Genomic DNA, 41,331 nt, shown 5'->3' with positions numbered 1-41,331 from the left:
GGTCCGGAAGAGCATGAGAAGACGCGCCACTGGAGTGGCGCGCCCCCAGCCTAATTCACGCCCGCCTTGCGCAGGCTTTCTTCGACGCGGCGCTGCAGGGCCGGGTCCTGGAAGCGCGAGCCGAAGCTTGCCAGGTCGAAGTGTGGGTTCTTGAGCCTGGCCTGCTCGACCGCCTGCTGGGCGTCGGTGGTGCGGCCGAGCTCGGCATAGGCCGCGGCCAACGGAAGATCGAGCAGCGGATAGGCGGGATAGCGCGTGCGCTGCGCCTCGAGCAGGCGCACGGCGTCGGTGTAGCGACGGGCCAGCAGATAGGCGAGGCCGAGATTGAGCGTGGCTTCCGGCCCGATGCTGACATTGAGGCGCATGGCGGCCTCGGCGGTGGCGATCGATTCGTCGATGCGGCCCGTCCACAGCAGCACGGCGGCACGCGCCAGCATGACCTCGGCGTCGCTGGGATTGAGCTGCAGCGCGCGCTCCGATTCGGCCAGGCCCAGGTCGTACTTCAGGACCGAGGTATAGGCGCGCGCCAGAACGCTGTGGGCGAGCACGCTGTCCGGATCGATCTCGAGCGCCTTCTGGGAGAGCCGGATGGCGGTCTCGACGTCCTGCTGGGCGAACTCCGACCAGCCGAAGGCCGCACGCTGGAAATAGATGTCGGCCAGCTCGGCATAGGCGTCGGCATAGCCCGGCGCCATCTGGGTCACCCGCTCCAGCATCTCGCGCGCCATGCGATTGGCCGAGCGCGTCGGATCGGCGCCGAGCGCGCGGGCGCGCAGCAGCATGTCGTAGGCGTCGAGATTATCGGTCGGCTTGCGCAGCGCCCGCTGCAGCGCGATCTGCTGCAGGCTCGAGGCCAGCGTGCCGGCGACGCGGTGGGCGATGCGCTCCTGAACGGCGAAGATGTCGCTCAGTTCGTCGTCGTACTGCTCCGACCAGAGCTGCGTGCTGTTCATCGCATCGCTGAGCTGGACCGTGACCCGCACGCGCTGGCCCATGCGGCGCACGCTGCCGCTCACCAGATAGCGCGCGTTAAGCGCCCGGCCGATCTCGGCGAGCGGCAGCTCCTTGTTCCGGAACGGCAGGACGGCGTTGTAGGAGATCACCGTCAGCTCCTTGAAGCGGCCGAGGGCGCGAGTGATGTCCTCGGTGAGGCCGTCGGAGAAATAGTCCTGGGCGGCATCGCCGCTCTGGTTGGTGAACATCAGGACGGCGACGGAGAGCCCCGCCTCGGCCGGCGGCCGCGTGATGGCCACGGCATTGTCCAACAATCCGCGATCGACGACCCAGGCGAGCCCACCGCCGATGGCCAGCGCCAGGGCGACAGCGGCACCGGCGATCGTCAGGCGGCGCACCGGCACCCTTGTCCTCGGCGGCGTGGCGCCATCCCGCGACAGGGCCGCGGCATCCAGGGAATAGACCTGGATCGGCCGGTCGATGTTCTTCAGCGTGCGCGATCCCTGGGCGCGGAACGGCAGGGCGAGCTTGTCGCGCACCTGCTCGTAGACGCTGGCCGACAGCACGATCGAGCCGGGCTCGGCCAGGCCTTCGAGCCGCGACGCCACATTGACCGTGTCGCCGAACACGTCGTCGTCGGAGACGATGATGTCGCCGAGATGCAGTCCCATGCGGAAGGCCTGACGGCGCTCCGGCGGCGTGCCCTGGTTGCGCTCGACCATGCCGCGCTGCAGCTCGACTGCGGAGCGCACGGCCTCGATGGCGCTGCCGAATTCAACCAGCACGCCGTCGCCCACCGTCTTGACGATGCGGCCATGGAAGCGCTCGACGACCGGCGCCACCAGCTCGGCGAGATGCGCGCGCAGGTCGACCAGCGTGCCTTCCTCGTCGGCGCGCATCAGGCGGCTGTAGCCGTCGACGTCGGCGACCAAGATGGTCGCGAGCCGGCGGTTGGTCGTCGAGTCCGGCATCGACGCTGCCGTCAGCCTCCGGCCGCGCGCTGTGCGGCAGGACGGGCGGAGAGACGCGCGACGTAGTCGTCGAACACAGTCTCGCCCTTCAATGCGGGCGCGCCGAACATCATGGCAAAGCGGATTTCCGAGCCGACATAGACGTCAGCGGCGCTGAACTTGTCGCCGAGCAGGTAGGGGCCGTTGGCGAGCGCCGTCTTCAGCGTTGCCATGACTTCCTCATAGCTGCCCCAACCGACCGCGGCCTTCCGCTCCACCGGCGGGCGGTTCATCATCTTGTCGAGCAGCGCGGGCTCCATGCAGCCGGCGCCAAAGAACAGCCAGCGATAGTAGGCGCCGCGCAGCGGATCGCCCGGCGGCGGGGCGAGGCCTGCGGCCGGGAAGGCGTCGGCAATGTAGGCGATGATCGCCGCGGTCTCGGTCACCACCGTGCCGCGATGCACGATGGTCGGCAGCTTGCCCATGGGATTGATCGCCAGGAACGCGGGCGTCCTGTTCTCACCCTTGGCGAAATCGATCAGCACGGTCTTGTAGGGTGCGCCGGCTTCCTCGAGCATCCAGTGGGCCATCTGCGCGCGCGATTGCGGATTGTGATAGAAGACGATCTCTTCCGACATGGCAGCAGGTTCCTTCGGGATTTGGCGCCTCAATACACCCGGAGCCCCGGCCTGTCAGGCCGTCAGCGGCAAAAGGCGGCGGTCACATCGCTGTAGCGCGGCGGCGCCATCAATAAGCCAGAGTTGAGGCCCCGCATTTTGATCATGGGATCTTTTCATCACATGTCCAAGAATCGTGCCCTGACGTTCAAGCAGTTCGGCGGCGTCCTTCTGCTTCTGATCGGTGTTCTCGGCTTGGCACCGGCCCGCGCCCAGGCGCCTGCCGTCCAGCAGGTGCCAGGCACGACGGTGTCGATGACGCCGCCGGCAGGCTTCGCCCTCGCCACCGAATTCGCCGGCTTCAAGGATGGGAACGGTGCGGCGAGCATCCTGGTCGTGGAGTTGCCGGCGGAAGCCTATCCGCAACTTTCGGCGCTGTTCGGCGATCTCGAGATGGCCCGGACGTCGTTCGCAACCAAGGGCATCTCTGTCACGGCGCTGAAGCGCATCGATGCGCCATCGGGCCCTGTCTTGTTTCTGAGCGGAACTCAGACGGTCGGCACGCTGCATCTCAACAAATGGCTCGCCCTGCTCAAGGGCGAGAAGACGGTGATGATCACCTTCCAGGCGACGGAAGCGTCGGCCTTGACGGAGGCCGCCGCACAGAAGGCGGTGGAGAGCGCGACGCTGGGTTCCGCGCCTTCGCTGCCGGAGAAGGTTTCCAAGCTTCCGTTCAAGATCGAGGCAACGCCTCCCTTCCGGATCGTGGACACGATCGGCGGATCGGCGGTCATGCTCATGGCCGGCGACAAGGACGTCGATCCCGAGGGCAAGCAGCCCATGGTGGTCGTTGCGGCCGATCTTTCCGGCAAAGCCATGTCTGCCGACCTTGCCCAGACGGCGCGTGCCCTGGTCGTCCAGACGGAAGGATTGAAGGGCGCCACCATCGAGACCGAGAAGACCGTCCGCTTTGCCGGACACGATGGCGTCGTGCTGTCAGGCAAGACGCAGGACGGCCGGCACTTCAGTCAGTTTGCCGCCGTCGGGCCGCAGCAGCGCTTCATCCGGATGATTGCGTTCGTTCCGGCCGACCGCGTCGATGAAACGCAGGCCGCGATCGAGGCCATCGCACGGTCGATCGCTTTCAAGCCGTAGCGACGGCCACCGAACGAGGCCAGCGCTCTAGAGGTAGACACCCTTCATGCCGCCTTCCGGATAACGCGTGCCGGCAGCGGCTCCCGGCGGCAGCGCCGATGACAGCTTGGCCACCTCGTCGGCCGAAAGTGCCACGCCGAGCGCGGCGACGTTCTCGTCGATCCGCTCAGCCCGCTTGGTGCCCGGGATGGGCACGATGTCGGCGCCCTGCGCCAGCAACCAGGCGAGCGCGACCTGTCCTGGCTTGCAGCCTTTCTCGCGCGCGACGGCCTCGATGGCAGCGGTCTTGGCGAGGTTGCTGCTGAGGTTGTCGGCGGCAAAGCGCGGATGGCGGCCACGGCCATCGCCCTCGGGAATGTCGGAGGCCTGCCGCACCGTGCCGGTCAGCAGGCTGCGGCCGAGCGGCGAGTAGGCAACGTAGGAGATGCCGAGTTCGCGGGTCGTCTTCAGCGTCTCCTCGGCGTGCTCACGATAGAGCAGCGAATATTCGCTCTGCACCGCGGCCAGGGGATGGACCTTGTGCGCCCGCCGGATGGTCTCGGGCTTGGCCTCGCTCAAGCCGAGCGCGCGCACCTTGCCCGCCTTCACCAGCTCGCCCATCGCGCCGACCGTGTCCTCGATCGGCACCGAGGGATCGACGCGGTGCTGGTAGTAGAGGTCGATGACGTCGACGCCGAGCCGCTTGAGGCTGGCGTCGCAGGCGGCCTTCACATAGGCCGGGCTGCCGTCGACGCCGTTGGCGCCGCCCGGCTGCTGCGTCTGGCCGAACTTGGTGGCGAGCACGACCTTGCCGCGCCGGCCGCCGGCCAGCGCCTTGCCGATCAGGGTCTCGTTGTGGCCCCAGCCGTACATGTCGGAGCTGTCGAGGAAATTCACCCCGCGGTCGATGGCGTGGTGGATGACGCGGATCGCCTCATCGTCGTTGCTCTTGCCGTAGGCGCCGGAGAGCGACATGCAGCCCAGCCCGATCGGCAGGACGGACAGGTCGCTGCTACCCAGCGTGCGAGGCTTCGATTGCGTGCTGGTGGTCATGGGCGTTCCCTCGGTTTCCTATTCGGATTGTAATGGGCCATGATCGACTTAAGGGGCAAGAAATCAATCCTGATAACGGAGAGGACGTTGAGGGCGAAGCACTTCTTGGTCCTGGCAGTGAGCTTCGACCTTGCCGCCGCTTCCAGGATCGTTGCCTCTTCGGATAGTGGCCTTCTCTTCATTCTGGACCTGAGCTAGACCCACCTACAAGCACATCTCAAAAGACGAACGCCGCGCATGCTTTTCACCTCCCCCGAGTTCGTCTTTGCATTCCTGCCGCTGACCTTCCTTGGCTTCTGGCTGCTGTCGGCAATCAACCAGACCGCCGCGATCGTGTGGGTTACCGCGGCATCGCTCTACTTCTATGCGTTCTGGGAAGTCTCCTATCTCTGGCTTCTGGTGCCGTCGATCGGCCTCAACTACCTGGCCGGCGTTGCGATCGGTCGGCTCGGCGGTCGCCGCCGCTGGCTGATGGCGGCCGCGGCCATCGTCGGCAACCTGGGTGTCCTGGCCTATTTCAAGTACACCGCCTTCCTGATGGTCAATGCTTCCTGGGCACTTGGACTCGAACTCGACGTGCCCAGCATCGCTCTTCCGCTCGGCGTCTCCTTCATCACCTTTCAGAAGATCGCCTACATTGTCGACGTCTATCAAGGCAAGGTGAGGTACCAGGAACCGCTCCGCTTCGCGCTGTTCGTCAGCTTCTTCCCCCAACTCATCGCCGGTCCCATCGCGCATCATGGCGAGATCCTGCCGCAGTTGCGCGAGCGGCTTGGAGTGCAGGCCTCGAACGTGGCCGCGGGCATGTCGCTGTTCGCCGTTGGCCTCTTCAAAAAAGTGATCGTCGCGGACGGAGTAGCGGGTATCGCCAACGCCGGCTTTCGAGCGACCGCTGCCGGCGGCCATCTCACTTTCGAAGCCGGCTGGGCCAGTGCGCTGGCATATACGTGCCAGATCTACTTCGATTTCTCCGGTTACTCGGACATGGCATGCGGCCTCGGCCTGATGTTTGGGATCCGCCTCCCGGTCAACTTCATGTCGCCGTACAAAGCCGCCAGCATCATCGACTTCTGGCGGCGCTGGCACATCACGCTGTCGCGCTTTCTACGCGACTATCTGTACATCCCGCTCGGCGGCAATCGAAAAGGGGCCGGCCGCCGCTGGCTGAACCTTTGGATCACGATGACACTTGGTGGCTTGTGGCACGGTGCAGGTTGGACCTTCGTCATATGGGGTGCCTATCACGGCACCTTGTTGATGCTGAATCACGCCTTTCGGTCGATCGTGCCCGCGCCGACGAGACCATCGCCCGTTCGCTCCGCGGCATCAGTCCTGGTAACCTTCGTCGCTGTCGTCTTTGGTTGGGTGATGTTCAGGGCGGAATCGGTGTCGTCGGCACTGCTCATGATGAAGTCGATGCTCGCCATTGGATCGACCACTGCGCCCGCTACGGTCATGCTCGGATGGACCGAATGGGTGCAAATCAGTGTTGCTGTCGCGGCCGTATGGCTACTTCCGAACAGCATGCAGATTTTCCGGTCGGTGACACCCGCGCTCGGCGACATTCCACCGCTGCGGCCGGCATGGGCAGGCTGGCGACCGTCCGCCGCGTGGGCCGTCGCGATGGCATGCGCGGTGGCGATGACGATGCTGCCGAATCGTGCGCCGCTGGCGTTTCTGTATTTCCAGTTCTGATCGGCCGATGAAGACGCATTCCCATCAGCGGTATCTCGCGGTTCTCTTCATCGCATTCGCGGCGGCTTGGCCTTCATTTGCCATGGTGCAGGCGATCCACAATGTCTCGTTCTGCAGTCTCAACGGCTACGACGCCCGGACCAACTATGTCGCCTTCTGCGGCGATCTCCACTACGGCGACTTTGAGCATCAGGTCTTCTACGATGGATCGTTCGATACGAGTCAGAGGCTGCGCGAGTCCGACGTGCTGTTCATCGGCAACTCCCAGATCCAGGCGGCATTCTCTCGATCGAATGTCGCGCCCTTCTTCGAACAGCGGAGCGCGCGCTTCTTTATGGCGGGGTTCGGATACGTCGAAGGCTGGCGATTTCCGGCTGCGGTGATGAGGCGTCATCGTGCCGGGCCCAAGATACTCGTGCTCAACGTCAGCTACTGGATTGACTGGACCAGTGAGCCTGCGCGATACACAGTCGATCACCCGATCAGCGGCCCAATCGGTGCGTTCTTCAAGGGGTTGGCACCATCGGTCTACGCCTGGCTGTGCGCAACATGCGGCGGCTCGCCATCGTTGCTGCGGTCAAAGGGCACCGGCCAATGGGACTGGCGGAACTTCGATCCGGTCAAACTCGATGGCGACCCAGTCGAGGCGACGCGGCTTGCCTCGGATGAGGAGATCCAGGCTTGGGCCGATCACGTTCTGCCCTGGGCCAAGGAGCTGATTGCCAGCACCTCGGCACGATGCGTGATCCTCACGCAGGTTCCTTCGCCGGGGCCGCAGGAGGTCTATGCGCAAAAGCTCGCACAGTATGTCGACGCGCACGTCATCCTGCCGAAGGTAGAGGGCCTGCGGACCTGGGACGGCAGTCACCTGACGGCCGCCAGCTCGGTTGCCTGGTCGGGTGCCTTCCTGAGGGAACTCGATGCGCTCGGTCCGCGCTGCGGCGCTTGGTGAGAACTCCACTCTCCTTTTGACGGCGCGGCGAAATCCGACCAAGTGCACCGTCACACTTCCGACATCGTGTGGCAGCGGCGAAGCCGGGAATTCGCACCGATTTTGGATCCACGGATTGTTTGTTCGGGAATACGAGCAGTCCGGAGGTGCGGAAAGCCACAGAGTTTCTTGTCAACAGCAAGTAGCCTCGAGTGGGCGCTCGACGACTTCATCAGCTGTGCACAGACCCAGGCGCAACACAGACGACACAACTCTCACGGTCTGCGATACGGCGGAGATACGACCAGGCGCTAACGTTCTCGCGGTTGCTGACGTAGCGACCAGCTGCCGCCGTCGGTAGTTCATTCTCAAGTTGCGGAGGGTCCGGTGGCCAACACGAAGCCAGTGGTCAATGCCAACGATCACAGCCTACATCTCGATGAATGGTCGCAGGTGGCGGGCTGGTTCTCCTATTCGGATGCGGACGGCAATCCCGCTACCCAGTATCAGCTCTGGGACAGCGGCACCGGCGCGACCAGCGCCTACTACTGGACGCCAGGCGGCGGCGCTGAAAGTGCGAATACGCTCATCACCGTCTCTGCCGCCGATCTCGCCAACACATGGGTGCGCGGCGGCCATACGGCCGGTGCGGAGACCCTCTGGGTGCGCGCCTTCGACGGCACCGATTGGAGCAACTGGGATACGTTCACCCTCACGACGCTTGCGAACACCAAGCCCGTCGCCACCATCAACGACCACAACCTGCACGCCAACGAATGGTCACATGTGTCGAGTTGGATCTCCTACTCGGACGCAGACGCCAATCCCGCGACCCAGTATCAGTTCTGGGACAGCGGCACCGGCGCGACCAGCGGCTATTTCTATACGTCGAGCAACAGCCACTGGGATGCGAACACGGTCATCACCGTCGACGCTGCCGATCTCGCCAATACGTGGGTGCGCGGCGGCTCGGCGACCGGCGCGGAGACCATGTGGGTGCGTGCCTTCGATGGCTACGACTGGGGCAACTGGGATACGTTCACCCTCAACACGATTCCCAACACTCCACCGGTAGCCACCATCAACGACCACAACCTGCACGCCAACGAATGGTCACAGGTGTCGAGCTGGATCTCCTACTCGGACGCGGACGGTAATCCCGCGACCCAGTATCAGTTCTTTGATGGCGGTACCGGCGCGACCAGCGGCTACTACTGGACGCAGGCCCATGGCCAAGAAAATGCCAACACGGTCATCACCGTCGACGCTGCCGATCTCGCCAATACGTGGGTGCGCGGCGGCGCGGCGACCGGTTCGGAGACCCTCTGGGTGCGTGCCTTCGACGGCAGCGACTGGGGCAACTGGGATACGTTCACCCTCACCACGATTCCCAACACTGCACCGGTAGCCACCATCAACGATCACAGCCTGCACATCAACGAATGGTCACAGGTGTCGAGCTGGATCTCCTACTCGGACGCAGACGCCAATCCCGCGACCCAGTACCAGTTCTTTGACAGCGGCACCGGCGCGACCAGCGGCTATTTCTGGACGCCGGACAACAGCCACTGGGATGCGAACACGGTCGTCACCGTCAACGCTGCCGATCTCAACAACACATATGTGCGCGGCGGCCAGGCGGCCGGCTCGGAGACCATGTGGGTGCGCGCCTTCGACGGCAGCGATTGGAGCAGCTGGGATTCGTTCTCCTTCACGACGCTTCCCAACAATGCGCCGATGGCCACCATCAACGATCACATCCTGCACACCAACGAATGGGCGCAGGCATCGAGCTGGATCTCCTATTCAGACGCAGATGCCAATCCCGCGACCCAGTATCAGTTCTGGGACGGCGGCGGCAACGCGAACAGCGGCTATTTCTGGACGGCCGCCCATGGCCAGGAAGCTGCAGGCGGGGCCATCACCGTCAACCCTGCCGACCTCGGCAACGTGTGGGTGCGCGGCGGCGCGGCGGCCGGCGCCGAGACCATGTACGTGCGCGCCTTCGACGGCATCGACTGGAGCAGCTGGGATTCATTCACCCTCACCACGATATTGTGACGAGGGACCAGCTTCGACGCGACACAGTCCGGTTCTCACGGGGGGGCCACTTGGTTCAGCAAGAGGCCTCTCCTTGTCGTTGCTCTTGCCGTAGGCGTCGGAGAGCGAAATGCCGCGAGCCCGATCGGCAAGACGGAAGGGTCGCTGCTGCCCCGTGTACGAACCTTCGATTGCGTGCTGGCGGTCGTAGGCGCTCCCTCAGTTTCCCATCCCGATCGGAATGGACCATGATCGGCCGAAGAAGCAAAAAAACAATTCCTGGGATGGACGAGGCCCGTCCCAGGCGGCGTTGGGGGAGATCAGGGTGGCTGCGTTACGTTCAACGGTCGTGGTTGTCGTCCTGGTACTGGGGCTGATCGGCGGTGCTTTTGCGCAAACGCCACCGACGCGCCCGCAACCTCTGCCTCAGGAGCAGTTCGACGCCCTGGTCGACGCCGTCAAGAAGGCCGTGGCCGACGAACTCAGGGCGCAGGGCGCGACAGCAACTGCCAAGCCCGAGGCCGCAAGTCCTGCCGATCCGAAGGACGCGCATCGCCCAAGCGTGCTCAACACCTTCCGCGACCGGCTGAGGCAGGTCGTCGCCGCCATACCGCAGGCAAGGGGGGCCGCAAGGGACCTGTCGCAGGCGCTGGATGAGAGTTCGACGGGCGGGCGAGGCACCTGGGGCTTCCTCATGGTTCTGGTGGCGGCGATGATCGCCGTCGTAGCGGTCGAAATGGCGCTGCGTGCGGCCATTGCTCCCCTGAAAATTCGCCTCGCGCCGAAAGCTACGCCAGAGAAAGGCATGCGCTCGCTGGCCTATCTCGGCTTGCTCGCGCTGTTGGACGGGCTTCCCGTCATCGGTCTCTGGCTCGCGAGCGAGTTCGCGTTGGGTGCGCTGTTCCCGGGAACCGGGCTACAGCTGCCATTTGCCCATGCGGCAATGACGATGCTGCTGATATGGCGCGTCAATTCCTTCGTCCTGCGACTGGTCTTTCGCCCCGACGTCGGCGCCGCCCGGCTTTGCGAACTGGACGATCACGCTGCGCGTCATCTCCACCGATACCTCGTCGGCATGATGCTCTTCTTCATCTTCCTGCGCTTTCTGTCCGGCCAGGTCGCGGCGTTCGCCCCGTCAGCCGACGCCATCGCCGCGGCACGGCTGATCACCAGCCCGATTGTCCTGTTGTTGCCCATCTGGCTGATGGTCATGGTGAAGCCGGACGTTCAACAATGGCTGGGCGGTCTGGGGCGCACCGCGCGTTACGCCGGATTCATCGGCCGTCACTGGCTGGGTATTGCCATACCCCTGCTGATCGCTCTCGTCGCGACCCAGCTCTATGGTGTCATCACCGACCACCTCAACGTGCCGACCGCGCTGTTGCTCACGCTCAATCTGCTTGTCGGCGTGCTGTTGTTCGAAACCCTCCTGCAGGCCTTGGTCCGACGGCTGGATTCGCAGTTGCCCGGCTTCACGCCGGCCCGCACCGCGCCGACGCTGGCCGATGTCGTCGCGCGGTGCATCCGTGTCGCCGTGCTGATCGGCGTGATCGTCCTGATCGGCGAAAGCTGGGTGGTGAACGTTCTCGGTCTGGTCGACAGCGACGCCTGGGACAGGGTGACCGGCGAGTCGCGCACCGCCGGCATCACGCTGTTCACCGCCTATGTGCTGTGGGAGGTCTTCAAGTATTTTACCGAGTCGCACCTGCTGCGGCATACGGCGGGTGACCGCGCTTCCAATGCTACCCGCCTGCATACGCTGATTCCCTTGTTGCGGGTCACGGTCGCGATCGTGCTGACGGTGGTGGCTGTGCTGATCGCACTTGAGAACATCGGCGTGAACGTCACGCCGTTGTTGGCCGGCGCCTCGGTGCTGGGGCTGGCTCTGTCGTTCGGCAGCCAGACCCTGGTGCGCGACATCGTCTCAGGCGTCTTCTATTTGACCGACGATGCCTTCCGCGTCGGCGAGAACATCGATTGCGAAAAGGCCAAAGGTAAGGTCGAAGGCTTCACCCTGCGTTCGGTCCGCTTGCGCAGCCAGAACGGCCAGCTCCACACCGTCCCCTTCGGAGATCTCGGCCGCGTCACCAACCTCAGCCGCGACTGGGCCGCCGCCGACTTTACCCTGCGCTTCGCCCGCGACACCGACCTCGACAGGCTGCGCGAGGCGACCACGAAGGTCAGCGACGACATCATGGCGGTCCCGGAGCTCAATCAGGCGCTTCTCGAACCGCTCAAGATAGACGGCATCGCCGACGTCAGCGACAATGCCCTGGCGATCCGCTTCAAGTTCGTGACGCATCCAGGCCATTCCGCGACGGTGCAGAACGAGGCGGTGAGCCGCATGCTGCGGATGTTCCCGGAGCTCGGGATCTCATTCGCAGCTGCGGCGTAACCTGCCCATCCCGGGAGGGGCGATCGATGCTGACCCGACGAGCGGCTTTCGCGGCGATGCTGGCAACGGTGGGAACCGGCGCGCACGCCCAGACCGAAGGGCCGTATCCCAATCGGCCGGTGCGGTTCATCGTTCCGGCAGCGCCGGGCGGGCCGACCGACGTGATGGCGCGCATGATCTCGACAGGGCTCGCCGTGAAGTTCGGCCAGCCCGCGGTGATCGTCAATCGCGCGGGTGCGGGCGGCAATATCGGCGTGGTGCAGGTCGCGAAGTCGCCGGCCGACGGCTACACGCTGCTGATCGCCTCGACCGGCTTCGTCGTCAATCCGAGCCTGTTCCGCGACCCCGGCTACGATCCGTTCAAGGACTTCCTGCCGATCACCGAGCTCGGCTCATCACCCAACGTCATCCTGGTCCATCCCTCCTCGCCCATCACCTCGATCAGGCAACTGGTCGACAAGGCCAAGGCGGACAAAGAGAAGCTCGACGTCATCAATCCGGGCCAGGGCTCGACGCCGCACCTGACGGCGGAGCTGCTGCAGCTCAAGGGCGGCATCCCGGTCGAGAACATCCCCTACAACGGCGCGGGACCGGCCATCCAGGCGCTGCTCGCCAAGACCACGACGATCGGCATCACCGCCCTGCCGCCGGCGCATGCGCACATCAAGTCCGGCGCCCTGCGCGCGCTCGCCATCACCGCCGACAAGCGCTGGTTCGACCTGCCCGACGTGCCGACGATGGAGGAGCAGGGCTATCCCGGCTTCATCTCGGAGACCTTCCAGGGCATGTACGCGCCGGTGGGCACGCCCGACGCGATCGTGCAGCGCGTGGCGCGCGACACGCTGAATGTGCTGGCGGATGCGTCCACCCTCGAGAAGCTACGCGGCGTCGGCTTCGACGTGCGGGCGCGTGGGCCGCAGGGCCTCGCCGAGCGGGTCGCGCGCGAGGTGCCGATGTGGCGCGACATCATCGTGCAGTCGCGCATCGAGCTGCAGTGAAAGGACCGCGATGTCGATGCGCCGATACCTGCTTGCCGGACTGATCGTGGGCGCGGCGTTGTCAGGCCAGGCGACGGCCAACGATTCGGCCTCGGAGCTGGCCGCGGGCGGCATCGTGCTGGTGAAGAACGACAACATCGCCATGCAGCGCGAGGATCTCACCCTGTCGCCGGCCGAAGTCAGGGTCCGCTACGAGATGCGCAACGACAGCGGCAAGCCCGTCACCTTGCGCGTTGCCTTTCCGATGCCGGAGATCCCGGCCTGGACCCCCGACGGCTTCCACACGGCAACCAACCCTCGCCCCATCATGCTCCCCGACCGCGAGGTGCGATCGCCCAACTTCATCGGCTTCCACGTCTGGGCGGATGGGCGCGAACTCACGCCCGAGGTCGAGATCCGTGCGATCTTGCCGGATGGCCGCGACATCGCTGCTGGCTTACAGGAGATCGGCGGCCTGGCGCTGGTCCTGCGGTCGGGTCTCTACGCGTTGCCCGACGATCCTCAGCTCGATGCCGAGACGCGGCGGCGGCTCCGCGCGCTCGGCGCCATCGAGGAGCTTCCTGATCGCGCCTATCGGCTGCCGTGGACGACCCGGATCACCTTCCACTGGATGCAGACCTTCGCGCCGGGCGTGACGATCGTCGAGCACAGCTACCGGCCCATCCTGGGATTCGGATATGTGGGATTCAGCCAGCGGGATGGTTCCCTATTCGCGGGTCCGGACGAAAATGCGGCGAGTGTCTTCTGCATCGATGCCGCTGGCCGGCAAACGTTGCGCAGCCTTGGCGAACGAGCGCGCGCGCAGAGGCTCGCGAAGGGCGAACCCGAGTTTTCCGACCTGCTCGGTTACACGCTCTATGTGCTGCAGACAGCCAGGAACTGGCGCGGCCCGATCGGCACGTTCCATCTCACGGTGAAGGGCGATCCCATTCCCGCCAGCCACTGGACCAGCGGCGGGCCGACCGTCGCCATGTACTTCTGTTCGCCAGCGCCTCTCACGCAGACGGCGCCGCTACTCACGGAAGGCGAGGTCCGGAATTTCGTGCCGACCTCGGACCTGCGGATCCTGCTCGTTCGAGAGTGATTCCGACGGCGGTCGACACGCCCTCACGGGGTCGCGCCGGCCGCTATCGGAGCCGACGCTACTGCGAACGCCCAGCCGGATTTTCCTCGGTCGTGCCGGCGACGCAAGGAAGGCTGACATAGGTCTGCGTGGCCTGGTCGTAGGTCACGGGGCCGCACTTCTGGGTGGTCGCCGTGCCCGACGACGCCGTCTTGCCGGCCGGCGCTTCCGGCGTGGCGGCGCTGTTGCAGGGGATGCCGACATAGGTCTGCGAGGCTTGGTCGTAGGCAACCGGCCCACACTTGGCAGCGGGTGGGCTTTGAGCGTTGCTCACGCCGAGGCTGATGGCCGAGGCAACGAGAAACGCAGAAACGAAAAACATACGCGTCATGGAAGTCCCCCTACTAGTTACTAGGAATGCCATGAAGCGCGCCGATACTGACTCGTGCCTTACGCTGCATTGTGCGCCGCTTACAGCTGCTATTGCAGAAACGGATGACTCGCGAGAACGCGACGATGCATCAGCGGAAATGCAACTCCGCACACTCTATGAATGCTGCGCACTCGATGAAGAGCAGTGGTGACGAAGATGTTTCGACGAGCACGATGCGCGACGCGCAGATGAGCAAATAGAATCAGGACAATGTGGATGCGTTCGTGTTCGCCATCACGAACTTCTGTTCATCTGCATCAGCGCGAGTGATTCCAAAGGGCGAACATGTTTCATCCCAACGCTTCGATTCTGATCTGATGCAGCGCTGATTGTTCATGACGAGTGATGGGCGCATGCATATCAGTCATGACGGTGTTCGCTGGAGCCGTTGAGGTCGTTCGGGAAACAGGCGGCTTCAGTTCCAGCGCAGCAGGCGCCGTTCCAGCCGGCCGGCGATGGCGAAGATCAGCATCACCACCACGAGGATCAGCAGGATCAGGGCGAACATCAGCGCCGCGTTGTAGGTGCTCTGGGCGAACGACAGCAGGTATCCCAGCCCGTGCGTGGCCGCCACGAATTCGCCGACGCAGGCGCCGGTGAAGGCAAAGCCGACGGCGACCTTCAGGTTGCCCAGCACCCAGGCCGCGACCGACGGCAGGTAGACATGGCGCACCAGCGCGAGGCGCCCGCCGCCCAGCGTGACGACGCGCTCGACCAGCTTGCGGTCGACCTGGCGAATGCCGGCGAACACGGTGAAGAAGATCAGCACCGCCACCAGGATGAAGCTGAGCGCGATCTTGGAGGCGATGCCGATGCCCAGCCAGATCACGAACAGCGGCGCCAGGATCACGCGCGGGATGGCGTTGAGCACGCTCATCACCGGCTCCAGCAGCTCGGCAACGAGGGGGATCAGGGCGGCGGCAACGCCCAGCAGGACGCCGACCACGATGCCGAGCGCCAGGCCACCCAGCGCCGCCGAGAAGGTCGCCTCGAGGTGCGGCCAGATGCGCCCATCGGCGAACAGGTCGACGAGCGCGACCCAGACCTTGCTTGGACTCGGCGCGAACAGCGGATTGAGCCAGCCGGCGCGGCCCGCCCCCTCCCACAGCGCGAGCACCAGTCCCAGCGCGATCAGCCGGCGCAGCCAGGCATAGCGCGGATCCAGCATCTTCACGCCGCCTCCGCGCGATGATCGACCGCGCGCGACAGGTCCGCCCACAGCTGTTCGTGGAGTGGCGCAAAAGCCGGATGGGTGCGCGAATGCACGGGATCGCGCGGCCGGGGGATCGGCACGTGGTAGTGCTGGGTGATGCGCGCGCGCGGTCCCTGCGACAGCAGATAGACGTCGTCGGAGAGGGTGAGCGCCTCTTCCAGGTCATGGGTGACGAGCAGCACGCTGATGCCGCCCTGCTCGACTAGCGCCACGACGTCCCTGATCACGCGGGAGCGCACGATCGCGTCGAGGGAAGCGAACGGCTCGTCCATCAGGATCAGCTTCGGCCGGCGCGCCAGCACCTGGGCCAGGGCAACACGCTTGCGCTGGCCGCCGCTCAGATGGCGCGGGAAGCGATCCCCGAAGCCGGCGAGGCCAAGCCGGTCGAGCCAGGTATCGGCCTCGACCAGCGCCTTGCCGCGCTCCATGCCGTTCAGGGTCAAGCCGAGCACCACGTTGTCGCGCGCCGTCTTCCACGGCAGCAGCGCATCGTCCTGGAATAAGAGGCCGATCTCGGCCTGGCCGAGCGTCGTCTCGACCGTGCCCGACAATGGCTGCTGCAGGCCGATCACGGCGCGCAGCAGGCTCGACTTGCCCGAGCCCGACGGGCCGACCAGGCTGACGAAGCTGCCCTCGCCGACGGAAAGGCTCGCCCCTTCGAGGACCGGTTCGTCGCCGTAGGAGATTGTCAGATCACGGACGTGCAGCAGCGCTCAACCCCCGGCGATCGAGGTGTCGTGCAGCCCCGAGATATTGGCGTCGGGCTTGATCAGGCCGCCGACAATGAGGCTCTGCTGGACGCGCTTGGCGGAGTCGAGATCGATGGTCACCGATTGAGGATAGAGCGATTCGCGGTGCGCCAGGATGATCTCGCCGAATTCCTTGAGGTCGAGCCCGGTCGTCATCTCCTTGGGGAAGGCCGCACTCAGCTGGTCGCCGCTCATCTCGCGCAGCGCCTTCAGCGCATCGGCCAGCGCCTTGGTCAAGGCGACCATCTCCGGCTTGCGCTGCTCGATCTCCTTGGCCCGCACCGCGACGCCCATGAACTCGAACGACCCGCCGAGATGGCTTTTGGCCTCCTCGAGATCCATCGCGTTCATCAGCACGCGCCCGCCGGCGCGCTTCACCAGAGTGAGCGCCGGCTCCTGCACCAGGCCGACATCGACCTGACCACGGATCGCCATGGATGTCGAAGACGAGATACGGGCTGCGCTAATTGCCGGTAGAAAAGGGATCAAAAAGATCGCCAAGACCATCGGTGTCGGCGTGGGCACAGTTCAACGAGTGAAAGCCGCGATGGCGACTGCGAATCCTACATGACGGGAAGTAGGACCGGATTGGCAATCGCGCCTCGGTTCTTGAATGCAGTGGGGAAGGAGACCTCGACCCCTCCTCCCGACTGACCATACAACGGCACGGACGCTCCACATCGAAGCAGTGTTCCACTCGGAGGCTGCAATTCGTACCGCCAACAGGCCAGTGCCAAGTTTGGCAGAGCGTACCTGCCCACGGCCGCAAAGCCAGTGGGCACGAACGGCAATTCGGACGCGGGAAACGCAAACGTTCCCGCCGCGACAGTCGCTGTGCTGAGGTCGATGCGCCGGCTCGTGGGCCATGTCTCACAGCGATAGAACACATCATGCGATTCACAGGTACCAGAGAAGGGCAGATGGCCGTAAGCGCCACCGGGTGGCGGAGACGGCGGGGCGGCTGGCGGTGCCGGCGGGGAACTCAGGATAAATGCCATACTGAGGTCCCTCGGGGCTTCTCGCAGCGTTTCAATCCAGTTCGAGAAGGATCGTTCACTTGCGGCGCGCGATCTTCTTGGCCAAAACCATCCTTCTCGGAGCAAGATCGACATCTGCTCGTTCGACTCAGCATCTGGTATGAGCAGAACAAGGCAGCCAAGAACGTACGCGATAACTCCCTGTTGGGCCAAATGCACCACATGCACATCCATCAGAGACTCTGGTGCACGCACAAAGTGTTGGGTTTGTTCCGCGTCAAGCTTGAGGAGAGGCATCGAACAACCTGAGGTGAATCAATGCTGGCCCTCCAATGCTAACTGCCGAACGGGTCCAACTGGTCGGCGTTTGGAACCGCATTGGGGGTCCTCGTCTCGACGGTTGCGCCACTGGGCACGTGGTTCGTTTGATAACAACCAACACAGCCGCGATGGCCGAGACGCTCCTCGCCTAGGTCGCGCCAGTCGTAGATGTCGAGTGCAAACACGCAAAGCCATGGTGCATGATCATCCATCTGACCCCAGACGCATTCGTAGGTGACGGCACCGGCATTACTGTTGATCCGATCTAGACGTTGCGCGTCCCTATTCATCTTGATTACCTCAACGAAGTACGGGCGCTGCTCACGAATCGCGGATAGCCGAACGTTCCCATCAACAATCTCGCCGTCAGCAAATGGAACCTCAATCGCATGAAGAGCCCTGTCGTCCAGATGCTCCTTGTATAGCGCAGCATGGAATCCCCTGATCCACCGCCACACAGCGCCTTTCACATCAATGTTTGTGACCGCGCCGAATCGTACTCCCAACCTTTCTGGAAGCTCGAAGGTTTGAAAACGAAGGCGTCGGTGTCTTGGGTCTCGTGGACTTCTGCCGATTCGAAGTCCGAGAAGCTGCCCCATCTTCTCATCCACCAATTCATGCGCCTTGTTGCAAGCAAGATGGGTGCGCAAGAGCAGAGGTTGCCTGTGTTGAATGGCGAAAGCGGACTCCGGTGGGACGTGGTCCCGGTTGGTTTCGTCTCCGGAGACGAACGCCTTTCCGCATAGGTAACAAAAGGGCAGTCGAGCAACCGCACGAAAGTCCTTCGGGGTGCTTAGGGCGACCATGCGTAATCGCTGCCCTTAGTCGGCGTAGTAGAGCACATCTAGCATCGCGACGCGTCCGTCCCACAACCGACCTGACGGCCCCGGCGGTCGAGCCATACGCCACCAACTCGTCTGAATGAGGGGTTCCACCACTTCGTTCCAATACCGGTCGATACGCAAAGTCGACGGCGGGAATCCGATGTCGTGTCCGAAGCCCTTACGATTTTCGTCGTTCACGCAGACGAAGTAGTCTGGGCGCTTGAGTGCTGGGAGGCGTGTTATTGACGCCACACGTGGCTGTCGCTCCGCATCTTGAAATGCTCGCTGGAACTCCTCGCAATAGAGATCGAACTGGTCCTTTGTCACTTCGCCTTGGGGAGGAATGTGCTCCAACGCGGTGCTGATATGTGGGTTGTTTGCGTTGATTCGCTTTTGAAGTTCTCCTGCTCCCAGCATCGAACCGAACAGTTTCCAGTCGAGCCGAGCGAGACTCGGCACCACCCCTGCCTGTTCTTCGTCAACCATTCCCGCGATAGCGCGGCGTTCTATCGTATCGAGTTCACTAAAAGCCTTGCCGTCCAGCAGAGTGCGCGTCTGCCTGAGGATGCCTAGGCGGGTCGGTATGGTCCTTGCATTCGGCGCTCCCTGAATCGCTGTCTGATAGCCGGACCAATCCATATTGAGCAGGTCATGCTCAGGTGCCGCATTCCGTCTTTGAGGCACAAGAGGGGGCTTTTGAAGCGTTACCCGAAGCAGCGCGGTCGATTCGTACTGTCGCCGGTACGCCTCCAAGAACTCATCGGTGATTTCACCTTTTGTTTGCCACTTCCGCCACAGGCTATCGACGAACGACATCGCGTGATCAAGAGGTGGATCGCCGGTGTTTCCCTCTATGCAAAGGGCAGCCTCGACATTGTCACCGAAGCCGGCATTCGTGAAGTTGGCGCTTCCTATGATCGCAGCTCGGGCATTTCCGGAGGCAAACCCGAAGACTTTTGGATGAAAGGTGCCGGGACCTGACTGAGGGACGACGCGCGCGCCCCTACACCCCTGAAGTCGCTCCAACAGATTCGGGTCGGTCTGGCAGAAGTGCGTTCCTACAACGATCTGGCAAATTTTCTCGCGATGTGCCAGTAGCCGGTCTGCCATTTCTCCATCGGAGCCCCACGCCACGGCCCAGTAAAATTCGGCATAATTTTCCATCAAGCGAAGCAACTGCGCGCTGATTCCGGAAGTCTTGAGAAACTGGACCTGCATCTCCCCCGCCTCGGAATGGATATCCCCGGCAGCAATCTTAGAGAGAATCCGCGTCGGCGAAACCACCGTATCGGGTCGCGAGCGCATTTGATTGCGGCGCAGAAAAATGGACACCATTCCTCCTGTCGCCTCCGGAAATCGGACCGAACTATCGAAAAATTGCCTGGGGGAGCGGCCTTGCGGCGGTCACCGGCGATACCGGGTCTAGGGTCGGGTTGCGAAGACCAACTCTGAACCTAGGACACCACCGATGACCGATGAGATGATGAACCTGCCTTCGCTCGTGGAGAAGCCCCCGACGCCGACCTGTTGCGCGAGATGATCGCGTTTGCTGCCGAGCGGCTGATGGAGTTGGAGGTCGGCGCCCTGACGGGCGCCGCTCATGGCGAGAAAAGCCCGACCCGTGTGGTGCAACGCAACGGCTACCGCGACCGTGACTGGGGGACGCGGGCCGGCACGGTTGAGCTGCGCATTCCCAAGCTGCGTCGTGGCAGCTATTTCCCGGGCTTTCTCGAGCCCAGGCGGATGGCCGAGAAGGCGCTCACCGCGGTGATCCAGGAGGCCTACATTCAGGGCATCTCGACTCGCTCGGTCGACGATCTGGTCAAGGCGATGGGCATGACCGGCATCTCCAAGAGCCAGGTCAGCCGGCTCTGTGAAGACATCGACCAACGGGTGAAGGCCTTCCTTGATCGGCCGATCGAGGGCGACTGGCCGTACCTTTGGATCGACGCGACCTACCTGAAGGTTCGCCAGGCCGGCCGTATCGTGTCGGTCGCCGTCATCGTCGCCGTCGGGGCCAATAGCGACGGCCGCCGCGAGGTGCTCGGCATGGATATCGGCCCCTCCGAGGCCGAGACCTTCTGGACGGCGTTCCTGCGCAAGCTCACCCGGCGTGGCCTGCGTGGCGTTAAGCTGGTGATCTCCGACGCCCACGAAGGCATCAAGGCGGCGGTCTCCAAGATCCTCACCGCGACCTGGCAGCGCTGCCGCGTCCACTTCATGCGCAACGTCCTGGCTCACGCCGGCCGCAGCCCCTTCGTACAGGAACACACTGACGTTTTCGGTCCGTTCACTCGCCCGCGCTCGGGACGCGAGGTATGATCGGCTGTAGTGCCTCCCGCGCCTCCCCATATCGTCGTCAAGATCAAGACGAGCCAACCAATCGACGTGGACGACTTCGCCGCGATCTATACGGCGCTCGGCAGTCAGTACCGAAAATTTGTTCAGTCTAGATTCCCCGAGGTCGGGGAGGACGCCACCATCTAAGTGAGGCAGGTCACCAAGGGGTCCATTGTCGCAGACCTAGTTCCGTGGGTGCTGGCGACGTGGCACTCAGTCCCGGACGAACTCAAGCGAATCGATATGGTCGTTGAGTTCGTCAAGAAGTACGGCGAAATGCTCGGCATCTACCTGAAGGGGTCCGGCCGTTCTAAGACCGTCAACCGGAGTGCCCTCAATGATTTCGCCAAGCAGATCACGGCTATCGCCAACGACCCGAATGGAAGCGCGGTGATCGAGGCGGCTGCGTTCGAAGACGGCAAGCGGAAGGTCCGCGCAGTTTTCAAGTTCAAGTCCAAGGACGCTCAAAGGGCCGTAGAGAAGATCGAGTCTCACCGCCTCATGTTGGAAAAGCAGTCTGGGGCCGATCACACCCGAGTCCTTATGGTCTTCCATCAGGCAAACATCCGAACAACTCCCGTCGGGAAGCGCACCGGCGAACGAGTCCGGATCGAGGAAATCTCACGCAAAGACCTGCCTCTGATCTATGCGTCGCAAATTGCGGAAGAGAGGATCAAATCAGAGATTCGAGAAGCCGATGACAACCTGTTCCGGAAGGGCTTTTGTGGTGGATGTGAAGCGGAGCCGGTCCTCGCCTGACCTCGCACTTAGTCGTAGTAGGTTCACGCCACTTCGGAAGCTCAACGCCTTCGAAAGTTACCTTGCCGATCTCTCGCGTCATGGCCTCCAGCGACATGCCGCCGTAGGACCCCGGTCAGTTTGTGTCCTGTCCAACGCGAGAAAACACTCACGTCGATTCCGGCGTTGCGGCATCCAGTAATGTGTGTGCCCTAAATGAGTGTGTACAGGTTGGCGACCGTAGCGTTCCATGCACGGGACCGAAGCGAACGCTGCCACGTTGTCCGGCCTGCGACGGCCCGCAATTCCGGCGGAATATCGCGCTTGAACAGCAATCGGCCGTCGCCGTGCGTCGTCACGTACTGCATCTTCACCCACATTGCCGGCCCGCCCATCCGTAGCGTTTTCGTAGCGGCACAAGTGGAAACTGTTTCGCTGTTTCAGCGACTTCAAGGGCTTAGGCGTAAATGGCGTCCCCGAGAGAATTCGAACCTCCGACCTCCGGCTTAGGAAACCGCTGCACAGAAGGGTTCAACTGACCGGCCATTCCGAAGGATGACTGTGTACAGCTCGGTGCTGAGCGAGGAACAGACAACTCAGATCCACCTATGGTCTCGTCTTAGGCGCAGTACTCAGGACTTCGTTCACCAGGGAAACTGGCACCCGAAGAGTGCGCGCAATCGCAGCCGGCGCCGGCATGGTACGAGACCCTGATCAAGCTCACTTTTCCCCCCGGAACATCCCGCGTGGAATCGCAACCGCCTTTTCAGCCTCTCGATGCTCTAATGGGATTGCGGGTTGACCGGCCGAGACCCTCTGTGCCACCTGCCCGGCTCTGGTTGGATGGCGACGCGCGGGTTCGGTCTCGATGCGGCGGGGCAAGCATCGGGAGCCGCACTGCCCGGTACCTTCGTCGCCACGCTGCAACGTGGTCCTATTGCTTTCCGTGGCGGCATTGGAAGCCAACACGGTCACTTGCGTACCGACCAAGTTGAGGGGCGTTCATGACGGTCGGTTATCTCGAAAGTGTGAGGCCTTCAGTTAAGGCTACGCCGTCATCAGAGCCGCGATCGTGGCACGAACACCCCTCGAGATGCGGTAGTACTGATGCGATCCCTGGAAGGTGATCTTGTAATCATTGAAGCCAGTGCAATCGACCATCTGATATCTCTTCGCCGGGAACTGCACGAGATCGCCCATGCCATAGGGGCCGCGCTGTCCGAGGCGGGGGCCACCGTTAACGATCTCGCTTAGGTCGTCGAGCACCTTGTCCGCCCGGCTGTAGAGGACAGAGATGCGCTGTGCGAGACGGTGTAGGTCGTGCAGATGATCCGAGGCGCCATTACCGAAGGCCGTGTGCTTCACGTCCGGGGCTGCAAGGATGACCTCGTCGAACATCGTCGCTTCGCCATTGCCCTGGGCGAACCAAGTCCCGACAGCTCCCTGAAGCGCGAGGTTCCCCATGCTGTGCGCCAGGAGGAACGTGCGTCGGCCGTTCTCCCGGGCCTTCTCCAGCATCGGCAGCAGGTTAGAGAGGAACCTCAGCAGATGCATGCCGGAATTCGTGGCGGCCTCTTGGTCGTGTCGGTACGCATCCCAGGGCAAAGGCAGTGAAACAACCTGGCCACGAGATGGCCAGCTGAAGGCGATCACCGCAGTATCGGTGCCGGATATCCCGTGATTCGCAAACCACTCCCGATTGAAGGCGGCGCGCGCAATGGCGTCGCCGAAAGTATTAGCGAAACCATGAATGAAGACCAAGATGTTGCGACCACCCTTTGAGAGATCCTCGTTCACGGGGTCGTTAAACATCCCATCGCTGAAGTCATGCAGCGATGTAATATTCCCCGGCTTGTCTTCTTCGAAATCGGCGCTGCCGACGAACGCTGTACCGTATATCACCTCGGCCGGGTTGGCGGAGGGCACCATACTGGAGGTGTAGCTGCCCGGCTTGTCCTTCGGGCCGACGATAACCCTGTTCGTCGCAAAATAGACCGTCGAGGCCATCGCACTTCTCCACGAGTTAGGCAATTCGAATTGAGCTCGGGTTAATCTCGGAGACACAGACCGCCACCGGCGCACCGCGTTTCAATGGGATTAGGTTTCCAACGTCATCCGCCGCGTCGGTAAGGTGCTGTAATGGTTTAGGGTGCAACCAATCGATACCGATGCTGCCGGTCGACAGTATGTAAACGCAGCAGCCACGATGCAAATCAAAATGGAGAACTTCTCCTAACTCACTCGACCGGACGTTCTGTTGGACGACCAGCCGAGCTCAGGTCGGTGAAGCCGGTGGACAGCCCCGGATCGAGGCTCGCTCAACCGGGTCGAACAAGAGCCTCAGTATGGAAGGAGGATCATGAGAGAGCGGAAATTGAGAACCGGCCAGCAGCGATCAATGGTCTGATCAACTTTGAATGAAATAGTGAATGTCGAGTGCGCTGGAAAGCTCTTCTTTTGAGTGTTGTTAGTATGGTGTTAAAGATGCCCAACACTTCCGCATCGACGCTCGAAAACGGTCGACAATGCCGCTCGACTGTCGTCGCTCCACGCTGATCTTGCGGCATTCGATGTGCTTTAGTTGCAGGGACAGCTCGTAGCAATGATGATCGGGGCGACCGCAAAAAATCCCGCCGTTGTTGAAGAGGATACTGATAGCCGTTACGCTGCATCAGGCGACCCAGTCGGCGAGCCAACCTCAAGCTGCATCAGCTGCTCGTCGGCTACCGGGAGTTTTGCGCAAGTAAACTTGCGTGAAAGCCATTCTCTTCGAGCGAGCACAGGTCCACAACTCTCCGTCATCGGTCGTGCCCTTGGTAAAGATTTGCTCTCGATCCCACCCTAATCGGGCATTGCCGTTGACCGCCGTTGCTGCCAATCAGGACGTGGTAACGGCGCCCCAATCGATCTGTCCACTCATTAAAGTTCCGGCGGCGTGGATCAGTCCGATGTTATAGAAGCACGGCTGCGTACGCCTCCGCCAAGGGTACGCGCTTTGCTGATTCCCCCGGCTTGTCGTTTGGCCGCTCATACTCAGTGCAAACGATTCTTGCGGCGTCAGCGGGAGTTTTAGCCTGCCTTAGAGGGTCCCCTGCCCTTTTCTTTTCCTTGTGGTCCATTTCAAAAGTGATGAAATCGATCTGCTGGTCAAAACTCGAACCTGCGAACGGGCGCTTGTACTCGGCCTCGAAATCGTTCCGCCGATCCTGATGCCATTGGCAGAGACCGTGGGCATCGCCGCCATCGCCTGTGATGTTATTGTGGTCGAAGCTGCTCTCGGCTTGAATATTCGCGAGGATTCCGCAAGCTTGTTCCTTGGTCCATCCCGCCTTGCGGAGCCTCGTGAACGCCTTCCGTGCCAGCTCCATGGTCCCTTGAACCGTGGCGGGCGCGAGGGCCAGCGCGGCCGGGTCAACGGCAGCAGCAGTGCCGGTGAGGTCAAGCCAGCGTAGCGTCTCGATCTTGTCCTTCGCGATGGGCTTCACATCCACGCTGACCGTGCCTTCGTCGCTGCAAAAATAGACCTTGTAGTCAGTGTCCGTGTCCTTCGGCGTCTCGGCGAGGATGCCGACGCTCGCCTTGCCATCAACGGGCTTGGTGACGACGATGGTGCCTGGACGCTCGGGAGTCTCCGCCGCCGCAGACCAGACCTTCCAGGTATCGGGCAATCCAGCTTTGTTGTTCTCAGGCACACTATGCTTGGCTTCGGCGACGCCACATTCGACGAGGCAAAAGGCGACGAACGCCGCTGAGCGCCGGTCGGCGGGGCCCAACGCCTGCGGGAAAGTCATGAAGGTCCCTGCAAGTGTGGTCGCCTGAATTGCGAGATTGTCGCTAGTCATTACCCGCGCCACGGTGAGCCATGGGGCAAAATCCTCGTCGTTGAAGAAGCGCAAGTTCGGCTCCAGCTGCGCGATATCCGCGCGCGAGGCGACAAAGCCGGCCTTCAAGCCGTCCGTCACCTCCTTGATCACGTCACCGCTCTTGCGGTCCTTGATCTCCGCGCCGTAACTGCCGGCGGGCGGCGCAACGGCGAAAGCTTTTGAGCATGGCTCCGCCGGTTCAAGCTTCAGAAGCGTCAGCGCCTCCTCACCGAGGCGCTCGTAGAAGAAGAGTTCCACCGGGAGCGGCGACCGTTTGTTGTGGTCATCGGCAAACTTCTTCATCGCATTGCCAGTTCGGATCGCCGCCATCGTCACCTGCCATGCCGGATCGAACAGGCCCTCCGGTTGGACACCAGACTCCTTATTGGCCTCGACTGCCGCGAGCCATTCCGTGAGATTGTAGCGAAAAGGTCCGATCCTTTGATCGTTGGCGAATTTGCCGAGCTTGTCCGACAGATAGTAGGCGACCGACACAAGAAAGTTCCGGTCCGCCTTCGTCTTCCGCGCGTGGATTGTTGCTGCCCAGCAGAACAGCGTTCTGCCTACGTCCGTGGTGATAGATGGCAGCGTGGCAGGCCCCCGCATCACGTGGTCCAGTCTGACGACGCCTTTCGGCTCGTCCAGTTTGTCGACCAGCTCGAAGTCTGTCGCTGACAGGGCTCCGCGGAATAGATCGCCAGGCTTGAGCTTGTCGCCAACAGGCACAAGCTCGTCCGTACTTTTGAATACGTCAGTCTGCTGTTTGACGATGAAGATTGTCATGACGGCCATCCCTTCACTGAAACCGCGACGGCGGGCCCTTGTCGAAGAGCGCCGAATCTAGAGCGTCGGCCGGGCCCATGGGTTTGGGCATGGAAGGGTCCCCGCGCCTCTTGACAATTGCCTCCCGCAGAATCTTCACGCACTCCTCATCGGAAGCATCCGGCGAAGGCACGGGCCCGTGTACGGATCGGATGGCTGGCCGGACCGAGACACAGTCCAGCCGATTGCCCATTAGGGCGCGTTCGAACGGTGACTTGAAGCCGCCTGTCGCCAGCGCGCCGCTGGCTGCCAGGTTAGTATAGATCGCTTCCTTTCCATCCATGACATCGCGCCCCACACCGGTTGCCTTGTCGCGGCGCAGCAGACCCGTGTTGTATTCCGAGATAGCCAAACGAGTTTCGCCTGGGGGCGTGGCGCCGGCTGGGCCGAGATCGCCATCCGCTGTGGTGCCCAGGGCGGTCTGCACTCTCCGTGCGTCGGCCTTCGTTCGTATGAACTCCGACTCGGCTGCCGTGACGTTGCCAGGTTTGTCGGGCGTCTTCACATCGGCAGGTTTCGCTGGACCCGCAACAGGCGCTGTTATGAAAATCGTCGGATTCTGCAGGATCGACGCAGAGGGGGCGGCCAGCGCCGCGGCCTTCAGCGCCGTGTCTATGTTCGATACCGACGGCGCGCCCGTCGCCGCATTGTCGATGTTGGCCTCGATGGCGGCGGGCGTGCACTGCGCCAGGTAGCCCTGCACAGCGATCATCATGAGCGGTCGCGAAGTGATCTGCTTCCGATCGATACCCGCGAGGAAGGCCTGCCGGCCGCGCACCGCGACCGCGCGGACAGCGGCCGGGCTGACGGTAAACAACACCGACCCAGCCCCGGCGTCGAAGACGTTTGCGGCCAGCCCAAAAGCGGCGGCAACGATGGCGACCGTGGCCCCGGCCGCACCGGTCAGGCCGAGGAATGCCGCCGTACCGGCGCCGGCCGCTGTCAGGATCTGCCGACCTGCTCGTTGCTCGCGTTCGAAGGTAAAGAGCGCGGCCAGGTAACGGTCGCACTGGATGTCGACCTCCAACAAACCGGCATCGGCGACGTCTTTCCAACGCGCCGGATTGGATTTCAATTCTGGCAGGGAAAGATTAGCTTTCCTGATCAGCGCCGTGACCATCCGCTCCTGTAGATCGTCCTCCGCCAGGAGATTTGACTGCTGCAGTGAGGGCGGCACACCGATCAATTGAGCCGAGCTGCCGCAACCGCCGACGGCGCCCGCGCACAAAAGCGCTGCAATTGTCGCAAATCTCATTGCATCCCCCGATTTCCATTAAGTGTATAGGCGATCGTTAGTACCCGCAACTAAAACGCGATTGTCCTCTCACGGAACAATCACGTGGACTTTATTTTTACCAGCCGCAATCCGTTATTTCTTTATTCTCGCGCGGTGGCTAAAAGCGCGTGTGGCACTTGCCACATTCAACCGGCCCCCTCTCGCCTCACTCTCGCGTGGGAGGCGCGGTATGGCGACCGTGGCCAGGGTTTTTCTTTTGGGGTAACTCGGATGACTGATACGACTGGCCCGACCGATGCAACTGCCACGAATGGCGGCCGAAAAATCGCCTCCGCCCAAAAGAGTTTGCGCCGCTTCTTCAAGTACGCAGTGTTGCTGTTCGTCGTCGCCGGCACCCTGAGAGTGACCTTCGACTGCTACTCGCACTTCATCGCGCGACGATCCATCGATGCCGAGCTGCAGGCAAAGAGTGCCGGGAGCCTCGAAAGCATGGTGGTTTCCCAGAGGCGTGATCGCGAAGCCGTCGTCGCCCTGGTGTTCGAGATGCGTTGCGTCGAGCGCGACATCATTGCGTTGTATCGAATGCTTGATGGCCATCGCGCAACGCTGCGCGACGCCGAGAACGACGTGCGCGCCGCGAAAGCAGGGTTGTCGACCGTCCTGAAGGAGAAGGGCCCGAAGGTTCTGAGGGCGGACGTCGTCCTCAGGCTGACGGCGCAAATTGGAGAGAAGTTGAACGTCGAAGTCACCGAGCAGGATCTAGCCACGCCTGGCAACTTGGCCGACGGGGTGAAGCCCGAAGGAGCCCAACCGCTGCGGGATGAGTGGGCGAATAAGAAGGCGGCCTATGACAAAGCTGCCGACAAGTACAACGCCGCGCTAGCCGCTTATCGGGCGCTCGATGGCAGTAAGGGGGCTCTTGACGCCGCTGCGCGGGACATGAGCGCGCAGAAAAAAATTCTTTCGGACTTCCTGAAAGAGAAAGCCAAAGATGTCCTGCGACCGGAGATCATCGCCAAGCTCACAGGCGGAAACGGGGCGGCGTTCAACGTCGACGATGCTGATCAGAACCTGGCAATGCCGGGCAGTTTGGTTGAGGCTGCGAACTCCCAAGTCGTCGAATCGCTAAGAACTCAGTGGAAGGAGAAGAAGGCGGCTTATGAGGCAGCCGCCAGGGAACATCTGGAACTGCTCAACGGGGACAAACCCTCCAAGCCCCGGTTCGACCAGGTGGGCGGGGGGATCAAGGCGCTGGAAAGGAGCCTCACGAAATTGGACGAGCGGATCGAGGAGGCCAAAAAGCGCATCCAACCGGGCGCCGAGGTGCTCGCGCGATATGACGCCTGGACCAGAGCGCTCGTCCCCCGCCAGAACATCGAGTCGGCGATGGACGATGTGCTGGATGCGAACGACCACGCCCTCGCCGACTCGCAGCAGGCCCTGAAGTGCGACGCGGTCGGCAACTACCGCAAGGCCGTCACCGCCGTTCAGGAAGATGAAAGGAAGTGGCGCGAAACGCCCATTTGGCAAAGCCTGTGGGAGGATCCCTCCAGGTTTTACAATCGGCTGTTGCTGCGCTATTTCGAGCAGGGGCCGGCGGCGCAGACGCTGTTCGTCACCCTGTTGATCGGTGCGTTGGGCGCGCTAACGCTCAACATCCTGCGCCTGTCGACAGTGGGTTGGTGGGATCGCCTTAAGGATCCCGCTTGGGGCGAAATCATCATAGCTCCGTTCCTCGGCGCGCTGGCAGCGTTCGCCATCTACCTGGTGGGTAGTGCCGGCCTTCTGCTAACTAGCGATGTGCGCAATGGGCCCTCGACATTGTCCGCGGCTTTCATCGGCCTGCTCGGCTTCGTGTCGGGGTTGCTGTACGATGAAGCGTTTGGGCGGGTGCGCCGAGTCGGCTCGCAGATCTTCGGCGGCGACAAGCCTGACGATACCGACGGACCAAAGACCGAAGACCTAGAGCTTGCCCGCCTGCTGCAGGATGCGGGCGCCACGCTCGTCGCCTCGCTGGTTGCCAAACGCGGGCTAGGATTACGTCTGCTCGCCGAAAGCGAGTTCACCTTCGTCGTGCCTTCCGATGAGGCGCTGAGCGACACAACGCTGCAGTGGTGGGCCGACATGCTGGACGCCCGGAAGCCGACCTTCGAGACCTGGTTCCGCCATCATCATGCACAGAAGAAACTGCTCGCCAGCGGCGCCAAAGCGACGCCCAACCTGGTAATGGACGACGGCAAATCATTCGCCGTCACGGTCGAGAACCAGACCCTCAAGGTAGGCGAAACCGAAGTCACGAAGCCCGACCTCACATGGGAGAACGGTGTCATCCATGTGACTAAAGCCAAGCTGCCTCCGCAGTAGTCGCGGCCTGGCGATTCGCAGCTAGGTGTGCAGGAGTCCTGTCTCTGCCACAGACCGAAGTTGGAAGAATTGGACCGGCACCGCTCGAGGTGGTGTCCAGAATTGTTCGCACTTTCATCTGCGGCTTTCTATTTAAGCGGGTGACCAGATGCACGGATCAGCCTATCGAGAGGAGGCATCGGTAAGCGCAGCAGCTATGGTGATCTGAACCCGATGGTAGGCCGTACTAGCACCATCGACCATCCGCAGTGGTTCAAAGAGGAGCGCGTTCCTGCGGCGATTGTCTGCCATCCCTATCCTCATGTCACGCTCGAGGACTGCTCCCAGATTCAGGAGCTTGAATCACGCCAAGCTACCACGCGCCACAACCAATTGAGTACAGACCGTAGATCATCGCTTTTCCGGGCGGATGGTGATGTTCAGCCGTAGCGGGAGCGGCTTTCACTTGGCATACGATCGACCAGCCCGCGTCAATCAGGTAGCGCAGCTGCATCAGCTGAAGGCTGCCAGTGTGCGATGACCTTTGTCGAATCGCGGTGCCCGGCAGGCTCAAAACGAGGAGCTCGACATGCCCCTTTCTCTCAGCTAGGGAACACCGACGCTGCCACCTGACTTGTCGAGTAGTGGCCGAAGAGTTGCTATTTAGTCCCGCCGATTGCGACGATGTGCTCGATGCTGATGAACGCGGACGTCTCACCTTCTACCAGGATAACCTCCCTCGTGACTCCCTCCTGAGACTGCATCATTGAGACCTTGCCTACGAAAGCTCGCTGAGCACCCAAAACATGTACTTCAACGACCCTTTTGCCCGCTATCTTTAAGACTTCTTTCACGTCACCATATTTCATCTTTCATACTCCAAGTTGTTAAGGAGCTAAGTTTACGATCAATCGGATACAGGCGATAGGCTGCTGGCCACGGTCTTCAGCAGGCCCTCGTCGCGAAGCTCGATAAGCTCTTTGTCGTCGAGTGTGTCGTTGGTGAGAACGTCGGCAAGGTAAGTTACCCCTTCCCCGCACCTTGCGCGATCGCCTTCACACCGCAAGAACGGACTAGCCTAATGGCGCGAAAGATATCATCCCATCGGTCAGGGCCGCCTTTGAAGGTGTCGCGATCAAGCTCGCCATCGCCGATGTTCAGCCGCTGCGGCTCGTGACGCCTGCCGGAAGAGGTTGAGTCACACAGCGATCCGAAAGTTGGCATTTTTGAACCGCCCGTTGTCACTCGCGATCGGTCGACGCAGCATCCTGGATGGGCGTTTGCGTGTCGAGGCATCGAAGGACTTACGGATTTGGGAGGCGGTCTACGCCTAAGGCCTTATGGAACGCGAATGGGCTAACCTGTATCGCGAATTCAAAATGACGGAGCAGCCCTAGCGTCGGTTAGCACTCCGCAGTGCAGCGCGCTTGTGGAATGATGGATAAAAGAAGCTAGGGATTTGACGGGTCATCACACAAATATTACATTCTGAAATGTCCATTTCAGAATGTAAAAATCCAACGATGACCAAGAAGCCAACTGCCTTTGTGGCCTATCTCCGGGTAAGCACCGTCCGGCAGGGCGAGAGTGGCCTTGGCTTGGAAGCCCAGCGAGCGGCCGTTGAGGCGTTTGCGCGCCAACATGGCGGGGCCATCGTGGCGTCGTACATCGAAGTCGAGACCGGTAAGCGTTCTGATCGCCCCGAACTGGCGAAGGCGCTGTGCGAGGCCCGGAAGGCCAAGGCGACCCTGTTGATTGCGAAGCTAGACCGGCTGGCGCGCAACGTGGCCTTCATCGCAAACCTAATGGACGCCGGCGTTGAGTTCGTGGCCTGCGACCAGCCGTTTGCAAGCCGGCTCACGCTCCACATTCTCGCAGCAGTGGCCGAGGATGAAGCCCGCCGGATCAGCGAGCGCACGAAGGCGGCTCTGCAGGCCGCTAAGGCGCGAGGCCGGAAGCTTGGCAGCCCTGTCGCAGCCAAGACGGTGGCAAAGGCGCGTGCCGCCCGGTCAGCCTATGCCGCGAAGGCGAACGCCACGACCCTTGCGGTCATTCGAGAGGTACAGGGCAGCGGAGTTGGGACGCTAGCGGGGATCGCACGGGTGCTCGCGGCACGGGGCGTTAAGACCCCAGCGGGGCGCAGTGAATGGCAACCCGTGCAGGTATCTAGACTGCTAGCGGCGGCATAGTCTGATGCGCGTTCAACCGAGCGAGGGCGTTCAAAGTAGCTAACTGGCATGCGCCGATCCCACGCCGAGGCGCGAGCCTTCGAATGCCGCGTTGGGGAAGGCGAACGTGTCACCGCCATCATGTCCAACCGAGCCTCCTTCGAGGCTGCTTGTGAGCAACCCCGGCTGGCTTCGAGGCTAACGACAGGAGCTTTGACCAATGGATGACGGCGTCAAGCGCGGGCGTCGAGCGGGAGATAGAAGCGGAAAAGGCGAGGGCGAATACTTCTACGACCCCGGCATCATTGTCTGTTGACGAACTGAAGGCCGAGATAAGGCGCGACATCGATCGGACTTTTCATGAGGGGTTGCCGGAGATCTTTGGGCCTCCGGCTTAGAGGGAAGAACTCCTGGGGGCCCTTAAAGCATTTGTTGGCCAGAGGCATTTCAAAGGCTTGTACTACGCCGACCGCCAATATGAGTGCACCGACGGCTCGACCGCGTCTGACGCCGTCGACAAGGCAGCCGAGCACCAGCTAGTCTCGTGTGTTTGGTTGAGGGTCTTTCTGCGGAGTTGCGGGCGAGCATGAGACGCTTTTGGCAATCGCTTTTAATCGCTTCGCCGCTGATCGTCGCGGTAGCATTTGTCATTTTTGAGCTTCACCGACTCAAGAGCGAATCGCGGATTAGCGAGAGCGATCTTCAGTTGCCGCGAGCAAGAGCATCAGCCAATGACCCAACGCTCAAAAACGCCGTCGCGCAACTCGAAACCACCCTCAATAGAGCGGTGAGCATGTCGAATGCGCAAGAAGCGCAGGTGACTAAACAGGCTACAAATATACAGATCAGGATAGACGAGCTCCAAGATTGGCCCAAAGTGCAGCAACAGAAGCTAGAAATTCGTACTATGTTGCAAAGCCTAGAAGACGTCCGACGCCTCCAAATAGGTCCTGTCGAACTCGCACGCCGACTACGCCCGTTATTGGTACCAGATGAATGGGTTGCTATGTCAGTGGCCCAGCAGGAAGACTTCTTAGAGCCGTTTTTTGACCTCCCTCCAGAAGAACGTGAGGCTTTGTATTACAGGCTGCTGCGCGCGAAGGATCCCACATCACCTCTATTGCTCGATGAGACTGAAGCCAAGCAACAGGTTTTGGTGCTGCAGCAAGTCTTATCCGAAGCCACCCACGACGTGCAGCGTGTTAAGGAAGTGCGTTCCGAAGCAGAACAAGGTTTGGAACAAGTAAGGCTTGCGCAAGCCAAGTTGGAACAGCAGCAGCAACTTGATCGACAAATGATAACAATACTGCTTACGCACATCGATCGCGTGAACAAGGAGACGGAAAGTCGAGTTCGTTGGGAGGTTGTTGCGGCGGCGCTCGTTACAGGATTCTTCAGCTGTGTTGCCGTTGCCCTCACGGTTTGGTCTTCGCGTCAGACGTCAAGAGATCAATTTAGGCGAGACGAATTGGACCACCAGAGAAGACAGGATGACCGACCCGGCCCCCGCAAGAGCGCACTCTTTGATGCCGACGGTGAACCGATTGGGCGATCTCGCTGACTTGTGTGCTGAAAGCGAAGTAGCTGCGTGTGTAGTGAACGCCGCTGTCAGCATGCCCTGTACTGATCGACGATATCGATGGGCGGCCCGTACTTCACCCGCTTGAACGTCTCGAACTGCACATCGAAGTGTTTGAGCAGCGCCGGAGTTTTCCCATAGTTTGCCACATCCACGAGGAAGACCTTTTGGCCATTCGGCAGCGTGTCGAATCCTCCGCCTCCCGTCACGTACGGCCGTTCTGTCTTGATGAGCGTGGCCGTGTGTTGCATCGAGGCGTCGAGCGCCGCTGCACTGGCTTCGCGGTACTCTGTGGCAAGCCGCGCAGTCGACCAAAAGAGAAGCGCGGTAAAACCTGCCAAGGCGAAGGGCGCGAAGGCAACCGGGTCTTCCATGAACCACGCGACCGAGAACGGAGGCGGATGGCTCTTTGGAGAGCCGTGAGCCTCCACCGCCTCTAAGTGGCGGCTGCCCAGATACGCTCCGAAGAACGCGATTCCGATCAGGGCGAAGACAAATGCTGTTTGAAGCAGTCGATATTGCTGGCGACGCCTTAGCATGTGCCTCGGCAGGTGTTCTTTCTCATCCGACAATCGCGGGAGTTGTATAGCCCGTCAACCCGGACTTATCATCGCCTTTCACAGCCGGGGCGCACATGACAAACACCGACGACGATGGTCTCGAAGCGGCTGCCGAAAACATTTGGGGGCACCGCTGAATGACGACCGTGGGAGAAGCACTGGCGAACATCCTTTCGTGGTCCGCCGATAACCCGGCTTGGCAGCGCGACGCACTACGCCGACTTGTGTTGCAGGCGACCTTGGAGCCGACCGACATCGACGATCTAGTGGCTATCTGCAAGGGGGACAGCCCGGCAGTTCCACTGGAGCCTGGGCACTTGAGCGAGCCCAGCCGCGATCAGGGCGAAGTCTACCCCCCCGTTTCAAAGTCGCGCTCACGCGAAAACCGAATGCCACGGTCAGGCAGGTCTTGAGCGAAGGCGAACATCGTTGCGTCGCCCTCGCTGCGTTCATGGCTGAACTCGCCACCACCGACAACAAATCCAGCATTGTCTTTGACAATCCTGTTTCTTCGCTCGACCACATGCATCGGGAGGCCGTCGCGAAACGGCTCGTTGCCGAGGCCGCCCACCGTCAGGTGATCGTGTTCACCCATGAACTTGCGTTTCTGTTCGAGTTGAACCGCGCGGCGGATAGCGCCCAGTCCAGGCCGCAACTTGCGATCAGTTCCGTTGCCCGGGGCACCGACAAGGCTGGCTTTGCCCGCAGTGAGCCGCCATTCAAGGCGCGTCGGGTTAGGGACATCGCTGCGAGCTTGACCAATCAGCTTGCAAACGAACGCTATCATTTCGAGCAGGGTAACGAGGATGAATGGCGTAAGACCGTCAAGTCCATCAGCGGAACACTCCGCGACACGTGGGAAATTGCGGTTGAGGAGGTCGTGGGGCACGTCATCCGCCGTCTGTCCAACGAAGTGAAAACGCGAGACTTGGTCAAACTGACTGCGATCACCGTTGCAGATTGCAGGGCTATGCGGGACGGTTTCGGCCGTTGCTCCCAGTTGCTGCACAGCGCCGCTGCCGTGTTGAATCGTCCGCCGCCAAGGCCGGAGGCGCTGGTGGCCGAGATTGATGCTCTTTCGGCATGGGCAGACGATCTCCGCCAGCGGCAATCCGCTGTAACATTACCCTGATCGCTATTCAGTTCGACGAGGTGCACCCGCTGTCTATCGAGTCATGCGTGCCACCTCGTTGAGCGCGGTGCCGAGCGCGCCGATCGACACGCGCAGCTGGCTGACTAAGGTGACGGTCGGGAAGAATCCCGAGCATGCTGCCGCACCTGATGCCGCCCGACGAAGAGCAGCCGGGCCCGGCGCTGACGATTACAGCAGCGGCGGCAGGGTCGAGCCGTGACGATGATGGCTGTTGCCGAAGACCGGCGCGTAATGCCGTTCAGCGGTGTCGTGCTAGAAGCGACCCTGTGCCCGTCGTTGCCTGTTAGTCAGGTATCGCTCGAAATCGAAATCCGCAAGCGATCGGTCCGCAGCGGCCGCTTTCGCCTTCTTGGGCAGGTATCGCTCCCAACCTTTCAGCGGTTGGTCCGCAGCGGCCGCTCGCCGTTGCCGCCGCGAATCAGCGGCTGCTTGCGCTTGCCGCCGCGAATCAGCGGCCGCTTGCCGCGACAAATAGTCGGCCACAACACGCTCAACTTTCTTCGTGTAGAGCCCTTCGGCAGGCCGCCCTTCATTGTGAACACGCAAGAACCAAGTTTTCCGCACCGACACTAGATACGGCTTGCCGTTCGGGCGACAGGGAGTGAGTAGCCACAGAAGAGGCTCCTTAAAACGCCACGTGTCGCCCGGTTCACTGTCCCCAAAATCGAAATACACTGGTACACCGCTGACCAACCAGTCCCGCAGAAGCGCGCACTTGTTCGGCAAGATAGGAAATATCGGCGGCGAATCGCTGATGCGACCGTCAATGGACGCAAAGAACTGCGCCCTGTCTTGCGCACGCCTTCGCCCGTCAACGACCCAGACCAGATTTGGATAGAAGTCTTCCCGTGACCGACGCTCGTCTGGCGTCAAGGGTGAGTGCTGAAACTCAATATAGCCAAGCTCGGTCTTCACGTCAGCGACGTGTCTCTCACCATCGGCCGCCTTGTGGTGTACCTCCTGCCAGCTTTCGGGGAATTCGTTCTTCCAACCCCGATGCCATGGTGTTTCAGGTTCTCCCCAATGGTCGCCGCAGTTGCGGGCTCCCTTGTGCGCCCAATGCCAAACATTGTGCTCCCCGCACCTTGCGAACACTACAGCGCCACAATCGGGGTCAGGGCATTTGGCCACGAGGTCCGGCTGGGCTTCCCGACGTTCTGCTCCAACGAAAGCGAATTTCATCTGAGTTCCTTTTCAATAGCCACAAATCCGCGCCCTGGCGCAGTGGCGGCAGAGTCGAGCCGTGGCCGTAGCCGACCGTCTTCAGCTCTTCGACGGTGATCGGCTTGGGCTCATGAGCTGAGGCGCGTGAGCTGCGGCTTGATCCATTTAGGCGGCCGAGGTTTCGTCGCAGGCGACGGCGAAGGCGGCACCGTCTGCGACGCCTGAGCACCCGCAGGTCCACGTCCTTATAGGCCGCGCTGAGGCTCTGGGGTGCGGCCCGTTCGCTGGGGGCAGTTATTGGGGCAACTCTCCAAAGTGAAATTTTGGACGAACGTGTTATCAGTAGCTTAGCAGCGTTTTGTGCTTCCCACTCTCTTCTGCACATCCACCGAAAGCCATTGCTCTCGCCGTTATCGACCTGCGACCTCGTCTGCGCCAGTCCATCAAGAAGCAGCAATGCCCTGTTCTGGCTCCTTATTAGGGAGGCCTGGCGGGCCTTCGCGGTGCATCGACACGAAAGAGGACAAGTTCTCGATAAGCCAATCGAGTTGTCCAATGCTCAATGAACGAAGAACATCAGGTTGTCCGACTGCATCCAACTGTGGAGCGGTCCAATTGGCCAATGGCGTATGCCACGGCAACGCGTTTCCATTCTTAGACTCTATTTGCGCAATGCGGAGTTCAAGAGAGCGCACGGCCGGCCTCCAAAGCCGCAATTCGTTTCTCGAGTTCCGTCGTCTCGATTGCCCGACGCTGAGCATCCAGCAAAGCAGCAATTGGGGTAGCTTCATCAGGAGATAGATTGCCCTGCGCAATGGCTTCTATGAGGGCGGCCAAAGCTGCTGGAAGGTCTGTTGCACTCTTCACCGCCGGCAGCTCGAAATTGACTAGTCGACTCTTCCGGGCGGGAAGGATACGTTCCATGCAAAGCCGCAGCGCCATGACGTCGCCAGCTAACGCTGAATCAATGGCTTTCCTCGTCAGTGCATTGGCTTCACCTTCAAGCAAGGCTTCTGCTGCTCGGGTGGCATGATTGCGTGCCCCCTTAGGTTTTCCACGGGGATTGCCACTGCGGCCGGGTTGCCAACAACCCTTAGCCTGTTCTCGCCCTACATTTTCAGGCGGCGCGGGGCTCAAAGCACTCTCCTCAAGCGTGGTGTCAATTTGGAATAGTATAAGGGTAACATTCACAGTTCCACTTAATCTGCGGCTTTTGCCCTTCTTTGAAGAACAGGTTTCCGCCACCGTTCGCCATGCCCCTCGCGGATACTTTAGGCGCAACCTGAGCGGCTCCTGGCACAGGGTGGCACAAGTAGAACTCTACCCTGTTCCCTATATTCGTTCAGAAGGGGAATTAGTAGGGGCGAAAGTACCCATCCCCGTGCCACCGCCTATGCATGTGGGGCGCCCGCTTGGCGCGCGCTGCCGTCCGTGAAAGAGGGCTCAGAGAAAAGCCCTTAGTGATGCGCACTCGTTATCGTGCCGCAATCTACCCGCTAGATTCGCGCGGCCCTCCATCGCCCGCCGTCATCACAACGCAATCATGAGCCCGCCTACCACACTACGACCAAGCTCAGACCGTGGCTCAAGAATCAAACCTAAGGCACCGCAGTGCCTCAATCCCAATGACGCCAAAATTCCTCTGGCACGTCCTGGTCGATCGGAGCAGCAGCGTCGTCTGGCCCCGCCCGGCTTGCCCCCCGCCACGAATTCAAACACACCCCGGTGTAATAGCGTTCGCGCGTTCCATCGCTTCGATGCTGGGTAGTTTGTATCCCGGGTTGTGCGGCACGGAGATCGCGCCCGAACGCCGCTTCATTGCCCGGACGCTCACGCCCGTTTTCTGAGCACCACAAGCACCATTCGGCGAAGAGCGCTTTGGTCCTGACCTCAAGTCCGGCACCAAGTGTGCAGCAATCCTTGAGGAATGCCTTTATCGGACTTGCAAGCGCCTCGAGAAGCCCCGCGCTTGCCGTAGCGCCCTTCGGTTGGACAAAAAAGCCACGCTTCTTCAAGCGCTTCCACCCGACAATGGCCCAATTAAGTATGGCTGGCATTTCTTTCTGCAGCTTGTCGTAAAGTGCGAGGTCCTCGCGGCCGATGAAGCTTTCGTTGAATTGTAGAGTGATAAACCGTGAGGCGATCGCACCGCTGGTGTCCGCGAGCTCTGGCACCTCATTGGTCAGGAAAACGAACCGGCCCGGCAGTCGCCCTGTCCACGCGGGCTTGTATTTGCGGTCAATAGTTAGGTCGTCCCCGCCGGAGATCGCAAGTAGCCTTTCGACTATTTCGTGCGATTTCCCGCTCAGCCGCGCGTCAGGAACGACGACCAGCTTCTTGTTGATAAGCGGTGCGAGACCAAAGTTTCTCGAAAGGCTCGCCAGGGTCAACCCGACGTGCCCCCCCTTTTCCGACAAGGTTTGTCAGTATGCGCCCAATAGTTCCCTTGCCCGACCTCGGCGGCCCGACGAGTAGAAACATTTTTTGATGCTGCTGCTCGCCACTAAGGATGTAGCCAAACATCTCCTGCAACGTCTCGATCGACTCTTGATCGCTTCCCCATAAGTCTTCGAGAAAGTTCAGAAAAACGGAGGGTGGCTCCGCTGCAGGGTCGTAGGCAAAGTCGACTGACGACGTGTTAAAATAGTCAGCGGAATGTGGCAACAGCGCTTCGTCCGAGAGCCGCAGCAGCCCGTTTGCGCACGCGACAAGCGGCTCGCTCGCGCATGCATCGGATACCCATACTGGCGGCACGAGGCGCGACCGGAGATGGACGTGAGACTGCAATGCGTGTAGCACTTTTTCGACATCTGCCCGTTCGGGGTTGAACGGCTCGACACACTGCCTCCGATCCCGCTTAGCGTTCTCTAGAAAGGCGTAGATCTCCGCCTCGATGTCGCTGTCGTGGCTTTCCTCGTAGTGCGTGCCCCGCCACTCGTAGAAGCTGCCGAGGTAATGCCGGAGCTGAATTGCACCAGGCCGAGTAGCGAATAGCTGCGCGATCTCGAGGGGCGCGCGGGGATTCAGAATGACTTCTTTCCGCTTTGCTGCCTCCTTGGCATAGATGCCCTTGGCCTGGCGTTCCAGGTCTTCGAAACTAACCTGCCAGTCGCCACCTCGCTTTTGCCTCATGTCGGCTGGGGTACTTTCGAACGCCAAGCGGAGCCGTGCCAAAGCTTCATCCAATGGCATGCGCACGCGAGCCCATAGACCAAGAAGGTAGAGCGTCGGCCTGTGGTAGTGCGTTCCCGCTGATATATCCGCAAGCGCCGACGCCTCGTTGTATTCCGTCTCTTCCACTGCGCCAAGAGGTAGCGACCCGACCGCCCTGACCAACTTTGCGGCGACCTCCCCAAGATCGACTTCGTTGTTCGTTTCGCTGATTATGGTGGCCATCCTTGGGTTGGCCGGGTTCTTCGTGTGTAACGAGCCAGGCCATCTGAACGGATGCACTAGCGGCACAGCGGTTGCATCGCCACCCACAAGCCGCGCTGCATTACGCCTAGCGTCTTTCAAAATCTTATGCGCCGTTGGGTCTCGCGTAGGAGAGAGAAGCACCCAATGCAAATGCAATTTGTCCTCGGTTGTGCCTGTCTCTGGGTCTTGCCATACCCCACCGGTCGCTACGACGATCGTGGCGGGGCCAAGCAATGCTTCCAGTATCCCGCGAGCTGCTTTCGGGCGCTGATCGGCGTCTACGGTCAGCACTAGGCCTTGGGCGGCGTCTGCCTCTCGCGCCTGCTTCGCATTTGTCAGCGTACAAAGTGGCGGTGCAAAAACGCGGCCACCTGCGAGTTTCGCCATCTCATCTGCCAGCCTCGTCGCCTCGGCAATAAGGTTCGAAATACTGTTCTCGCCATTGAGCCCAATTGCGATGATTTTTGCGGGTGGGGCGCCTTTCACTTGCTGGAAGGCCCGCAGCGAGACGAAGGTTCCAGGAGCGGCGTGTTTGAAGATCCTGCGAACGAAGCGCGCAATCTGCTCGCGGTCGGCCATTAAGGGCGCGGCCACGCCTACGCCCCGTTCTTTCTGCGCTGAGGTCTGCTTAAGTTGGCGCTAAGTTGGAGACGCGGCAGTGACGCGATGTGGAGCCCAATGCTTTCAACAGTGATGACGGTTCTGCTGCCTTGTTTTCGCGCGTCGAGCTTGCCTTCCCGGATCAACTCATACATCTTGGTGTGCCCTACACCGATGTTCTTGCTGGCCTCCTTTATGGGTAGTACCGCGCTCATGGTTACACCTTGCGATTTCATGACTTCTGCCTCCGTGCGTATTCAGGCGAAGCCACGCTACAGCGGGCGGTGGAAACCTCTATGGCCCGTTCAGGTGCTTTTTTTAGGGCCGAATGGACCACTTTCTCGTGTGCGAAGCGCTGCACGTATCCCGTCCTGGTAGACCCAGCACATCGGCCCGTTGCTGGACGAGCATGTTGCGGCCGCGCATGAACCCGACCGCCCAAACGTCGGCGATGATGCGCCCGGCAGATCGGGAGGGAGGCGCTGGTCCGCTCTGCCAGTACCGCCGATAGTTCGCATCAAGACCCTCAAGGGGCTCACGCTACGAGTACATCTGCAAAGAGCCAGAACGATTCACCCTCAACCCGCTCCAGCAAATGCCGGGACTAAACATCTAGGGCACGTTCTACGTTTTCTTGAGGACCGAATGGACCGGTCCTCAGGGCAAACTTTAATGGCCCGACTGGTCTTCTACCTCTTCGATTCCAAAGCCGGCCGTTTTTCGTTCCAACTAGAGCCGCGCGAACACGATCGAGAGAAACTTCCTTCTTGGTTGCAAGCACACACGAAGCAAGAGTGGCGACCCTGCCGTAATGTGGCTTGCCATAGTTTCTTTTAACTGCGTCCGCTAGCCATCCTATTGCTGCCGTTTCGGCAGCACCGCTGACACGAGTTTTGCGGGTCGCGGCAATGAAAAGTTTGGCATCTTTCGTGAAGCACCGACAATTCGCAATCTTCCACCCGAGCAGATTTAGAGCATGTTCAACCTTGTCGAGATCACC

At 61.4% G+C, this 41,331-nt stretch carries 33 protein-coding genes and 1 pseudogene; 15 read left to right on the top strand and 19 right to left on the bottom strand.

Annotated features, from left to right (window positions below):
* Positions 1-50 precede the first annotated feature (50 nt).
* Together RSO01_RS34055 and RSO01_RS34050 are read right to left on the bottom strand one after the other, a co-directional pair.
* The gene (locus tag RSO01_RS34055) at positions 51-1,925 is read right to left on the bottom strand and encodes an adenylate/guanylate cyclase domain-containing protein (RefSeq protein WP_147155047.1); all 1,875 of its coding nucleotides are present in this window, start codon (positions 1,923-1,925) and stop codon (positions 51-53) included.
* An 11-nt stretch (positions 1,926-1,936) separates the two neighbouring features.
* Positions 1,937-2,542 (bottom strand): glutathione S-transferase family protein, encoded by a 606-nt coding sequence (locus RSO01_RS34050; protein WP_147155046.1) that lies wholly within the window; start codon positions 2,540-2,542, stop codon positions 1,937-1,939.
* A gap of 162 nt (positions 2,543-2,704) precedes the next feature.
* Here RSO01_RS34050 and RSO01_RS34045 point away from each other — a divergent pair, with 162 nt between their 5' ends.
* Positions 2,705-3,676, top strand: a complete 972-nt coding sequence (locus RSO01_RS34045) for a hypothetical protein (RefSeq protein ID WP_147155045.1) — start codon at positions 2,705-2,707, stop codon at positions 3,674-3,676.
* Between the two features lie 27 nt (positions 3,677-3,703).
* On the opposite strand, the gene RSO01_RS34040 is transcribed toward RSO01_RS34045, so the two are convergent.
* The gene (locus RSO01_RS34040; protein WP_147155044.1) at positions 3,704-4,708 is read right to left on the bottom strand and encodes an aldo/keto reductase; all 1,005 of its coding nucleotides are present in this window, start codon (positions 4,706-4,708) and stop codon (positions 3,704-3,706) included.
* 237 nt (positions 4,709-4,945) lie between these two features.
* On the opposite strand from RSO01_RS34040, the gene RSO01_RS34035 reads away from it, so the two are divergent.
* The 6 genes from RSO01_RS34035 to RSO01_RS34010 all read left to right on the top strand — a co-directional run bounded on the left by RSO01_RS34035 (position 4,946) and on the right by RSO01_RS34010 (position 13,851).
* Positions 4,946-6,403: an MBOAT family O-acyltransferase gene (locus RSO01_RS34035; protein ID WP_147155043.1), complete on the top strand. Its 1,458-nt coding sequence runs from the start codon at positions 4,946-4,948 to the stop codon at positions 6,401-6,403.
* Positions 6,404-6,410: 7 nt separating this feature from the next.
* A complete protein-coding gene (locus RSO01_RS34030; RefSeq protein WP_147155042.1) occupies positions 6,411-7,355 on the top strand; it encodes a hypothetical protein in 945 nt (314 codons plus the stop codon).
* A 366-nt stretch (positions 7,356-7,721) separates the two neighbouring features.
* Positions 7,722-9,395 (top strand): hypothetical protein, encoded by a 1,674-nt coding sequence (locus RSO01_RS34025; protein WP_147155041.1) that lies wholly within the window; start codon positions 7,722-7,724, stop codon positions 9,393-9,395.
* Between the two features lie 304 nt (positions 9,396-9,699).
* The gene (locus tag RSO01_RS34020) at positions 9,700-11,769 is read left to right on the top strand and encodes a mechanosensitive ion channel family protein (protein WP_170303562.1); all 2,070 of its coding nucleotides are present in this window, start codon (positions 9,700-9,702) and stop codon (positions 11,767-11,769) included.
* 26 nt (positions 11,770-11,795) lie between these two features.
* Positions 11,796-12,767: a Bug family tripartite tricarboxylate transporter substrate binding protein gene (locus tag RSO01_RS34015; RefSeq protein ID WP_147155039.1), complete on the top strand. Its 972-nt coding sequence runs from the start codon at positions 11,796-11,798 to the stop codon at positions 12,765-12,767.
* 16 nt (positions 12,768-12,783) lie between these two features.
* Positions 12,784-13,851, top strand: a complete 1,068-nt coding sequence (locus RSO01_RS34010; protein WP_170303561.1) for a DUF4424 family protein — start codon at positions 12,784-12,786, stop codon at positions 13,849-13,851.
* 58 nt (positions 13,852-13,909) lie between these two features.
* On the opposite strand, the gene RSO01_RS34005 is transcribed toward RSO01_RS34010, so the two are convergent.
* From RSO01_RS34005 to RSO01_RS33990, 4 genes are all read right to left on the bottom strand, one after another.
* Positions 13,910-14,221, bottom strand: a complete 312-nt coding sequence (locus tag RSO01_RS34005; RefSeq protein ID WP_147155037.1) for a hypothetical protein — start codon at positions 14,219-14,221, stop codon at positions 13,910-13,912.
* Between the two features lie 457 nt (positions 14,222-14,678).
* Entirely contained in the window at positions 14,679-15,431 is a 753-nt protein-coding gene (locus RSO01_RS34000) for an ABC transporter permease (protein WP_246159005.1), read from the bottom strand.
* A gap of 2 nt (positions 15,432-15,433) precedes the next feature.
* Positions 15,434-16,162 (bottom strand): ABC transporter ATP-binding protein, encoded by a 729-nt coding sequence (locus RSO01_RS33995; RefSeq protein ID WP_281291566.1) that lies wholly within the window; start codon positions 16,160-16,162, stop codon positions 15,434-15,436.
* Positions 16,163-16,189: 27 nt separating this feature from the next.
* Positions 16,190-16,660 (bottom strand): substrate-binding domain-containing protein, encoded by a 471-nt coding sequence (locus RSO01_RS33990; protein ID WP_147155035.1) that lies wholly within the window; start codon positions 16,658-16,660, stop codon positions 16,190-16,192.
* Between RSO01_RS33990 and RSO01_RS47755 the strand changes: the two genes are divergently transcribed.
* Positions 16,659-16,796 (top strand): hypothetical protein, encoded by a 138-nt coding sequence (locus RSO01_RS47755; protein ID WP_170303560.1) that lies wholly within the window; start codon positions 16,659-16,661, stop codon positions 16,794-16,796. The two genes, RSO01_RS33990 and RSO01_RS47755, sit on opposite strands and share 2 nt — an antisense overlap.
* A gap of 741 nt (positions 16,797-17,537) precedes the next feature.
* Here RSO01_RS47755 and RSO01_RS33985 read toward each other — a convergent pair.
* Positions 17,538-18,173, bottom strand: a complete 636-nt coding sequence (locus RSO01_RS33985; RefSeq protein ID WP_170303559.1) for a hypothetical protein — start codon at positions 18,171-18,173, stop codon at positions 17,538-17,540.
* Positions 18,174-18,344: 171 nt separating this feature from the next.
* Positions 18,345-19,679: a phospholipase D family protein gene (locus RSO01_RS33980; RefSeq protein WP_147155033.1), complete on the bottom strand. Its 1,335-nt coding sequence runs from the start codon at positions 19,677-19,679 to the stop codon at positions 18,345-18,347.
* A 136-nt stretch (positions 19,680-19,815) separates the two neighbouring features.
* On the opposite strand from RSO01_RS33980, the pseudogene RSO01_RS33975 reads away from it, so the two are divergent.
* Both RSO01_RS33975 and RSO01_RS33970 read left to right on the top strand, forming a co-directional pair.
* Positions 19,816-20,600 (top strand): annotated as a pseudogene (locus RSO01_RS33975) (IS256 family transposase); the annotation flags it as partial.
* A gap of 234 nt (positions 20,601-20,834) precedes the next feature.
* The gene (locus RSO01_RS33970) at positions 20,835-21,446 is read left to right on the top strand and encodes a hypothetical protein (protein WP_147155032.1); all 612 of its coding nucleotides are present in this window, start codon (positions 20,835-20,837) and stop codon (positions 21,444-21,446) included.
* Positions 21,447-22,472: 1,026 nt separating this feature from the next.
* Here RSO01_RS33970 and RSO01_RS33960 read toward each other — a convergent pair.
* From RSO01_RS33960 to RSO01_RS33950, 3 genes are all read right to left on the bottom strand, one after another.
* The gene (locus RSO01_RS33960; RefSeq protein WP_147155031.1) at positions 22,473-23,432 is read right to left on the bottom strand and encodes an alpha/beta fold hydrolase; all 960 of its coding nucleotides are present in this window, start codon (positions 23,430-23,432) and stop codon (positions 22,473-22,475) included.
* Positions 23,433-24,376: 944 nt separating this feature from the next.
* Complete coding sequence (locus RSO01_RS33955; RefSeq protein ID WP_147155030.1) at positions 24,377-26,071, bottom strand: phage tail tip lysozyme; 1,695 nt, start codon at positions 26,069-26,071, stop codon at positions 24,377-24,379.
* 13 nt (positions 26,072-26,084) lie between these two features.
* The gene (locus RSO01_RS33950; protein ID WP_147155029.1) at positions 26,085-27,365 is read right to left on the bottom strand and encodes a hypothetical protein; all 1,281 of its coding nucleotides are present in this window, start codon (positions 27,363-27,365) and stop codon (positions 26,085-26,087) included.
* 252 nt (positions 27,366-27,617) lie between these two features.
* On the opposite strand from RSO01_RS33950, the gene RSO01_RS33945 reads away from it, so the two are divergent.
* From RSO01_RS33945 to RSO01_RS33935, 3 genes are all read left to right on the top strand, one after another.
* The gene (locus tag RSO01_RS33945) at positions 27,618-29,711 is read left to right on the top strand and encodes a fasciclin domain-containing protein (protein ID WP_147155028.1); all 2,094 of its coding nucleotides are present in this window, start codon (positions 27,618-27,620) and stop codon (positions 29,709-29,711) included.
* Positions 29,712-31,213: 1,502 nt separating this feature from the next.
* Positions 31,214-31,879: a recombinase family protein gene (locus tag RSO01_RS33940; protein ID WP_147155027.1), complete on the top strand. Its 666-nt coding sequence runs from the start codon at positions 31,214-31,216 to the stop codon at positions 31,877-31,879.
* A gap of 565 nt (positions 31,880-32,444) precedes the next feature.
* Positions 32,445-33,419, top strand: coding sequence for a hypothetical protein (locus RSO01_RS33935; RefSeq protein ID WP_147155026.1), 975 nt, complete (start codon positions 32,445-32,447; stop codon positions 33,417-33,419).
* 47 nt (positions 33,420-33,466) lie between these two features.
* Here RSO01_RS33935 and RSO01_RS33930 read toward each other — a convergent pair whose 3' ends face one another.
* Complete coding sequence (locus tag RSO01_RS33930) at positions 33,467-34,009, bottom strand: hypothetical protein (protein WP_170303558.1); 543 nt, start codon at positions 34,007-34,009, stop codon at positions 33,467-33,469.
* Between the two features lie 184 nt (positions 34,010-34,193).
* Here RSO01_RS33930 and RSO01_RS33925 point away from each other — a divergent pair, with 184 nt between their 5' ends.
* Together RSO01_RS33925 and RSO01_RS47750 are read left to right on the top strand one after the other, a co-directional pair.
* Positions 34,194-35,129, top strand: a complete 936-nt coding sequence (locus tag RSO01_RS33925; protein ID WP_281291565.1) for an AAA family ATPase — start codon at positions 34,194-34,196, stop codon at positions 35,127-35,129.
* 43 nt (positions 35,130-35,172) lie between these two features.
* Complete coding sequence (locus tag RSO01_RS47750; RefSeq protein ID WP_170303557.1) at positions 35,173-35,349, top strand: hypothetical protein; 177 nt, start codon at positions 35,173-35,175, stop codon at positions 35,347-35,349.
* A gap of 53 nt (positions 35,350-35,402) precedes the next feature.
* Here RSO01_RS47750 and RSO01_RS33920 read toward each other — a convergent pair whose 3' ends face one another.
* The 6 genes from RSO01_RS33920 to RSO01_RS48535 form a co-directional block, all read right to left on the bottom strand.
* Positions 35,403-36,332 carry a competence protein CoiA gene (locus tag RSO01_RS33920; protein ID WP_147155024.1) on the bottom strand — a complete coding sequence of 310 codons (930 nt, stop codon included), beginning with the start codon at positions 36,330-36,332 and terminating at the stop codon, positions 35,403-35,405.
* 663 nt (positions 36,333-36,995) lie between these two features.
* A complete protein-coding gene (locus RSO01_RS33915; RefSeq protein WP_246158999.1) occupies positions 36,996-37,505 on the bottom strand; it encodes a DUF5681 domain-containing protein in 510 nt (169 codons plus the stop codon).
* Between the two features lie 425 nt (positions 37,506-37,930).
* Positions 37,931-38,704: a DUF5906 domain-containing protein gene (locus tag RSO01_RS33910; RefSeq protein WP_147155022.1), complete on the bottom strand. Its 774-nt coding sequence runs from the start codon at positions 38,702-38,704 to the stop codon at positions 37,931-37,933.
* Complete coding sequence (locus RSO01_RS33905; RefSeq protein WP_147155021.1) at positions 38,631-40,310, bottom strand: DNA primase family protein; 1,680 nt, start codon at positions 40,308-40,310, stop codon at positions 38,631-38,633. Before RSO01_RS33905 ends, RSO01_RS33910 begins: the two co-directional genes overlap by 74 nt.
* A 17-nt stretch (positions 40,311-40,327) precedes the next feature.
* On the bottom strand, positions 40,328-40,567 hold the full coding sequence (locus tag RSO01_RS48340; protein ID WP_174825974.1) for a helix-turn-helix domain-containing protein: 240 nt from the start codon (positions 40,565-40,567) through the stop codon (positions 40,328-40,330).
* A gap of 368 nt (positions 40,568-40,935) precedes the next feature.
* Positions 40,936-41,331: hypothetical protein (locus RSO01_RS48535; protein ID WP_218037543.1), on the bottom strand; the 396-nt coding region annotated here is incomplete at its 5' end.

It is taken from the genome of Reyranella soli (assembly GCF_007992495.1).
Classification (GTDB): Bacteria; Pseudomonadota; Alphaproteobacteria; order Reyranellales; family Reyranellaceae; genus Reyranella; species Reyranella soli.
Note: the sequence above shows the minus strand (reverse complement) of the source record. Positions and strands in the feature narration are given on the sequence as shown.

What these genes read in the sequence shown, in the direction of transcription:
- RSO01_RS34055 (WP_147155047.1), bottom strand. Translation starts at nt 1,925, where the DNA reads ATGCCGGACTCGACGACCAACCGCCGGCTCGCGACCATCTTGGTCGCC.
- RSO01_RS34050 (WP_147155046.1), bottom strand. Translation starts at nt 2,542, where the DNA reads ATGTCGGAAGAGATCGTCTTCTATCACAATCCGCAATCGCGCGCGCAG.
- RSO01_RS34045 (WP_147155045.1), top strand. Translation starts at nt 2,705, where the DNA reads ATGTCCAAGAATCGTGCCCTGACGTTCAAGCAGTTCGGCGGCGTCCTT.
- RSO01_RS34040 (WP_147155044.1), bottom strand. Translation starts at nt 4,708, where the DNA reads ATGACCACCAGCACGCAATCGAAGCCTCGCACGCTGGGTAGCAGCGAC.
- RSO01_RS34035 (WP_147155043.1), top strand. Translation starts at nt 4,946, where the DNA reads ATGCTTTTCACCTCCCCCGAGTTCGTCTTTGCATTCCTGCCGCTGACC.
- RSO01_RS34030 (WP_147155042.1), top strand. Translation starts at nt 6,411, where the DNA reads ATGAAGACGCATTCCCATCAGCGGTATCTCGCGGTTCTCTTCATCGCA.
- RSO01_RS34015 (WP_147155039.1), top strand. Translation starts at nt 11,796, where the DNA reads ATGCTGACCCGACGAGCGGCTTTCGCGGCGATGCTGGCAACGGTGGGA.
- RSO01_RS34010 (WP_170303561.1), top strand. Translation starts at nt 12,784, where the DNA reads ATGCGCCGATACCTGCTTGCCGGACTGATCGTGGGCGCGGCGTTGTCA.
- RSO01_RS34005 (WP_147155037.1), bottom strand. Translation starts at nt 14,221, where the DNA reads ATGACGCGTATGTTTTTCGTTTCTGCGTTTCTCGTTGCCTCGGCCATC.
- RSO01_RS34000 (WP_246159005.1), bottom strand. Translation starts at nt 15,431, where the DNA reads ATGCTGGATCCGCGCTATGCCTGGCTGCGCCGGCTGATCGCGCTGGGA.
- RSO01_RS47755 (WP_170303560.1), top strand. Translation starts at nt 16,659, where the DNA reads ATGGATGTCGAAGACGAGATACGGGCTGCGCTAATTGCCGGTAGAAAA.
- RSO01_RS33990 (WP_147155035.1), bottom strand. Translation starts at nt 16,660, where the DNA reads ATGGCGATCCGTGGTCAGGTCGATGTCGGCCTGGTGCAGGAGCCGGCG.
- RSO01_RS33960 (WP_147155031.1), bottom strand. Translation starts at nt 23,432, where the DNA reads ATGGCCTCGACGGTCTATTTTGCGACGAACAGGGTTATCGTCGGCCCG.
- RSO01_RS33955 (WP_147155030.1), bottom strand. Translation starts at nt 26,071, where the DNA reads ATGACAATCTTCATCGTCAAACAGCAGACTGACGTATTCAAAAGTACG.
- RSO01_RS33950 (WP_147155029.1), bottom strand. Translation starts at nt 27,365, where the DNA reads ATGAGATTTGCGACAATTGCAGCGCTTTTGTGCGCGGGCGCCGTCGGC.
- RSO01_RS33945 (WP_147155028.1), top strand. Translation starts at nt 27,618, where the DNA reads ATGACTGATACGACTGGCCCGACCGATGCAACTGCCACGAATGGCGGC.
- RSO01_RS33940 (WP_147155027.1), top strand. Translation starts at nt 31,214, where the DNA reads ATGACCAAGAAGCCAACTGCCTTTGTGGCCTATCTCCGGGTAAGCACC.
- RSO01_RS33935 (WP_147155026.1), top strand. Translation starts at nt 32,445, where the DNA reads ATGAGACGCTTTTGGCAATCGCTTTTAATCGCTTCGCCGCTGATCGTC.
- RSO01_RS47750 (WP_170303557.1), top strand. Translation starts at nt 35,173, where the DNA reads ATGCGTGCCACCTCGTTGAGCGCGGTGCCGAGCGCGCCGATCGACACG.
- RSO01_RS33920 (WP_147155024.1), bottom strand. Translation starts at nt 36,332, where the DNA reads ATGAAATTCGCTTTCGTTGGAGCAGAACGTCGGGAAGCCCAGCCGGAC.
- RSO01_RS33905 (WP_147155021.1), bottom strand. Translation starts at nt 40,310, where the DNA reads ATGGCCGACCGCGAGCAGATTGCGCGCTTCGTTCGCAGGATCTTCAAA.
- RSO01_RS48340 (WP_174825974.1), bottom strand. Translation starts at nt 40,567, where the DNA reads ATGAAATCGCAAGGTGTAACCATGAGCGCGGTACTACCCATAAAGGAG.